The 57,671-nt window shown below is 60.2% G+C and carries 51 protein-coding genes and 1 pseudogene (1 of these 52 running past the window's edge); 28 read left to right on the forward strand and 24 right to left on the reverse strand.

Features of this window, described 5'->3' with window-relative positions:
* Positions 1-208: 208 nt before the first annotated feature.
* From GVN17_RS16800 to moaE, 5 genes and pseudogenes are all read left to right on the forward strand, one after another.
* A pseudogene (locus GVN17_RS16800) lies at positions 209-1,372 on the forward strand (polysaccharide deacetylase family protein); the annotation flags it as partial.
* 414 nt (positions 1,373-1,786) lie between these two features.
* On the forward strand, positions 1,787-3,181 hold the full coding sequence (locus GVN17_RS16805) for a PhoH family protein (protein WP_166596385.1): 1,395 nt from the start codon (positions 1,787-1,789) through the stop codon (positions 3,179-3,181).
* 117 nt (positions 3,182-3,298) lie between these two features.
* On the forward strand, positions 3,299-3,781 hold the full coding sequence (gene moaC, locus GVN17_RS16810; protein WP_166596386.1) for a cyclic pyranopterin monophosphate synthase MoaC: 483 nt from the start codon (positions 3,299-3,301) through the stop codon (positions 3,779-3,781).
* Positions 3,782-3,786: 5 nt separating this feature from the next.
* A complete protein-coding gene (locus GVN17_RS16815; RefSeq protein WP_178115739.1) occupies positions 3,787-4,032 on the forward strand; it encodes a MoaD/ThiS family protein in 246 nt (81 codons plus the stop codon).
* A 2-nt stretch (positions 4,033-4,034) separates the two neighbouring features.
* Positions 4,035-4,490 carry a molybdopterin synthase catalytic subunit MoaE gene (moaE, locus tag GVN17_RS16820; RefSeq protein WP_166596388.1) on the forward strand — a complete coding sequence of 152 codons (456 nt, stop codon included), beginning with the start codon at positions 4,035-4,037 and terminating at the stop codon, positions 4,488-4,490.
* A gap of 116 nt (positions 4,491-4,606) precedes the next feature.
* On the opposite strand, the gene rhlB is transcribed toward moaE, so the two are convergent.
* Both rhlB and GVN17_RS16830 read right to left on the reverse strand, forming a co-directional pair.
* On the reverse strand, positions 4,607-6,076 hold the full coding sequence (gene rhlB / locus GVN17_RS16825) for an ATP-dependent RNA helicase RhlB (RefSeq protein ID WP_166596389.1): 1,470 nt from the start codon (positions 6,074-6,076) through the stop codon (positions 4,607-4,609).
* A gap of 109 nt (positions 6,077-6,185) precedes the next feature.
* A complete protein-coding gene (locus GVN17_RS16830; protein WP_166596390.1) occupies positions 6,186-6,842 on the reverse strand; it encodes an alpha/beta hydrolase in 657 nt (218 codons plus the stop codon).
* 486 nt (positions 6,843-7,328) lie between these two features.
* Here GVN17_RS16830 and GVN17_RS16835 point away from each other — a divergent pair, with 486 nt between their 5' ends.
* The 10 genes from GVN17_RS16835 to GVN17_RS16880 all read left to right on the forward strand — a co-directional run bounded on the left by GVN17_RS16835 (position 7,329) and on the right by GVN17_RS16880 (position 16,246).
* Positions 7,329-8,360 (forward strand): amino acid ABC transporter substrate-binding protein, encoded by a 1,032-nt coding sequence (locus GVN17_RS16835; protein ID WP_166596391.1) that lies wholly within the window; start codon positions 7,329-7,331, stop codon positions 8,358-8,360.
* A 66-nt stretch (positions 8,361-8,426) separates the two neighbouring features.
* Entirely contained in the window at positions 8,427-9,608 is a 1,182-nt protein-coding gene (locus tag GVN17_RS16840; protein WP_166596392.1) for an amino acid ABC transporter permease, read from the forward strand.
* A 10-nt stretch (positions 9,609-9,618) separates the two neighbouring features.
* Entirely contained in the window at positions 9,619-10,716 is a 1,098-nt protein-coding gene (locus tag GVN17_RS16845) for an amino acid ABC transporter permease (protein ID WP_166596393.1), read from the forward strand.
* Between the two features lie 10 nt (positions 10,717-10,726).
* Positions 10,727-11,491, forward strand: a complete 765-nt coding sequence (locus tag GVN17_RS16850; protein WP_166596394.1) for an amino acid ABC transporter ATP-binding protein — start codon at positions 10,727-10,729, stop codon at positions 11,489-11,491.
* A 185-nt stretch (positions 11,492-11,676) separates the two neighbouring features.
* Positions 11,677-12,984 (forward strand): CynX/NimT family MFS transporter, encoded by a 1,308-nt coding sequence (locus tag GVN17_RS16855; protein WP_166596395.1) that lies wholly within the window; start codon positions 11,677-11,679, stop codon positions 12,982-12,984.
* Between the two features lie 89 nt (positions 12,985-13,073).
* Positions 13,074-13,571, forward strand: coding sequence for a nuclear transport factor 2 family protein (locus tag GVN17_RS16860; RefSeq protein WP_166596396.1), 498 nt, complete (start codon positions 13,074-13,076; stop codon positions 13,569-13,571).
* A 46-nt stretch (positions 13,572-13,617) separates the two neighbouring features.
* Complete coding sequence (locus GVN17_RS16865; protein WP_166596397.1) at positions 13,618-13,998, forward strand: GIY-YIG nuclease family protein; 381 nt, start codon at positions 13,618-13,620, stop codon at positions 13,996-13,998.
* Between the two features lie 82 nt (positions 13,999-14,080).
* The gene (locus GVN17_RS16870) at positions 14,081-14,488 is read left to right on the forward strand and encodes an MbcA/ParS/Xre antitoxin family protein (RefSeq protein ID WP_166596398.1); all 408 of its coding nucleotides are present in this window, start codon (positions 14,081-14,083) and stop codon (positions 14,486-14,488) included.
* A complete protein-coding gene (locus GVN17_RS16875) occupies positions 14,488-15,168 on the forward strand; it encodes an RES family NAD+ phosphorylase (protein ID WP_166596399.1) in 681 nt (226 codons plus the stop codon). Before GVN17_RS16870 ends, GVN17_RS16875 begins: the two co-directional genes overlap by 1 nt.
* 145 nt (positions 15,169-15,313) lie before the next feature.
* Positions 15,314-16,246 carry a glutathione S-transferase family protein gene (locus GVN17_RS16880; RefSeq protein WP_166596400.1) on the forward strand — a complete coding sequence of 311 codons (933 nt, stop codon included), beginning with the start codon at positions 15,314-15,316 and terminating at the stop codon, positions 16,244-16,246.
* 1 nt (position 16,247) lies between these two features.
* On the opposite strand, the gene GVN17_RS16885 is transcribed toward GVN17_RS16880, so the two are convergent.
* Complete coding sequence (locus GVN17_RS16885) at positions 16,248-16,598, reverse strand: glutaredoxin family protein (RefSeq protein WP_166596401.1); 351 nt, start codon at positions 16,596-16,598, stop codon at positions 16,248-16,250.
* A gap of 5 nt (positions 16,599-16,603) precedes the next feature.
* On the reverse strand, positions 16,604-17,605 hold the full coding sequence (gene yejK / locus GVN17_RS16890) for a nucleoid-associated protein YejK (protein WP_166596402.1): 1,002 nt from the start codon (positions 17,603-17,605) through the stop codon (positions 16,604-16,606).
* A 352-nt stretch (positions 17,606-17,957) separates the two neighbouring features.
* Here yejK and GVN17_RS16895 point away from each other — a divergent pair, with 352 nt between their 5' ends.
* The gene (locus GVN17_RS16895; RefSeq protein ID WP_003221909.1) at positions 17,958-18,239 is read left to right on the forward strand and encodes an HU family DNA-binding protein; all 282 of its coding nucleotides are present in this window, start codon (positions 17,958-17,960) and stop codon (positions 18,237-18,239) included.
* Between the two features lie 124 nt (positions 18,240-18,363).
* Here the strand turns inward: GVN17_RS16895 and rlmF are convergent, their stop codons facing one another.
* From rlmF to GVN17_RS16920, 5 genes are all read right to left on the reverse strand, one after another.
* Entirely contained in the window at positions 18,364-19,386 is a 1,023-nt protein-coding gene (gene rlmF / locus GVN17_RS16900) for a 23S rRNA (adenine(1618)-N(6))-methyltransferase RlmF (RefSeq protein ID WP_166596403.1), read from the reverse strand.
* A 171-nt stretch (positions 19,387-19,557) separates the two neighbouring features.
* Positions 19,558-22,404 (reverse strand): valine--tRNA ligase, encoded by a 2,847-nt coding sequence (locus GVN17_RS16905; protein WP_166596404.1) that lies wholly within the window; start codon positions 22,402-22,404, stop codon positions 19,558-19,560.
* Between the two features lie 331 nt (positions 22,405-22,735).
* Positions 22,736-23,179 carry a DNA polymerase III subunit chi gene (locus GVN17_RS16910; protein WP_166596405.1) on the reverse strand — a complete coding sequence of 148 codons (444 nt, stop codon included), beginning with the start codon at positions 23,177-23,179 and terminating at the stop codon, positions 22,736-22,738.
* 7 nt (positions 23,180-23,186) lie between these two features.
* Complete coding sequence (locus tag GVN17_RS16915; protein ID WP_166596406.1) at positions 23,187-23,615, reverse strand: DNA polymerase III subunit chi; 429 nt, start codon at positions 23,613-23,615, stop codon at positions 23,187-23,189.
* 66 nt (positions 23,616-23,681) lie between these two features.
* Positions 23,682-25,172: a leucyl aminopeptidase gene (locus tag GVN17_RS16920; RefSeq protein WP_166596407.1), complete on the reverse strand. Its 1,491-nt coding sequence runs from the start codon at positions 25,170-25,172 to the stop codon at positions 23,682-23,684.
* A 305-nt stretch (positions 25,173-25,477) separates the two neighbouring features.
* Here GVN17_RS16920 and lptF point away from each other — a divergent pair, with 305 nt between their 5' ends.
* Together lptF and lptG are read left to right on the forward strand one after the other, a co-directional pair.
* Complete coding sequence (lptF, locus tag GVN17_RS16925; RefSeq protein WP_166596589.1) at positions 25,478-26,596, forward strand: LPS export ABC transporter permease LptF; 1,119 nt, start codon at positions 25,478-25,480, stop codon at positions 26,594-26,596.
* The gene (lptG, locus tag GVN17_RS16930) at positions 26,589-27,650 is read left to right on the forward strand and encodes an LPS export ABC transporter permease LptG (protein ID WP_166596408.1); all 1,062 of its coding nucleotides are present in this window, start codon (positions 26,589-26,591) and stop codon (positions 27,648-27,650) included. The genes lptF and lptG overlap by 8 nt, the downstream gene beginning before the upstream one ends.
* 52 nt (positions 27,651-27,702) lie before the next feature.
* On the opposite strand, the gene GVN17_RS16935 is transcribed toward lptG, so the two are convergent.
* From GVN17_RS16935 to gap, 14 genes are all read right to left on the reverse strand, one after another.
* Positions 27,703-28,191, reverse strand: coding sequence for an RDD family protein (locus tag GVN17_RS16935; RefSeq protein WP_166596409.1), 489 nt, complete (start codon positions 28,189-28,191; stop codon positions 27,703-27,705).
* 95 nt (positions 28,192-28,286) lie between these two features.
* Positions 28,287-28,499, reverse strand: coding sequence for a cold-shock protein (locus GVN17_RS16940; protein ID WP_003175786.1), 213 nt, complete (start codon positions 28,497-28,499; stop codon positions 28,287-28,289).
* A gap of 392 nt (positions 28,500-28,891) precedes the next feature.
* Positions 28,892-30,016 carry a glycine cleavage system aminomethyltransferase GcvT gene (gcvT, locus tag GVN17_RS16945; protein ID WP_166596410.1) on the reverse strand — a complete coding sequence of 375 codons (1,125 nt, stop codon included), beginning with the start codon at positions 30,014-30,016 and terminating at the stop codon, positions 28,892-28,894.
* Between the two features lie 72 nt (positions 30,017-30,088).
* A complete protein-coding gene (locus tag GVN17_RS16950; protein WP_166596411.1) occupies positions 30,089-31,465 on the reverse strand; it encodes an L-serine ammonia-lyase in 1,377 nt (458 codons plus the stop codon).
* 114 nt (positions 31,466-31,579) lie between these two features.
* Positions 31,580-34,438: an aminomethyl-transferring glycine dehydrogenase gene (gcvP, locus tag GVN17_RS16955; protein ID WP_166596412.1), complete on the reverse strand. Its 2,859-nt coding sequence runs from the start codon at positions 34,436-34,438 to the stop codon at positions 31,580-31,582.
* A 10-nt stretch (positions 34,439-34,448) separates the two neighbouring features.
* Entirely contained in the window at positions 34,449-34,832 is a 384-nt protein-coding gene (gcvH, locus tag GVN17_RS16960; protein WP_166596413.1) for a glycine cleavage system protein GcvH, read from the reverse strand.
* Between the two features lie 470 nt (positions 34,833-35,302).
* Complete coding sequence (locus tag GVN17_RS16965; RefSeq protein ID WP_166596414.1) at positions 35,303-36,811, reverse strand: sigma-54-dependent transcriptional regulator; 1,509 nt, start codon at positions 36,809-36,811, stop codon at positions 35,303-35,305.
* 242 nt (positions 36,812-37,053) lie between these two features.
* Positions 37,054-37,404, reverse strand: coding sequence for a DUF5064 family protein (locus tag GVN17_RS16970; RefSeq protein WP_166596415.1), 351 nt, complete (start codon positions 37,402-37,404; stop codon positions 37,054-37,056).
* A gap of 60 nt (positions 37,405-37,464) precedes the next feature.
* Complete coding sequence (locus GVN17_RS16975; RefSeq protein WP_256665282.1) at positions 37,465-37,890, reverse strand: YbaN family protein; 426 nt, start codon at positions 37,888-37,890, stop codon at positions 37,465-37,467.
* 94 nt (positions 37,891-37,984) lie between these two features.
* Entirely contained in the window at positions 37,985-38,584 is a 600-nt protein-coding gene (locus tag GVN17_RS16980; RefSeq protein ID WP_166596417.1) for a biliverdin-producing heme oxygenase, read from the reverse strand.
* 123 nt (positions 38,585-38,707) lie between these two features.
* Positions 38,708-41,299: a TonB-dependent receptor gene (locus GVN17_RS16985; protein WP_166596418.1), complete on the reverse strand. Its 2,592-nt coding sequence runs from the start codon at positions 41,297-41,299 to the stop codon at positions 38,708-38,710.
* A 121-nt stretch (positions 41,300-41,420) separates the two neighbouring features.
* Positions 41,421-42,326 carry a FecR domain-containing protein gene (locus tag GVN17_RS16990; RefSeq protein WP_166596590.1) on the reverse strand — a complete coding sequence of 302 codons (906 nt, stop codon included), beginning with the start codon at positions 42,324-42,326 and terminating at the stop codon, positions 41,421-41,423.
* A 150-nt stretch (positions 42,327-42,476) separates the two neighbouring features.
* Entirely contained in the window at positions 42,477-42,992 is a 516-nt protein-coding gene (locus GVN17_RS16995) for a sigma-70 family RNA polymerase sigma factor (protein ID WP_166596419.1), read from the reverse strand.
* A 235-nt stretch (positions 42,993-43,227) separates the two neighbouring features.
* Positions 43,228-44,229: a type I glyceraldehyde-3-phosphate dehydrogenase gene (gene gap, locus GVN17_RS17000; RefSeq protein WP_166596420.1), complete on the reverse strand. Its 1,002-nt coding sequence runs from the start codon at positions 44,227-44,229 to the stop codon at positions 43,228-43,230.
* A gap of 237 nt (positions 44,230-44,466) precedes the next feature.
* Here gap and edd point away from each other — a divergent pair, with 237 nt between their 5' ends.
* The 10 genes from edd (at position 44,467) to GVN17_RS17050 (ending at position 56,793) form a co-directional block, all read left to right on the forward strand.
* The gene (gene edd, locus GVN17_RS17005) at positions 44,467-46,293 is read left to right on the forward strand and encodes a phosphogluconate dehydratase (protein WP_166596421.1); all 1,827 of its coding nucleotides are present in this window, start codon (positions 44,467-44,469) and stop codon (positions 46,291-46,293) included.
* Entirely contained in the window at positions 46,290-47,252 is a 963-nt protein-coding gene (locus GVN17_RS17010) for a glucokinase (RefSeq protein WP_166596422.1), read from the forward strand. The genes edd and GVN17_RS17010 overlap by 4 nt, the downstream gene beginning before the upstream one ends.
* A 122-nt stretch (positions 47,253-47,374) precedes the next feature.
* Positions 47,375-48,112: a response regulator transcription factor gene (locus tag GVN17_RS17015; protein ID WP_166596423.1), complete on the forward strand. Its 738-nt coding sequence runs from the start codon at positions 47,375-47,377 to the stop codon at positions 48,110-48,112.
* A gap of 6 nt (positions 48,113-48,118) precedes the next feature.
* Positions 48,119-49,579 carry an ATP-binding protein gene (locus tag GVN17_RS17020; RefSeq protein WP_166596424.1) on the forward strand — a complete coding sequence of 487 codons (1,461 nt, stop codon included), beginning with the start codon at positions 48,119-48,121 and terminating at the stop codon, positions 49,577-49,579.
* A gap of 270 nt (positions 49,580-49,849) precedes the next feature.
* Positions 49,850-51,136 carry an ABC transporter substrate-binding protein gene (locus GVN17_RS17025; RefSeq protein ID WP_166596425.1) on the forward strand — a complete coding sequence of 429 codons (1,287 nt, stop codon included), beginning with the start codon at positions 49,850-49,852 and terminating at the stop codon, positions 51,134-51,136.
* 149 nt (positions 51,137-51,285) lie between these two features.
* A complete protein-coding gene (locus GVN17_RS17030) occupies positions 51,286-52,194 on the forward strand; it encodes a carbohydrate ABC transporter permease (RefSeq protein ID WP_110946572.1) in 909 nt (302 codons plus the stop codon).
* Complete coding sequence (locus GVN17_RS17035) at positions 52,187-53,032, forward strand: carbohydrate ABC transporter permease (protein WP_166596426.1); 846 nt, start codon at positions 52,187-52,189, stop codon at positions 53,030-53,032. Before GVN17_RS17030 ends, GVN17_RS17035 begins: the two co-directional genes overlap by 8 nt.
* Positions 53,033-53,034: 2 nt before the next feature.
* The gene (locus GVN17_RS17040) at positions 53,035-54,195 is read left to right on the forward strand and encodes an ABC transporter ATP-binding protein (protein ID WP_166596427.1); all 1,161 of its coding nucleotides are present in this window, start codon (positions 53,035-53,037) and stop codon (positions 54,193-54,195) included.
* 136 nt (positions 54,196-54,331) lie between these two features.
* The gene (locus tag GVN17_RS17045; protein WP_166596428.1) at positions 54,332-55,687 is read left to right on the forward strand and encodes a carbohydrate porin; all 1,356 of its coding nucleotides are present in this window, start codon (positions 54,332-54,334) and stop codon (positions 55,685-55,687) included.
* Between the two features lie 230 nt (positions 55,688-55,917).
* Complete coding sequence (locus tag GVN17_RS17050) at positions 55,918-56,793, forward strand: D-hexose-6-phosphate mutarotase (RefSeq protein ID WP_166596429.1); 876 nt, start codon at positions 55,918-55,920, stop codon at positions 56,791-56,793.
* 58 nt (positions 56,794-56,851) lie between these two features.
* Here the strand turns inward: GVN17_RS17050 and GVN17_RS17055 are convergent, their stop codons facing one another.
* Positions 56,852-57,671, reverse strand: the 3' portion of a protein-coding gene (locus tag GVN17_RS17055; protein WP_166596430.1) for a MurR/RpiR family transcriptional regulator. 50 nt of this gene lie beyond the right edge of the window; the window shows 820 of its 870 coding nt (coding positions 51-870); the start codon falls outside the window, past its right edge; the stop codon is at positions 56,852-56,854.

A 57,671-nucleotide genomic window follows, 5' to 3' on the forward strand; every position in this document is an offset into this window, starting at 1 on the left:
TTTCTGTGGGAGCGAATTCATTCGCGAAAAAGGGTACAGGCGATAAAGAGGCGTCGGCAGTACCACCTATCGCGAATGAATTCGCTCCCACCGGGGTTCACGGCAGGCCCGGAAGCCGGGGCAGCAAACGGAATTCCGGGTCGCATAAATCCGCTATAGTGCCTCGCCGGTTTCGGCTTCTTCGTTCAAGGATTGGGAGCACGTCGTTTTGCGCATGTTGTTATTGATCGGCGCCTGCTTGTTGGGCCTGAATGCCCAAGCGGCGACCGGGGATATCGCGACGATTGATCGCAGTGTCTGGCCCGAGGTGTTGGAAACACCACAGTTATTCGATGTGGCGTCCCGTGCCGAGATCCTGAGTTTCGCCCATCAGTTGCTGGAAAGTGAAAACCTCAGCGACGTTCAATTGGCGGATCGGCTAGGGCTGCGGCAGCTCAACCTGGCGTCGATGAACCTGATCCGCAACCGGATGTGGACACGCCTGTTCGAGAACTGGAAGGCCGCCGAGCAATCCTGTGAGGCCGATGCGTCGTTCTGTGTGTTGGTCGATGACGTGCCGATGCTGCGTCAGCGTGCGGCGGAATACAAAGTCGCCGACGATTCCTTCTATGCCCGCTGGGCAGCGCCTGCCGATGCGTTCAACCAGCGCTACCTGAGCGAACTGTTGCGCATGGCCGCGCTTTTCCCTCAGACCAGCAGCGAGATCGAGCGCTACAACTCGGACGAGTTGAGTGGCGACGAGATGCCGGATCGCACCTTCCTGCTCAATTTCGAGAGCGGTCCGACAGCGGCTGATGGCGCCACCGACTGGCTCGCGGATTTCATGCGTCAGCAGAAGATCAACGCCACGTTCTTCATACTCGGCAAGAACCTGCAAAACCGCATTGACAGCAGCTCACCCCAGGCGCTGCAAACCCTCTATCGCCAGCAATGCGTGGGTCTGCAGGGCTGGGAGTATCGCTCCCATGCGCACTGGAACGGCTGGCAGGATTCCATTGAGCGCAGCGCCGCGCTGGTCCAGCAAATGTTGCCGGACAACTTCGTGCCGCTGTTCCGTCCGCCCTACGGTCATCGTCGCGCCGACAGCGGACAGTTTTTCCGCGACCAGCAGCTGCGCGTGTCGCTGTGGAACATCGACTCCCAGGACGCCACCGGTCGCATCAGCGTCGAACAAACCGCCAATCGCGTGCTGACCCTGATGCTGCTCTGGCGTCGAGGCAATGTCGTGTTTCATGACAGCACCGACAAGGCGCAGCAGGCGGTGCCCTGGTTGATGGCCAACACCGCGCAGACGGGAATTGTCTGGGAGGACTGTCATATCTATCCGCAGCAGTTGTCGGACGAATCCGATCAGGACGAGCCCGAGGATGAGGATACCGACGAGCCTGCCGACGAGCCGCCTGCGAATCAGACGCAGGGGGGCACCGAACAAGCTGAAAAGCCCGAAACACAGGGAGAGTAGGGCGTTTTACGAGGGGCGCGGTGGGATTTTTCCGAGGATTTCTCGCCGACCGGACTTCCGACTGTAAACGCGTGAGGGGCATCCGCCAAGGGCTATTCGTCTTGCTGTGAAATAAACTTCAAATTCCATTCAAAACGCTTTTTTATGTCATCGGTTTTGCGGTATTACGACAACAGACCGCCGAACCCTGCAACACAGGTGGCGTCCCCCCAGACTCCACTTTGCGCAATTTCCTCCTGCCTCAAGGGGGAAGCCTCGGCGGCCTTTTCGTAGCGCGGCATCACTGTGTGTCGCGTTATCTGGCTACTACAAAGGTGAGCGAGTATGGATGACCACGGACGCACCCCTTCCTCTAACCAGCCAATCCTCTATGTGCTCGATACCAATGTATTGATTCACGATCCAAACGCTCTGCTGAATTTCGAAGAACACCACGTTGCAATTCCCATGACGGTCCTCGAAGAACTGGACAAGCTCAAGGCGGGCAAGCACTCGGTCGCCGCAGAATGCCGCCAGGCTATTCGGTTGATCGACAAGACACTCGGTGAAGCGACCCCGGAGGAGGTCGAACAAGGCGTACCGATCGATCGCGGTACAGGTGTATTCAAGGGTTATCTGTCCATCCTGATGAGCAAGCGCGAAGAGCCCAACAGCCTTCTGCCCGAGCACCTGAACGACAACATCATCATCAACCAACTCATCGACATGCACGCGCGCAGAAAGGAAGTGCGCATTGTGCTGGTCACCAAAGACATCAACATGCGCCTCAAGGCGCGCGCCTGCGGCATCGAGGCTGAGGATTACAGCACCGACCAGTTGGTCGACGACGTATCGATGCTGTCTCGCGGCTATCACACCATGACCGGCTCCTTCTGGGACCGCGTGAGCAAGGTCGATACCCGTCAGGATCACGGCCGGACCTGGCACAAAGTGCAGATGACCGAGCAGATCCCGGCGGTCCACATCAACGAGTTCATCATCGACGAGCAGGGTTTCGTCGGCTGGGTCAAGGGCGTAAAGCCTGATGAATTGCTGCTGCTGGACATGCACCAGGAACCCTTGCTGCATCAAGAAGCCTGGGGGCTGAAACCACGGGATATCTATCAGGGGCTGGCGCTGTTCGCGTTGCTCGATCCTGATATCCATCTGGTCAACTTGTCTGGCGCGGCGGGGTCGGGCAAGACCATTCTGGCGCTGGCGGCTGCCATCGAGCAGACCATGGTCAGCAAACGTTATCGCCGCATCATTGCCACGCGTAGCGTGCAGGGGCTCGACCAGGAGATCGGCTTCCTGCCCGGCACTGAGGCGGAAAAAATGGAGCCATGGCTCGGCGCGATCACCGACAACCTCGAAGCGCTGCACATGGATGACGAAAACACCCATGGCAGTGTCGATTACATCCTCAGCAAAGTGCCGTTACAGTTTAAATCCCTCAACTACATACGGGGTCGCAGTTTCCAGCAAAGCCTGATTCTGATCGACGAATGCCAGAACCTCACGCCGCACCAGATGAAAACCATCATCACCCGTGCCGGTGCCGGTTCCAAGGTGGTCTGCCTGGGTAACCTGGCGCAGATCGACACCCCTTACCTGTCGGCCACGAGTTCCGGGCTGACCTACCTGACGGAGCGCTTCAAGGACTTCCCGAATGGCGTGCACATCACCCTGCAAGGGGTGCCGCGCTCGATCCTGGCGGAATATGCAGAAAGCCATCTGTAAATAGCGTCGAGTCTTAAGTTTCAAGCTGCAAGTGTTGGTCCGGCGTAGGGCCAATGCTTGTAGCTCGAAACTCGCGTCTTGCCGCTATAATGCGGGCTCCTGTCCAGGAGTCATCCCGTGCTCACTCATCTCGATTCCCAAGGTCGCGCCAACATGGTCGACGTCACCGAAAAAGCCGTGACGTCCCGTGAAGCCGTGGCTGAAGCGCGCGTGCGCATGCTGCCCGAAACCCTGCAAATGATCGTCGCCGGAGGCCATCCGAAAGGGGACGTGTTCGCCGTGGCGCGTATCGCCGGGATTCAGGCCGCTAAAAAAACCAGCGACTTGATCCCCCTCTGCCACCCGTTGATGCTCACCAGCGTGAAGGTCGAGCTGAACGCCGAAGGCGCGGACATCGTTCACATCGTTGCCCGCTGCAAGCTCTCCGGTCAGACCGGCGTAGAAATGGAAGCCCTGACGGCGGCCAGCGTCGCGGCGCTGACGATCTACGATATGTGCAAAGCCGTGGATCGCGGCATGGTCATCGAACACGTTCGGTTGCTGGAAAAGCTCGGCGGCAAGAGCGGGCATTTCGTGGTCGATGAGACGGTGGGCGCGTAATGAGCATTCATGTGCAGGTCCAATATTTTGCCCGGTTTCGCGAGACGCTCGGCACCGAAAGCGAAACCCTCGAAGGCGAGTTCGCCACCGTTGACGCAGTGCGTCAGCATTTACTGCAACGCGGCGGTGTGTGGGACGTGTTGAGCGAGCAAAGCATCATGTGCGCGCGCAATCAGGAACTCTGCTCGTTGAATGAGCCGGTTGAACAGGGCGACGAAGTGGCGTTCTTTCCGACCGTCACCGGAGGCTGAACATGGCCATTCGAGTGCAGGCCGGTGCGTTCGATCCGGGCGCTGAAGTCAATGCCATGCACGACGCTAATGTGGGCGTCGGTGCGGTCGTGACGTTCGTCGGCTACGTGCGCGACTTCAATGACGGCCGCGAGGTGTCGGGGATGTTTCTGGAGCACTATCCAGGCATGACCGAGAAGGCGTTGGGCAAAATCACCGATGAAGCGCAGCAGCGCTGGCCGTTGCTCAAGATCGAGGTGCTGCATCGGGTCGGGGCGCTGGAACCGGGCGAACCGATTGTGTTCGTCGGCGTGGCCAGCGCGCATCGTCAAGCGGCATTTGAAGCCTGCGATTTCGTGATGGATTATCTCAAGACCCGCGCGCCGTTCTGGAAGAAGGAAAACACGTCGCAGGGCCCGCGCTGGGTGGAAGGGCGGGAGAGCGATCACCAGGCGGCGGATCGCTGGAAGTCACGTTGATTCACCGCTGGACCCTGTAGGAGCCAGCTTGCTGGCGAATGCGTCAGGTCAGTCACATCATCGTTGATTGACACGACGTATTCGCCAGCAAGCTGGCTCCCACAGTTTAGCGGCCGTTATTCAGATTCGGCCGCAGGCTGTGCCTTTTGCTTGCGCACCACCGCTCTGAGCAATTCGGTCGGCGGCATTTCGCAGCTGATCTTGCGGCCCAGTTTTTCTTCGATGGACGGCAACTGGTACGAGTCATCCTCACCCGCGAAGCTGATCGACACGCCGTCAGCGCCAGCACGGCCCGTACGGCCAATGCGGTGCACGTAGTCGTCCGGCACTTCCGGCAGGGTGAAGTTGATCACGTGGCTGATGCCGTCGATGTGAATGCCGCGACCAGCAACATCCGTGGCCACCAGCACGCGAATCTTGCCCTCGCGGAAACCTTCCAGCGTCTTGATCCGCTTGTGCTGCGGGACGTCGCCCGACAGCTGCGCAGCATTGACGCCGTCGCGCACCAGACGCTCTTCGATGCGGCGCACTTCGTCCTTGCGGTTGGCGAACACCATCACCCGCGACCAGCCGTTGTCATTGATCAGGTTGTACAACAGCTTGTATTTGTCGGCCGCAGCGACCGCGTAAATGTGCTGCTCAACGTTATCGCTGGCGACGTTCACGGATTCGATTTCGACAATGGCCGGATCGGTCGTCCACTGCTTCGCCAAGTTCATCACGTCATCGGTGAAGGTTGCGGAGAACAGCAGCGTCTGGCGCTCACCCTTGTGCGGCGTCTGACGAATGATCGAGCGGACTTGCGGGATGAAACCCATGTCCAGCATGCGGTCGGCTTCGTCGAGCACCATGACCTCGACCATGTCCAGGTGCACTTCGCCGCGCTGGTTGAAGTCCAGCAGACGGCCAGGGGTGGCAACCAGAATGTCGCAGTGACGGGCTTCAAGCTGCTTGAGCTGCTTGTCGAAGTCCATGCCACCCACGAAGGTCATGACGTTGAGGTCGGTGTATTTGGTCAGCGCGGCGGCGTCTTTCGCGATTTGCACCACCAGTTCACGGGTCGGCGCGATGATCAGCGCACGGGGTTCGCCCATGTAGCGTTCTTTTGGCGGCGGAGTCTGAGTCAACTGCGTGATGATCGAGATCAGGAACGCGGCGGTCTTGCCGGTGCCAGTTTGTGCGCGACCGATGGCGTCCTTGCCTTTGAGCGTGAAGCCCAGGACGCCCGCCTGAATCGGCGTGCAGTAAGGGAAGCCCAGGTCCTGAATGGCGTGCATCAATTCTGGGGCGAGCAGGAAATCATGAAAGCGGGTCTTGCCTTCCTGGGGTTCCACCACGAAATCTTCGATTTTCCATGGCACTGCGACAGGCTTGGGAGCGCGTTCACGGCGTGGGCGCTCGGCCTTGGGACGTTGCGGAGTGGGCTCGTCGCTGGCGTTTGATGGCGCGGATTGCGCTACCGGTGTAGAGGCTTCCCGAAAAGTGCTTTCAGTCGGGCTGACGGAGGCGGGGAGAGGCGCAGCGGGCGCGAGCTGCCCAGCCTCGCTTTTACCGAACATTTTTTTAAGTGCTTTGAGCACGGTCATCTCATCGATTGATTAAGGAATGTACGCCGGGCAGTGTAATGCAAGAATCGGGCGCGGCGTAGTGCCATACCAAATTCGCCAGCCAAAGGAAAGGATCAAAACGCGCTGTTTAACGCAGCCGATCCCCGAGCCAGACGCCTATATCGGCGATTTCCTGCGGTAACACTTCATGGCCCATTGGGTATTCCTGCCATGTCACGGTGACGCCTTGGGCTTTCAGATGCTCGTACGCGGATCGGCCCATCGCGTTCTGCACCACCTCATCGTGTTGTCCGTGGAGGCAGTACGCCGGAATGCGCTGCTGACTGGCCGAAAGGGTCATGTCATCGCCGAAAGTCGGCGCATAGGTGGACAGCGCAAGCACCCCGCCCAGTGGGCCTTCCCAGCGCAGGAATGCCGCGTGCAGCACCACCGCGCCCCCTTGTGAAAAACCCGCCAGAAAGATTCTCGCCGGGTCGATGCCGCTGTCGCGCTGCCCTTCGATCAGTGCCAGCACGCGTTGGGCCGACCCTTCCAGTTGGTCACGATCAATGGCTCGCGCCGGGCTCATGGCCTTGATGTCGTACCAACTGGGCATCTCATAGCCGCCATTCACTGTTACTGCGCGGGTTGGCGCCTGCGGAAGAATGAAGCGTGTGGAGAGCAATGATTGCTGGAGTGTCTCGGCGACTGGCATGAAGTCGTAACGGTCTGCACCGAGGCCGTGCAGCCAGATAACGCAAGCATCGGCCGCTTTTTCGGGCTCAAGGATCAAAGGCTCGCTCATGTGTGCTCCATTTGTGTGCGGGCGGATTTAAGGCCTGCTTCAACGCAGTGCGCAGGGGATGTCATAAATGAAAGAAGATGTCGCAAGGTTACAAGTTTTGATCTTGACCTGTCGCTAATTCGAGTTTGCCACCATGGTGGTACGCGCTTTGCTACAAAACAACCGGAGTGAAGGCGCTCACCTTGCGCGGTAACACTACTAGGTTAGGCGTCATGCCGCTTATTGTTACGCCGAGGCAGCATGGAGTCCATCGAGAGGATCTCCGGCACGATTCGCCCCGTACCTTTGGGTGCAGGGACATCATGGGGCTTCAGTCCATTTGACCCGCCAATCCGATGGCGCCGATTGCGAAATGTTTCGCGCGGTTCCCGGATCACGGTTCAAACGTCGCATGACCCAAAAACAAGCCAGCACGGGTCATGAATGCCTCACAAGGGTGCGACGGGCTAAAGCTCCCACACAACAAAGAGCAAACTGGAGGTTTGAATGAAGATGTTGAAATCCACCCTGGCTGTAGTGGCCGCCGCAGCAGCGCTCGGTCTGACCGGTTTCGCTCAAGCGGGCGCCAAACTGGACGCCATTCAGAAGAAAGGCTTCATCCAGTGCGGCGTGAGTGACGGTCTGCCAGGTTTCTCGGTACCGGACAAAAGCGGCAAGATCCAGGGTATCGACGCTGACTTCTGCCGCGCTGTTGCCGCTGCTGTCTTCGGTGATGCGACCAAGGTCAAATTCAGCCAACTGAACGCCAAAGAGCGCTTCACCGCGCTGCAATCGGGCGAGATCGACATCCTCTCGCGTAACACCACCTGGACCAGCTCCCGCGACGCGAGCATGGGTCTGGAATTCCCTGGCTTCGTTACCTACTACGACGGCGTTGGCTTTCTGGCCAACAACAAGCTGGGCGTAAAAAGTGCCAAGGAACTGGACGGTGCGACCATCTGTATTCAGGCCGGTACCACCACCGAGCTGAACGTCTCCGACTACTTCCGCGCCAACAACCTGAAATACACCCCGATCACCTTCGACACCTCCGACGAAAGCGCCAAGTCGCTGGAGTCCGGCCGTTGCGACGTGCTGACTTCCGACAAATCCCAGCTGTACGCACAACGCTCCAAGCTGGCTTCGCCGAAAGACTACGTCGTTCTGCCTGAGACCATCTCCAAGGAGCCTCTGGCACCGGTTGTGGCCCGTGGTGACGACGAGTGGACCTCCATCGTTCGCTGGGTTGGTTACGCACTGCTGAACACCGAAGAAGCGGGCATCACTTCGAAGAACGTTGAAGCCGAAGCCAAAGCCACCAAGAACCCGGACGTAGCCCGTCTGTTGGGTGCTGATGGCGAATACGGCCCTCAGCTGAAACTGCCGAAGGACTGGGTCGTCAAGATCGTTGCCCAAGTCGGTAACTACGGTGAAATCTTCGAGAAGAACCTGGGCAAATCCACTGCTCTGGAAATCGAGCGTGGTCAGAACGCCCTGTGGAACGCTGGCGGCATCCAATACGCCCCACCAGTACGTTGATTGACCTGTGCCCGGCTGCGTACCCCGCAGCCGGGCGCTTCGTTGCATTTTCTCTGGGGCACTCCCATGCAAAATCAGATCAGCGCACCCAAGCAGAGGCTATCCCTCAGCGATCCCAAAGTGCGTGCGTGGCTATTTCAGATAATCACGGTTATCGCCGTAGTCGCGATGGGTTGGTATCTGTTCGATAACACCCAAACCAACCTGCAACACCGGGGTATTACCTCAGGTTTCGGTTTCCTGCAAAACAGCGCCGGTTTCGGCATCGCGCAACACCTGATTCCTTTTACGGAGTCGGATTCGTACGCGCGCGTGTTCCTCATCGGTTTGCTCAACACCCTGCTGGTGACCTTCATCGGCGTGATTCTCGCGACCCTGCTCGGCTTCATCGTCGGCGTGGCGCGGCTGTCTAACAACTGGATCATCAACAAGCTGGCGACGGTTTACGTTGAAGTCTTCCGTAACATTCCGCCTCTGCTGCAGATCCTGTTCTGGTACTTCGCCGTGTTCCTGACCTTGCCAGGTCCACGTGCCGCTCACGGCTTCCTGGGTTCGTTCTTCGTCAGCAGCCGGGGTCTGAACATGCCGGCAGCGATCACCAACGACGCTACCTGGCCGTTCGTGATCAGCATCGTGGTGGCCATCGTCGCCATCGTGATCATGGCCAAATGGGCGAACAAACGCTTCGAAGCGACGGGCGTCCCTTTCCACAAGTTCTGGGCGGGCCTGGCCCTGTTCATCGTGATCCCGGCGCTGTGTGCGGCGATCTTCGGTGCGCCGGTGCATTGGGAAATGCCGGTGCTCAAGGGCTTCAACTTCGTCGGCGGCTGGGTATTGATCCCTGAACTGCTCGCGTTGACCTTGGCACTGACGGTCTACACCGCCGCGTTCATCGCGGAAATCGTGCGTTCGGGCATCAAATCCGTCAGCCACGGCCAGACCGAAGCCGCACGTTCCCTGGGCCTGCGCCCGGGGCCGACGCTGCGCAAGGTCATCATCCCGCAAGCCCTGCGGGTGATCATTCCGCCGCTGACCAGCCAATACCTCAACCTGGCGAAAAACTCCTCGCTGGCGGCCGGTATCGGTTATCCGGAGATGGTTTCGCTGTTCGCCGGTACCGTGTTGAACCAGACCGGTCAGGCCATCGAAGTCATTGCCATCACCATGAGCGTGTACCTGGCGATCAGTATCAGCATTTCTCTGCTGATGAACTGGTACAACAAGCGCATTGCGCTGATCGAGCGGTGAGGAAACGCGCATGACATCCCATACTTTCAAACCCGACATGCCGCCGCCGAGCAAAGTCTTCGGCCCGGTGGCATGGATGCGCCAGAACCTGTTCTCGAACTGGATCAACACGCTGTTGACCCTGTTCGCGATCTACCTGATCTGGCTGGTCATTCCTCCGCTGCTGAGCTGGTCGATCTTCGACGCCAACTGGGTCGGCACCACCCGCGCCGACTGCACCAAGGCCGGTGCGTGCTGGGTCTTCATCGAACAGCGCTTCGGCCAGTTCATGTACGGCTACTACCCGCAGGAGTTGCGTTGGAGGGTCGATTTGACCGTCTGGCTGGCGATCATCGGCGCCGCGCCGCTGTTCATCAAAGCCATGCCACGCAAAGCCGTTTACGGTCTGAGCTTCCTGGTTATTTACCCGATCGTGGCGTTCTTCCTGCTGCATGGCGGCATCTTCGGCATGACCGAAGTGGCGACCAGCCAGTGGGGCGGCCTGATGCTGACACTGGTCATCGCCACCGTCGGTATCGCCGGTGCCTTGCCGTTGGGCGTAATCCTGGCGCTGGGGCGTCGCTCCGACCTGCCGGCGATTCGCGTGCTCTGCGTGACGTTCATCGAGTTCTGGCGCGGCGTACCGTTGATCACCGTGCTGTTCATGTCGTCGGTGATGCTGCCGCTGTTCCTGCCAGAAGGCATGAACTTCGACAAACTGTTGCGCGCCCTGATCGGCGTGATCATGTTCCAGTCGGCCTATGTCGCCGAAGTGGTGCGTGGTGGTATGCAGGCCATTCCGAAAGGCCAGTATGAAGCCGCTGCGGCCATGGGCCTGGGCTACTGGCGTCGGATGGGCCTGGTGATTCTGCCGCAAGCCCTGAAGCTGGTGATTCCAGGTCTCGTGAACACCGTGATCGCGTTGTTCAAGGACACCAGTCTGGTGATCATCATCGGCCTGTTCGACCTGCTCAACAGCGTCAAGCAAGCGGCCGCCGACCCGAATTGGCTCGGCATGGCGACCGAGGGCTACGTGTTCGCAGCCCTGGTGTTCTGGATCTTCTGTTTCGGTATGTCCCGCTACTCCATGCATTTGGAGCGTAAGTTGGACACAGGCCACAAGCGTTAGGAGTTATGAGATGAGTGAAGCTATCAAAAAGCCCCTGGGCGCCGAAGGCATGATCCGGATGGAAGGCGTACACAAGTGGTACGGCCAGTTCCACGTGCTGAAAGACATCAACCTGAACGTGCGTCAGGGCGAGCGTATCGTGTTGTGCGGCCCGTCGGGCTCGGGCAAGTCGACCACCATTCGCTGCCTGAACCGTCTGGAAGAACACCAGCAAGGTCGCATCGTTGTCGATGGCACCGAGCTGACTTCAGACCTGAAGCAGATCGAAACCATTCGCCGTGAAGTCGGCATGGTGTTCCAGCACTTTAACCTGTTCCCGCACCTGACCATCCTGCAGAACTGCACGCTGGCACCGATGTGGGTCCGCAAGATGCCGAAGAAAAAGGCCGAAGAAATCGCCATGCACTACCTGGAGCGCGTGCGCATTCCAGAGCAGGCGCACAAATACCCGGGCCAACTCTCCGGCGGTCAGCAACAGCGTGTAGCCATTGCCCGTGCCCTGTGCATGAAGCCGAAAATCATGCTGTTCGACGAACCGACCTCGGCCCTCGACCCGGAAATGGTGAAAGAGGTGCTGGATACCATGGTCGGCCTGGCGGAAGAAGGCATGACCATGCTCTGCGTGACCCACGAAATGGGCTTTGCCCGCACTGTGGCCAACCGCGTGATCTTCATGGACAAAGGCGAAATCGTCGAACAAGCCGCCCCGAACGAGTTCTTCGACAACCCGCAAAGCGACCGCACCAAGCTGTTCCTCAGTCAGATCCTGCATTGAGTTAATAGCGGCTGTACCCAGAAGCCCGGGCCCTGTGCCCGGGTTTTTTGTTTGCGGATTCGTTAATGGTCCAAACGGTTAAAACTGTACCCAATCCTCGTAAAACTTGTGTTCTCTGCTGATCTCCAACAGGATTACGCCTTTGCGCAATGCGCTGTTACACATCCTGCCCCCACGAGAATCCCATGACGACCAAGGCGCCTACGGCGAGCGACACGCTATCCCCTTCCCGAAAACATCATGAAATCGACGAACTGCTGATTGACGCGGAGGCTTATGACGATGAAGTCCAGCAGCACCGGCCTGTCCTGAAGCGCCCGTGGTTTCTGCTGTTGGGGCTGGTGCTGGTGGCGCTGAACCTGCGTCCGGCGTTGTCGAGCATGGCGCCGGTGCTCAGTGAGGTGTCGAAGGGGCTGGGTCTGTCAGCGGCCAAGGCGGGTTTGCTGACGACGCTGCCGGTGCTGTGTCTCGGTTTGTTCGCGCCATTGGCGCCGATCCTGGCGCGGCGTTTCGGCAGCGAGCGCGTGGTGCTGGGGATTCTGATGACCCTGACGTGCGGCATCCTGTTGCGCAGTTCGTTCGGTGAAGTCGGTTTGTTCGCGGGAAGCATCATGGCGGGCGCGAGCATTGGCATCATCGGCGTGCTGCTTCCGGGTATCGTCAAACGCGATTTCGCCAAACAGGCTGGCACCATGACCGGCGTATACACCATGGCTCTGTGCCTTGGGGCGGCGGTGGCGGCGGGTTCGACGGTGCCGTTGAGCCAAGTGTTTGGAAACGAAAGCGGCAGCGACTGGACACTCGGCCTTGGGTTCTGGATCGTCCCCGCGGTGATTGCCGCGATCTTCTGGTGGCCACAAACCCGTCAACGCCAGGGGCAGCATCAGGTGGCCTATCGGGTGCGTGGATTGTTCCGTGATCGTCTGGCGCGGCAAGTCACCTTATATATGGGGCTGCAATCGTCGCTGGCCTACATCGTTTTCGGCTGGTTGCCGTCGATCCTCATTGGCCGTGGCCTGACACCTACAGAAGCGGGTCTGCTGCTGTCGGGTTCGATCATGGTGCAACTGGTCAGCTCGCTCACTGCACCTTGGCTGGCTACACGGGGTAAGGATCAACGACTGGCGATCCTGCTGGTCATGCTGCTGACACTGGGCGGTTTGTACGGTTGTCTGTACGCGCCCCTTAATCAACTGTGGCTCTGGGCCGTGGTGCTCGGATTGGGGCAGGGCGGTACGTTCAGCCTGGCGCTGACCTTGATCGTGCTGCGCTCCAGGGATTCTCATGTCGCCGCCAACCTGTCGAGCATGGCTCAGGGCGTGGGCTACACGTTGGCCTCGCTGGGTCCGTTCGCGGTTGGCGTGGTGCATGACTGGACGGGCAACTGGAGCGCGGTCGGCTGGATCTTCGGCATCATTGGCGTGGGTGCGATTCTGGCGGGTATGGGCGCCGGGCGTGCGCTGTACGTCGACGTGACCAGCGAGAAAGTTTGAGTCGAGGTATTTGCCCGGCGAATGTCCGTGGCAAAACGCTCCGCTGCCGCTTATCGTGCAAGCATCTTTTTCCATGGACGACACTGCGTATGAGCGATCTCCACACCACCGAACAGCCTGGCGAACACAACAGCGCCTTGATCCGTCGTTTCTACGAGGCCTTCAATCGGCTCGACGCCGAGGCCATGGCGGCCTGTTACACCGACGACGTGCTGTTCAGCGACCCGGTGTTCGGTGAGTTACGGGGAAGCGAGGCCGGTGACATGTGGCGCATGTTGACGTCGCGGGCCAAGGAATTCTCCATCCGCTTCGACAATGTGCGTGCCGACGAACGCTCCGGCGGCGCACATTGGCTGGCGACCTACCTGTTCAGCCAGACCGGCCGCACCGTGGTCAACGATATTCAGGCGCGTTTCGTGTTTCGCGACGGCAAGATTTGCGAACACCACGACAACTTCGACCTGTGGCGTTGGTCGCGGCAGGCGTTGGGTGCGAAAGGCGCGTTACTGGGCTGGACGCCGTTCGTTCAAAACGCCATTCGCGCCCAGGCGCAAAAGGGTTTGAAAGCCTTCCGGGCAGGCCGCTAAGGCTCTGTTAGAATCGCGTCTTCCGCGTTTCAGCTCTCAACCTGCCATGACCGATACCGCTGTTGCCCTTGAGGCTGCGCCTCAGACCCTCACGCCGAAGCCGTGGTTCGTGTACCTCGTACGCGCTGCCAACGGCTCGCTGTATTGCGGCATCAGCGACGACCCCCACAAGCGTTTTACCAAACACCAGAGCGGAAAGGGTGCGCGATTTTTCTTTTCCAGCCCTGCCGTGGCGCTGGTGTATATCGAGGCGTGCCGCGACAAGGGTGAGGCGCTGCGTCAGGAGCGGCTGATCAAGAAACTGCGCAAGCGGGCAAAAGAGGCGCTTGTGGCCAGTTTTGTCCTGACGCCTTTCGAGCAACGACGTGCTGCTGTGGAGGCTGACGCGCGGAAGCAGGTAAGAGCGTGTGCACAGGGACGTCAGTAATTTCGCATGTGAATTACCTGTTTTATTTTGTGCGTATGTGTACTAGCCTGATGGTCAGATTCGATGAGCAGGAGCGGTATTCATGACAGCCTTGGCGATCACCCGCAACGATGGCGTTGGTGTCGATACCCCGGAAGCAGGGCGCGTAGCCCTGACCTTCTTTTTCAATCTCATGGCGCATTGGGGATGCTCGGTCGAGGACCAGCGAACACTGCTGGGCGCTGTGAGCAACACGACCTTCTACAAATACAAACGGACCCCCGACATCCGTTTGCCGCACGATACGCTGGAGCGAATTTCCTATTTGATGGGCATCCACAAAGCGCTCAGCATCATCTTCAGCAATCAGTTGGAACGCGCTTACGAATGGGTCGCAAAACCCAACACGGCGGCACCTTTCAACGGCCAATCCGCATTGCAATACATGTTGGCCGGTCGGGTGGTGGACATCGCGGACGTGCGTCGGTATCTGGACGGAGTCCGGGGCTGATGAAGCATGCACAGACCGTGATCCCGGCCTGGGATGCCGCGTTCAGGATGATCAACAGTGCTTTTCCTCCGATCACGCTGTTTGAGGATGTGCTCAACCCGGCCGACCTTGAGATGGCGTATGCGCTGGAGTCGATGACCAACGATCGTCTGCTGGATCAGTGCGGTGTATTGCGCAGAGTCGCCGTCGAGGACCGTGTTTCCGGCCCCGGCTCTACCCCCGTCATGGCTGCGTTTACCCACATCGGCAAGGCCAGCCGATTCACGGACGGGACGTACGGTATCTATTACGCCGCGAATAGCCAGGCTGCGGCTATTGCAGAAACGCGCTTCCATCAGCAGCGCTTCCTCGCGGCGACGAACGAGCCCGACATCGAACTGACCTTGCGCACCTACGTGAATCAGGTCGTGAAGCCGGTGCATGACGTACGTGAGGATTTTCCTGAACTGCATGACCCGGACCCTTCTCGTTACGGGACCTCGCAAGCCTTCGCACGCGCATTGCGGGAAGAAGGGGCGTGGGGACTGCTCTACAAGAGCGTGCGCCTTGACGGGCATGAGTGTGTGGCGGCGTTTCGTCCGCCGGCGGTCTCGCTCCCGGTGCAAGGCAAACATGTCCGGTATGTCTGGGATGCCAGGAGCCAGACGATCTCCCACGTATTCGAAATCAGCCCGCTCTAAGTAACGTCTCCGAACTTGGCCTGTTCGTCACTTGTGATCATCACTGGCAACGCTCAACTTAAGCCACTGTCTGAATACCGTGGCCGGGTGTGCGACATGAGGTCGTCACGCCCGGATTCAATGCCTTCGTTCCAGAGGTCGAAACATGAGTGAGTTGATCCTGCACCATTACCCAACGTCCCTGTTTTCCGAGAAAGCCCGGTTGATGCTGGGCTTCAAGGGGCTGTCGTGGCGTTCGGTGATCATCCCGCCGATCCTGCCGAAACCGGACCTCACAGCCCTCACCGGCGGCTATCGCAAGACGCCGGTGTTGCAGGTCGGAGCCGATATTTATTGCGACACGGCGTTGATTGCCAGGCGGCTTGAGGCAGAAAAATCATCGCCAAGTTTTTACCCGGAAGGGCAGGAGTTTACGTCGGCAAGTCTGGCGAACTGGGCGGATTCGGTGCTGTTCCTGCATTCGGTCAGCCTGGTGTTTCAGCCCGCGTCACTGGCCGTGCGTTTCGCGAAGCTACCCCCCGAGGGGGTGAAAGCGTTCGTGGCGGACCGCGCGACGTTCTTTGATGGCGGCAGTGCAACACGGGTGCCTCTGGAGTTAGCGCAGCACCAGTGGCCGACGTTGATGGGGCGTCTCGAGACGCAGCTGGAGCGCAACGGCGACTTCCTGCTCGGCGTGCCGTCGATTGCCGACTTCTCGGTGGCTCACACTCTGTGGTTTTTGAAGCAGACCCCGGTTACGGCTCCGTTGGTGGATGATTACCCTGCGGTCCTGGCGTGGTATCAGCGCGTGATCGGCTTTGGACATGGGGCACCTAGCGAACTCAGCCCGGCGGATGCCATTGAGATCGCACGCAACGCAGAACCTGCTCCGCTGCCCGACGAGGCGTTCAAGGACCCGAACGGGTTCGAGCCCGGTCAACAGGTCAGTGTGTCGGCAGTCGATTACGGCGTGAACCCGGTTCATGGTGAGCTGGTGTTCAGCGGGAGCGAGGAAATCATCGTCCGCCGCGAAGATGAACGTGCGGGCGTCGTTCATGTTCACTTCCCGCGTTTCGGATTCCGTATCGACAAGCGCTGAGTCACTTCAACGCGGCAAGAATCTCGTCCGGCGAGAATCCTCTGATCAGCGTGCCGTTCACGTCGATCAGAGGGATGCCACGGCCGCCCAGCGCCTCATACGCCTTGCGGCCTTCTTTGGACTTCTCGATGTCGTACTCGGTGTAAGGGATGCCCTTGCTGTCGAGAAAACGTCGTGTCTGTTTGCAGTAGCCGCACCAGTCGGTGGCGTACAGCACGACCTTGGCCTGGGACTGCACCTGCGCCGAGACCGCCTGGGAGGGATTGACGAGGTGCTCGATCTTGCCCCAGTTCTGGTAGACCACGACCACCAACATGATCAGCGCGAATTTCTTGAGGGTACGCCCGAGCATGACGATCAGCGCCTCTTAAGTTGATCGGTCAGTTGAGTTGGCAAACCCTTGATGATCAGCGTGCCTTTCTCTTCGTCGTACTCGATCTTGTCGCCCAGCAGATGCGCTTCGAAGCTGATCGACAGCCCCTCGGCACGGCCGGTGAAGCGGCGGAACTGGTTGAGCGTGCGTTTATCCGCCGGAATTTCCGGCGACAGGCCGTAATCCTTGTTGCGGATGTGTTCGTAGAACGCGCGCGGACGGTCTTCGTCGATTAGCCCGGACAGTTCTTCCAGCGCGATGGGTTCGCCCATTTTGCTCTGACTGCTGGCGTAATCCACCAAGGCCTTGGTCTTCTCACGGGTTGACTCTTCCGGCAGGTCTTCGCTCTCGACGAAGTCGCTGAAGGCCTTGAGCAAGGTGCGGGTCTCGCCGGGGCCGTCCACGCCTTCCTGACAGCCGATGAAGTCGCGGAAATATTCGGAGACCTTCTTGCCGTTCTTGCCCTTGATGAACGAGATGTACTGCTTGGAGGCTTTGTTGTTCTGCCACTCGGAGATGTTGATCCGCGCGGCGAGGTGCAGTTGGCCGAGGTCCAGATGCCGCGAGGGCGTGACATCCAGTGCTTCGTTTACCGCCACGCCTTCGCTGTGGTGCAGCAACGCGATGGCGAGGTATTCGGTCATGCCCTGCTGATAATGGGCGAACAACACATGGCCGCCCACTGACAGGTTGGATTCTTCCATCAGCTTTTGCAGGTGCTCGACAGCGGTGCGGCTGAACGCCGTGAAATCCTTGCCCTCATCAACGTACTCCTTCAACCAGCCGCTGAACGGGTGCGCGCCGGACTCGGCATGGAAAAAACCCCAGGCCTTACCTTGTTTGGCGTTATAGCTCTCATTGAGGTCGGCCAGCATGTTCTCGATGGCCTGGGACTCCGCGAGTTCGGAATCGCGAGCATGGAGGACTGCGGGCGTACCGTCGGGTTTCTTGTCGATCAGGTGAACAATGGCATGACGGATCGGCATGGATTTCTCGGCTGCTGAGGTGGAACTGAACGGGTGCCTGCTCGGCCCGTGCGAAAGTCGGCAAGTGTACCGCAGACTGGGCCAGAGCGTGCTGGAGAGGCCATAAACACGGCTCCGCCCCCATTAATCTGACTTTTTTGGTGTTTAACCATGATAAAGCTGACCAAATGGCTAGGTAGGGGCGGATATTTGCGTGGCTCTGTGCTAGTTTTGCCCGGTCTTGCGCACTGAAGCGCGCCAAGCATGCAGTTTGTGGGCGTTCGGCCGAACCAAAGGCCGATTTCGGTATCTACATTTCGCGTCTGTACACACTCTGCAAACCATCTGAATTTGATAGGGAAGGAACACCACCATGGCTCTGACTAAAGACCAATTGATCGCCGATATCGCAGAAGCTATCGACGCGCCAAAAACCACCGCGCGCAACGCTCTCGACCAATTGGGCCAAATCGTCGCTGATCAACTGGAAAATGGCGGCGAAATCACCCTGCCAGGTATCGGCAAGCTGAAAGTAACCGAGCGTCCAGCTCGCACTGGCCGTAACCCTTCGACTGGCGCTGCCATCGAAATCCCAGCCAAGAAAGTGATCAAACTGGTTGTGGCCAAGGGCCTGACTGACGCAGTCAACAAGTAAGCGACACCGCTGCTTGTAAGAGAACCGTGTGACGGAGCGATCCGGACACGGTTTTTTTGTGCCTACGATTTGATCAGTTTTGAAGGCGTGTGCTGGCCCGCAATTGCAGGCGGGAGCACCCTATTTACCGGGTGGCCCAGCGCTCCGCTCGCCATGCGGCCTGTTGCGCCTTGTCGTGGAAAGTCCAGGCCACGAAGCGGCTTTGTTTCTGCCCTTGTGACATCTCGACCACGCGGCTTTCAACAGCGCCGGCTTTTTTCAGCGTGCTTTGAATCAGCGGGAGGTTGGACGCCTTCGACACCAGCGTGCTGAACCACAGCACCTGCATTGGCACTTGAGCGCTTTCGGTAATCAGCTGCGCGACGAAACGCGCTTCGCCGCCTTCGCACCACAGTTCCGCCGCTTGCCCACCGAAATTCAGCACCGGCAGTTTGCGCTTGGGATCGGCCTTGCCCAGTGCTCGCCATTTGCGCTGGCTGCCGCGCAACGCTTCCTCGGCGGAGGCGTGAAAGGGCGGGTTGCAGAGGCTGATGTCGAAGCGTTCGTCTGCTTGCAGTAGACCGAGCAGAATGTGCTTGCGATTGCCCTGTTGACGCAGGCTGATGGCCTTACCCAAGGCGTTGGCCTTGACGATGGTGGCCGCCGAAGCGAGGGCAATCGTGTCGATGTCCGAGCCGACGAAGTGCCAGCCATATTCACTGTGGCCGATGAGGGGGTAGACGCCGTTGGCCCCCGTGCCGATGTCCAGCGCCTTGATCGCGGCGCCACGGGGAATGACGCCAGCGTTGTCCTCGGCGAGCAGGTCGGCCAGGAAGTGCAGGTAATCGGCGCGACCGGGAATCGGTGGGCAGAGGTAATCCGTCGGAATGTCCCAATGGGCGATGCCGTAGAACGCCTTGAGCAATGCGCGGTTGAACACGCGTACCGCCTCCGGGTTAGCGAAGTCGATGCTTTCCTTGCCATAGGGGTTGGTGATCACGAACTTACCCAGCTCGGGGCTGCTCTTGATCAGGCGCGGAAAGTCGTAATGGCCCTGATGGCGGTTGCGCGGGTGCAGGCTGGCCTTCTCGCGCGGTTCGGCAGGTTTGGCTGACTGAGCGGGTTTCGGTTTCTTGCGAGGCGGCTTGGGCTGCTCGGGTTTGGTCATTGCGGGTCTTTTCCGGTTAAAACACAAAACCCTGTGGGAGCGGGCTTGCTGGCGATAACGGTCTGCCCGTGACGAATGCTTCGCCTGACACACTGCTATCGCGAGCAAGCTCACTCCTACAGGGTTCGTGTGAATCAGCCCGCCCGGGATTCAGGCGGGCTGAGTCGGTCGTTACAAACTCGCGATCCGTGCGTGCTGTTCGGCCAGCTTGCCCAGTGCCTGTTCGGCCTCGGTCAGCTTGGCGCGCTCCTTGGCGATGACATCAGGCGGTGCCTTGTCGACGAAAGCGGCGTTGGACAGCTTGCCACCCACGCGCTGGACTTCGCCTTGCAGGCGCTGGATTTCCTTGTCCAGACGCGCGAGCTCGGCGCCCTTGTCGATCAGGCCAGCCATCGGCACCAGCACTTCCATCTCGCCCACCAGAGCGGTGGCGGACAGTGGTGCTTCGGCGCCTGCGGCCAGTACGGTGAACGATTCGAGCTTGGCCAGCTTCTTCAGCAGGTGCTCGTTTTCGTTCAGGCGACGCTGGTCTTCGGCGCTGACATTCTTGAGGAACAGTTGCAGCGGCTTGCCCGGGCCGATGTTCATTTCGCCACGGATGTTCCGCACGCCGAGCATCAGGCCCTTGAGCCATTCGATGTCGCCTTCGGCAGCGGCGTCAATGCGCGCTTCGTTCGCCACCGGCCATGGTTGCAGCATGATGGTCTTGCCCTGCGCACCGGCCAGCGGCGCGAGGCGCTGCCAGATTTCTTCGGTGATGAACGGCATGAACGGATGCGCCAGGCGCAGTGCCACTTCCAGCACACGAACCAGCGTACGGCGTGTGCCGCGCTGACGCTCGATCGGCGCGTTCTCGTCCCACAGCACCGGCTTGGACAGCTCCAGGTACCAGTCGCAGTATTGGTTCCAGATGAACTCGTACAACGCCTGCGCGGCGAGGTCGAAACGGAATTGATCCAGCTGGCGAGTCACTTCGGCTTCGGTGCGTTGCAGCTGCGAGATGATCCAGCGATCCGGCAGCGACAGTTCGACTTCTTCGCCGTTCTGGCCGCAGTCTTCGCCCTTGTCCAGCACGTAGCGGGCGGCATTCCAGATTTTGTTGCAGAAGTTGCGATAGCCTTCGACGCGACCCATGTCGAACTTGATGTCACGACCGGTCGAGGCCAGCGAGCAGAAGGTGAAGCGCAGGGCGTCGGTGCCGTAGCTGGCGATGCCGTCGGCGAATTCGGCACGGGTCTGCTTCTCGATCTTCTTGGCCAGTTGCGGCTGCATCATGCCGCTGGTGCGTTTCTGCACCAGGGCTTCGAGTTCGATACCGTCGACAATGTCCAGCGGGTCCAGGACGTTGCCCTTGGACTTGGACATTTTCTGGCCCTGACCATCGCGGACCAGACCGTGGACATAAACGGTCTTGAACGGGATTTGCGGGGTGCCGTCTTCGTTCTTCACCAGGTGCATGGTGAGCATGATCATCCGGGCGACCCAGAAGAAAATGATGTCGAAACCGGTGACCAGCACGTCCGTCGGGTGGAAGGTTTTCAGGAATTCGGTCTGCTCAGGCCAGCCCAGGGTGGAGAAGGTCCACAGGCCGGAACTGAACCAGGTGTCGAGGACGTCGTTGTCCTGTTGCAGCGCCACGTCCGGGCCGAGGTTGTGCTTGGCGCGCACTTCGGCTTCGTCGCGACCGACGTAGACCTTGCCCGACTCGTCGTACCAGGCCGGGATGCGATGGCCCCACCACAACTGACGGCTGATGCACCAATCCTGAATGTCGCGCATCCAGGAGAAGTACATGTTTTCGTATTGCTTCGGCACGAAAGCGATGCGGCCGTCTTCGACGGCGGCGATGGCAGGCTCGGCCAGTGGCTTGGTGGACACGTACCACTGGTCCGTCAGCCACGGCTCGATGATGGTGCCGGAGCGGTCGCCTTTCGGCACCTTCAGGGCGTGGTCGTCGACGCTGACCAGCAGGCCAGCGGCGTCGAAAGCTGCGACGATCTGCTTGCGCGCTTCGAAACGGTCCAGGCCTGCGTATTCAGCCGGCAGGGTGCCGTCGACGGTTTCGTTCAGGGTGCCGTCGAGGTTGAACACCTGAGCAGCGGACAGCACGTTGGCGTTCTTGTCGAAGATGTTCAGCAGCGGCAAGTTGTGGCGCTTGCCGACTTCGTAGTCGTTGAAATCGTGGGCCGGGGTGATCTTCACGCAGCCGGTGCCGAATTCGGGGTCGCAGTAATCGTCCGCGATGATCGGGATGCGACGACCTACCAGCGGCAGCTCGACGAATTGGCCGATCAGAGCCTTGTAACGCTCGTCGTTCGGGTTCACGGCGACGGCGGCGTCACCGAGCATGGTTTCCGGACGGGTTGTGGCGACGATCAAGTAATCCAGACCTTCGGCGGTCTTGGCGCCGTCGGCCAGCGGGTAGCGCAGGTTCCACAGGTTGCCTGTCTCGTCGTGGTTTTCCACTTCGAGGTCGGAAATCGCGGTGTGCAGCTTGGTGTCCCAGTTGACCAGACGCTTGCCACGGTAGATCAGGCCGTCTTCATGCAGGCGCACGAAGGCTTCTTTGACGGCTTCGGACAGGCCGTCGTCCATGGTGAAGCGCTCACGGCTCCAGTCCACGGAGGAGCCCAGGCGGCGGATCTGACGGCTGATGTTGCCGCCGGACTGATCCTTCCACTCCCAGACTTTTTCGAGGAATTTTTCGCGACCCAGGTCATGACGGCTCTGGCCCTGAGCTTCGAGCTGACGCTCGACCAGCATCTGGGTGGCGATACCGGCGTGGTCGGTGCCTGGCTGCCACAGGGTGTTGCGACCCTGCATGCGGCGGAAACGGATCAGGGCGTCCATGATCGCGTTATTGAAACCGTGGCCCATGTGCAGGCTGCCGGTGACGTTCGGCGGCGGAATCATGATGGTGTACGAGTCGCCCGCGCCTTGCGGAGCGAAATAGTTTTCGGACTCCCAGGTCTGGTACCAGGAAGTTTCGATGGCGTGCGGCTGGTAGGTCTTGTCCATGCGCGGCGGGAACCTGATCTGCTTTCAGTCGGAAAAGCCGGGAAGTATAGCTTTTTGAAGCAGCGGCAAGCTACAAGCTGTGGGAAGCCGCAAGCGATAAGCGGCGAGCGGCAAGCTAGAGAGCGGCGCGGCCTGGCGCTTTTGATTCTGCCCGAAGGGCGTAGGAGCTGGCTTGCCTGCGATCTGGCGCGAAGCGGCAGCGAATCCTAAGCATGCGATTTACCTGACACACCGAGTGAGCCGGTTGTGCTGCCGCTTCGCAGCAGATCGTAGGCAAGCCAACTCCTACGCCCTGCGGGCAAAAGCGAGACCGCGGTGCAGACGATCCGCTCTAGTGCTGGTTCAACAACCGTTCCAATCGCGCTTCGAGCCGACGCTTGATTTCGTTTTCGATATGCGGGGCGAAGTCGTCGATGACGTCTTGCATGATCAATTGCGCGGCGGCGCGCAGTTCGCTGTCGAGGTGGAGCAGGTCGTCGGGGTTCGGTGCGCGAACGGTTTCCGGTTCGGGCTGCGCGGCGGCAGGCGCCGGGGGGGCCAGGGCGGCGACTGGCTCGGCCGTCAGCACCGGAATGTCGTCGGCGCGGGCCTCGTGCTCGTCGGCAGCAATCACTTGACCACTGACCACGTCGAACAACAGGGGGATCTGGCCTTCGCTCTGGACCGTGTCGGTCAGCAGAGGCGGTTGCAGGGAATCATCGCCGAGCAACTGTCGGATGGACTCAAGGTCATCCAGCAAATGCGCGGAGTCTTTCAGGTGTTTTGTATTGTCCATCGTGTGCTCAAAGACGCTGCAGTCGGTGATCCTGCAGAGGATAGCCCTGTTCACGGTAGAGGCGGAAACTCTCTCGCGCCGCCAGCCGGATGGACGGTTCCTCCACCACGATCTCCGCGATGCGGGCGAAACGTTTGAAGAATTCGGGGATGCGCAGGTCCAGATTGACCAGCAAATCCTGATGAGGGCCGGGATCGCCGCCGATGCCCAATGCCACCGGAGCGTCGTGATCGTCCTCGACCGCGCCGTGGGGCACGAAGGTTTCGCCTTTGAAACGCCACAGGCGGGCGTCCAGTTCGGCACGTTGCTCGGCGTCGCTGCAATGCAGGTAGACGCGATGACCGAGGCGCCAGGCTTTGTCCGTGAGTTTGCAGGCGAAGTCCAGACGCGCAAGCGGGTCGGCGCTGGGCAGGATGTAAAAATCGACTTGAGTCATGAACGTTCCAGAGCGTGAGCCCCGCCGGGACCTTTCGAGCAAGGCATCGGCGGGGTCCAAGGCGTTTTACACGCCGGCGCGGTCGAGCAGGTATTGGGTCAGCAACGGCACCGGACGGCCTGTGGCGCCCTTGTCCTTGCCACCGCTCAGCCATGCCGTACCGGCGATGTCCAGGTGCGCCCACTCGTAGGATTTGGTGAAGCGCGAGAGGAAGCAAGCCGCCGTAATGGTGCCGCCTTTCGGGCCGCCAATGTTGGCGATGTCTGCGAACGGGCTGTCCAGTTGCTCCTGGTATTCGTCGAACAGCGGCAGTTGCCACGCACGGTCGTCGGCGCGCTTGCCGGCTTCCAGCACTTGGTTGATCAGCGCATCGCTGTTGCCCAGCAGACCGGAAGTGTGGCCGCCCAACGCCACGACGCACGCGCCGGTCAGGGTGGCGATGTCGATCACTGCTTGCGGCTTGAAGCGTTCGGCGTAGGTCAACGCGTCGCACAGCACCAGACGGCCTTCGGCGTCGGTGTTGAGGATTTCAACGGTCTGGCCGCTCATGGTCTTGACGATGTCGCCCGGACGGGTCGCATTGCCGCTCGGCATGTTCTCGGCTGCGGCAATGATGCACACCAGGTTGATCGGCAGTTGCAGTTCCAGCACGGCATTCAGCGTACCGAATACGCTGGCGGCGCCGCACATGTCGAACTTCATTTCGTCCATGCCCAGGCCCGGCTTCAGGCTGATGCCGCCGGTGTCGAAGGTGATGCCTTTACCGACCAGCACGAACGGCTTCTCGCTTTTCTTGCCATTGTTGTACTGCATCACGATCAAGCGCGGCGGTTGGGCGCTGCCCTGGCCAACGGCGAGGAACGAACCCATGCCCAACTCGGCGATTTTCTTCTCGTCGAAGACTTCGACCTTCAGGCCCTTGTGCGCCTTGCCCAACGCCTTGGCTTGTTCCCCAAGGTAGGTCGGGTGGCAGATGTTCGGCGGCATGTTGCCCAGATCACGAGTGACGGCCACGCCAGCAGCGATTGCCTGAGCGTGCTTGGCGGCGCGCTCGACATCGGCCACGGTCGCCTTGGCGGTCAGCAAGGTGACTTTCTTCAAGGCGCGGGGGTCGACTTTCTGGCTCTTGAATTTATCGAACACGTATTCGCCATCGACCAGCGTTTCCACCAGCAGGCGGTTCTTGCCGTAGATGTCGCGGCCTTTGACGTTCAGGTGATCCAGCGCAAAAGCCGCATCGGTGCCGCCCAGGCTTTTCAGGGTGTTCAGCACGCCGCTGATGAGTTTGCGGAAAGGGCGGTCGCCCAGCTCAGGCTCTTTGCCGGTGCCCACCAGCAGGACGCGTTCGGCCTTGAGGTTCGGCAGGCTGTGCAGCAACAGGCTCTGGCCCACTTTGCCGGCCAGGTCGCCGCGTTTGAGCACGGCACTGATGGCACCGCCGCTCAGGGTATCGATACTTTGTGCGATGTCGCTCAGGGTACGGCCTTCACCGACAGCGACCACCAGTGTGGCGGTCTTCAAGGTTTCTGCACTGACGCTCTTAACAACCAATTCCATGTCGGGGTCCCCGAATAAACTGTGGGTTATCGCAAATGAATGCGCGACGCGACGGCTGCCAATGCCTTGCAGCACGGCGCTCGCGGCAAGGCCCGCAGTTTGACCCCGCTGACGGACGGATGACAACCCCGATAACTGCCCCCGTGTCAGCTTGGGTTAAGCAAGTATCCGGCGCGCTCAGTGACAGACACACCCAATCACAGGATAATGCTGCATATTTTTTCGCTGGTTCGCGGTCGCGCGTCCCATGATTGACCCATTTCCTTGTCAGGCTGTCTGAGCGTGACGACCCTGGAGTGTCTGGTTTGATTGTCTTCCGTTACCTGTCCCGAGAAGTGCTGGTTACCTTGAGCGCTGTGAGCGCCGTGTTGTTGGTAATCATCATGAGTGGCCGTTTCATCAAGTACCTCGCTCAGGCGGCCTCCGGTGCGCTCGATCCCGGCGTGCTGTTTCTGATCATGGGCTTCCGCCTGCCAGGTTTCATGCAGCTCATTTTGCCGCTGGGGCTGTTCCTCGGCATCCTGCTCGCCTACGGCCGTTTGTACCTGGAAAGCGAAATGACCGTGCTGGCCGCCACCGGCATGAGCCAGCAACGTTTGCTGTGGATGACCCTCGCGCCTGCCGCACTGGTGTCGCTGCTGGTGGCGTGGCTGAGCTTCAGCCTGGCGCCTCAGGGCGCGACCCAGTTCCAGCTGCTGATCAACAAACAGGACGCCATGACCGAGTTCGACACTCTGGTGCCGGGCCGTTTCCAGTTGTTGCGTGACGGCAGCCGTGTGACTTACACCGAGACCATGACCGACGACCGCATCAACCTCGGCGGCGTGTTCATCTCCGAAAAGAAGCTGGAAGAAAAGAAAGACCACGGCATCACCGTCCTGGTGGCCGAGAAGGGCAAGCAGGAAATCAAGCCTGACGGCAGCCGCTACCTGATCCTTACCAACGGCTACCGCTACGACGGCAATCCGGGGCAAGCCGATTATCGTGCGATCAAGTACGACACCTACGGCGCCCTGTTGCCGAAGCCAGATATCAGCGACGAAATCACCGACCGCGACGCGATTCCGACCACCGAGTTGCTCACGGGTGAGAGCAGCCTGCGAAACAAGGCCGAGCTGCAATGGCGAATTTCGTTGCCGATTCTGGTCTTCATCGTGACCTTGATGGCCGTACCGCTGGCGCGGGTGAACCCGCGTCAGGGCCGCTTCCTCAAGTTGTTGCCCGCCATTCTGCTGTACATGGCTTACCTGACCATCCTGATCGCCGCGCGCGGCGCGCTGGAGAAGGGCAAGATTCCGGGGCCGCTGGGGTTGTGGTGGGTCCACGTGATCTTCCTCGCCATCGGACTGGGGCTGCTGTACTGGGAGCCGATGCGCCTGAAAATGAAGAGTCGCCGCGACGCGTCGGAGGTGGCTCATGGTTAAGCTCGATTGGTACATCGGCAAAAGCGTGTTCATGGCCATTCTGGCCGTGCTGGGCATCATTCTCGGCCTGGCCTCGCTGTTCGCGTTCATCGATGAGATGGCCGACATCAGCGACACCTACACCTTCTGGGACGCGGGCAGTTTCGTGGTCATGACTGCGCCGCGTCGTCTCTATGACATGTTGCCGATGGCAGCGCTGATTGGCTGTCTGATCGGCCTTGGCGCCCTGGCCAGCAGCAGTGAGCTGACTATCATGCGAGCGGCGGGTGTCTCCATCGGCCGGATCGTCTGGGCGGTCATGAAGCCGATGCTGATCCTGATGGTTGCGGGCCTGTTGATCGGCGAATACGTTGCCCCCGTCACCGAAGCATCCGCCCAAGCCGCCCGTTCGCTGGCCCAGGGCACCGGTGACGCACAGAGTGCCCGGCACGGTCTGTGGCACCGTCAGGGGGATGAGTTCATCCATATCAACACCGTGCAGCCCAATGGCCTGCTGTACGGGGTGACGCGCTACCGTTTCGACGATCAGCGCCACATGCTCAGCGCCAGTTTCGCCAAGCAGGCGAATTACAAGACTGATTACTGGGAGCTCAAGGACGTCTCGACCACGGTATTTCATGAAGGCCGCACCGAGGTAGTCAACACGCCGGACGAGCGCTGGAACATCGCCCTGAGCCCGCAGCTCCTGAGCACCGTGGTGCTGCCGCCAGAGTCGCTGTCCATGACAGGGTTGTACGGGTATGCGCATTACCTGGCGGATCAGGGCCTGGCGAACGGGCGTTATTGGCTGGCGTTTTACACCAAGATTTTCCAGCCGCTGGTGACGGTGGCGCTGGTGTTGATGGCGATTTCCTTCATCTTCGGTCCGCTGCGTTCGGTGACGCTGGGTCAACGGGTGTTCACCGGCGTGCTGGTGGGCTTCACCTTCCGCATCGCCCAAGACCTGCTGGGCCCGTCGAGTCTGGTGTTCGGCTTCTCGCCGCTGTTCGCGGTGCTGGTACCTGCTGGTGTGTGTGCGCTGGCGGGTGTCTGGCTGTTGCGCCGGGCGGGTTGATCGCAGGACTGCAATGAAAAGCCGACCTCTGGGTCGGCTTTTTTGTGCCTGTCTAGGTCTTCCGTTTCGGAATCCGCACCAGTTGCGTCTCGGAATACAGGTCGTGCCAGCTGCGGTTCTGCTTGTCGATCAGGCACCAGAAAAAACCCATTCCTACGCACAACCACGACGCGATGGCCACCACGAAGCGCAGCAAGGCCTGCCACAGGCTGATGCCGGTGCCGTCGGGGTTTTGCACGCGGATACCCCAGACCTGCATGCCCAGCGTCTGCCCGGCGTGGGTCCAGAATTTGGCGAAGAACGCGAAGAGGGTGAACAGCAGAATCGTCGAGAGCAGCGGGTCGCCATCCAGCGCGCCGGACTCGGACAACTGACGCAATTTCGCCTCGCCGACGAAACCCATCCAGATCAGCTTGTAAATGAAGGTCGTGACCATCAGCAGGGCAACGCATAACAGTCCGTCATAGCAGATGGCAGCGAAACGGCGGCCCAATCTGGCAGGGGGGAAATCGCCTTGGGGGTGCAATGGATGTCTGGGCACGGGCAGCGCTCATTCGCCGAGGTGCAGCCAGTTTACTGAATCACAGGCATAAAAAAGCCCCTGATGGTGACATCAGGGGCTTTTCGTTTTGCGACTTAGGCTTCGGCTTGGACTTCGTCGGCCTGCATGCCCTTCTGGCCTTGCACAGCGACGAAAGTCACTTTCTGGCCTTCTTTCAGGCTCTTGAAGCCGTTGCCCTGAATAGCGCGGAAGTGGACGAACAGATCCGGACCGCTCTCTGGAGTGATAAAACCAAAACCTTTTTCGTCGTTAAACCACTTAACGGTACCGCTCTGACGTTGAGACATTTTCTTATTCCTTGGAGCATAAATTAATGACAGTCTCTTTCACACGAAAGAGTACTGGGCTGGTTGCAGGAAGAAGAAACGTAGAGCGGGATGTAGCATTGCTTTTGGCGCTACTGCCCAGGTCACGATCCCAGCGACCTATGCAAACACAGTCGAGAAACTCTACGCTAACTCCCGCAAGAAAAACAAGCCCCGGATAAGCCCGGTTTCAGGGGCTTTCGGCCATTTTTTGAAAACTTTTACCAGGGGCGGTGAATCGATAGTTTTTACTGTTGAGACGTATCTGGAAGTGCAGTTTTCTGACAGTTTGATTGCTGTTTGGGGAGCGCCAGACTGCGGCATTCGAACAGTGACTTGCACTGTTGCGGTGCCGCAGTTTTTTGACGGGTGTATCAGCCGCGGAAGTAACGTGGCGCAACGAAAGGCATTTTGCTCACTAGCATAGGCACCTTCTTCCCACGGACGATGGCCCAGACCGGCGTTTCGAGTGCGGTGAATCCAGCGTCCACATAACCCATAGCCAGCGGCGCACCCAGCGTCGGGCCGAAACCGCCGCTGCACACTGCGCCGATCACTTTGCCGTCGGCATCGACGATTTCCGCGCCTTCGCGCACCGGCGTGCGTTCTTGCGGAAGAAGGCCAACACGCTTGCGAGCTGCACCGCTTTGGTGCTGGGCGAAGACCTGTTCTGCACCCGGGAAGCCGCCCGCACGGGCGCCATCAGCGCGACGAGTCTTGGAAATGGCCCACAACAGGCTGGCCTGAATTGGCGTGGTCTCAGTGTTCATGTCGTGGCCGTAGAGACAAAGGCCTGCTTCCAGGCGCAGCGAATCCCGAGCGCCAAGGCCAATCGGGGCGACTTCAGGTTCCGCCAGCAGACGCCGCGCCAGCGATTCAGCCTGATCAACGGGTACGGAAATTTCGTAGCCGTCTTCACCGGTGTAACCCGAGCGGCTGACGAAACAGTCGATGCCATCGATCTGGACAGGGGCGTATTGCATGAACGTCATTTTTGCGACGACGGGCGCAAGGCGTGCCAGTGCGGTCACGGCCTGCGGCCCTTGCAGGGCCAACAAAGCACGTGCTTCGAACAGCGGCGTGATTTCACACTGGCTGCCGATGTGCTGACGCAAGTGCGCCAGGTCTTCGTTCTTGCACGCAGCGTTGACCACGAGCATCAGCGTGTCGTCGCCCAGGTTGGCGACCATCAGGTCATCCAGAATCCCGCCGGTTTCATTGGTAAACATTGCGTAACGCTGCATGCCCACCGGCAAGTCGATGATGTCCACCGGCACCAGGGTTTCCAGCGCCTTGGCGGCATTGGCGCCTTTCAGCAGAATCTGACCCATGTGCGACACGTCGAACAGCCCGGCTTGATCGCGGGTGTGCAGGTGTTCCTTCATCACGCCTGCCGGGTATTGCACGGGCATGTCGTAGCCTGCGAACTCGACCATCTTGGCGCCCAGTTCCCGGTGCAGGGCGTTGAGCGGGGTTTTCAACAGTTCGGTTGTGGACATCGTTGACTCCTTCAATGCGATTCCGGGCGCGTGGCGTTGACCGCACGGCGCCCGATGAAATTCAGGCTGAGATCAGCACTCGATAATGTTCACGGCCAGCCCGCCACGGGCGGTTTCCTTGTATTTGCTCTTCATGTCAGCGCCGGTCTGGCGCATGGTGCGGATCACTTTGTCCAGCGAGACGAAGTGCTGCCCATCGCCGCGCAGGGCCATGCGCACTGCATTGATCGCCTTCACCGAGCCCATCGCGTTGCGTTCGATGCACGGCACCTGAACCAACCCGCCAATGGGATCGCAGGTGAGGCCGAGGTTGTGCTCCATGCCAATCTCGGCAGCGTTCTCGACCTGGTGCACGTTGCCGCCCAGCACTTCACACAGCGCACCCGCCGCCATGGAACAGGCCACGCCGACTTCGCCCTGGCAGCCCACTTCGGCGCCGGAAATCGAGGCGTTTTCTTTATAAAGGATGCCGATGGCAGCCGCCGTCAGCAGAAAGCGCACCACACCGTCTTCGCTGGCGCCGGTGATGAAGCGCATGTAGTAATGCAGAACGGCCGGGATGATCCCTGCCGCGCCGTTGGTGGGGGCCGTGACCACGCGCCCGCCGTTGGCGTTTTCTTCGTTGACCGCCAGTGCGTAGAGGTTGACCCAGTCCAGCACGGACAGCGCGTCACGCAAGGCGGCCTCGGGGTTTTTGCACAGTTGGCGATGCAGCGCAGCAGCCCGACGTTTGACCTTCAGACCGCCCGGCAGAATGCCCTCGTTGCGGCAACCGGCTTCGACGCAATCCTGCATGACCTGCCAGATTTTCAGCAGCCCGGCGCGGGTTTCCGCTTCGCTGCGCCAGGCAGATTCGTTGGCCAGCATGACCTCACTGATCGACAGCCCGGTGCTTGCGCAGTGGGCCATCAATTCCTTGCCGGTCTTGAACGGGTAGGGCAGTGGAGTGCTGTCCTCGACGATGCGATCAGCGCCCGCTGCGTCTTCGTCCACCACGAATCCGCCGCCGACGGAGTAGTACTCGCGGCTGCGAATCTGTAGGCCAGCACTGTCGAAAGCACGGAAAATCATACCGTTTGGGTGGTAGGGCAGTGGCTTGCGGATCATCGCCAAGTGCTGTTTTTCGATGAACTCGATGTCGTGTTCACCCAACAGGTTGATGCGCCCGCTGCCGCGGATGCGCTGCAAGCGGTCGGCTACGTGTTCGGTGTCGACGGTGTCGGGGTGTTCACCTTCCAGGCCCAGCAGCACGGCCTTGTCGCTGCCGTGGCCTTTGCCCGTCGCCCCGAGCGAGCCATACAGCTCGACCTTGACGCTGGCGGTGGAGGAAAGCAGGTCATCACGGCGCAAGCCCTCGACGAACCGCGCAGCGGCACGCATCGGGCCCACCGTGTGGGAACTGGAGGGGCCGATGCCAATCTTGAACAGGTCAAACACGCTCAGGGACATGATCAGGCTCCGGTGAAAAGCAGTAGCGAGGGGCGAGCTGCAAGCGGCGAGCTACAAGCCAAAGCAGATCCGCTTTCACTTGTAGCTTGCAGCTGACAGCTCGGGGCTGTTTTTTTACGCGTAGTCTTCGATCGACGGGCACGCGCAGACGAGGTTGCGGTCGCCGAACACGTTGTCCACACGACCGACCGGCGGCCAGTATTTGCCTTCGATCAACGAGGCGACCGGGTACACGGCCTGCTCGCGGCTGTACGGATGGCTCCACTCGCCGACCAGCTCCGCTGCGGTGTGCGGGGCGTTTTTCAGCGGGTTGTCTTCCTTGTCCAGCGCGCCGCTTTCGACCGCGCGGATTTCTTCGCGGATCTTGATCATGGCGTCGCAGAAGCGGTCCAGCTCTTCTTTCGACTCACTTTCGGTGGGCTCGATCATCAGCGTGCCGGCGACCGGGAACGACATGGTCGGTGCGTGGAAGCCGAAGTCGATCAGGCGCTTGGCCACGTCATCGACGCTGATGCCGCTGGTTTCTTTCAGCGGACGCAGGTCGAGGATGCATTCGTGAGCTACCAGACCGCTGGTGCCGGTGTACAGCACCGGGTAGTGCTCTTCCAGACGGCGGGAAATGTAGTTGGCGTTGAGGATCGCCAGCTGCGAAGCGCGTTTCAGGCCTTCGCCGCCCATCATGCGGATGTACATCCAGGTGATCGGCAGGATGCTGGCGCTGCCGAACGGCGCCGCGCAGACCGCGCCTTCCTTGCGCTCCATCTTGCCGTGACCCGGCAGGAATGGCGCCAGATGCGACTTCACGCCAATCGGGCCAACGCCCGGGCCGCCACCGCCATGCGGAATGCAGAAGGTTTTGTGCAGGTTCAGGTGGGACACGTCGCCGCCGAACTTGCCCGGCGCGCACAGGCCGACCATCGCGTTCATGTTGGCGCCGTCGATGTACACCTGGCCGCCGTTGTCATGAATGATGCCGCAGATTTCGCGGATGCCTTCTTCGAACACGCCGTGAGTCGACGGGTAGGTGATCATCAGCGCCGCGAGGTGTTCGCGGTGCTCGATGGCCTTGGCACGCAAGTCTTCGATGTCAACGTTGCCGCGCGCATCGCACGCCGTCACCACCACGCGCATACCGGCCATGTTGGCGGTCGCTGGGTTGGTGCCGTGGGCGGACGACGGGATCAGGCAGATGTCGCGACGCTCATCGCCACGGCTCTGGTGATAGGCACGGATGGCCAGCAGGCCCGCGTACTCACCTTGGGAACCGGCGTTTGGTTGCAGGGAGATCGAGTCGTAACCGGTGGCGGCGCAGAGCATCGCTTCCAGTTCGTCGGTCAGTTGCTGATAACCGGCGCTCTGTGCTGCAGGGGCGAACGGGTGCAGGTTGCCGAACTCGGCCCAGGTCACCGGGATCATTTCGCTGGCGGCGTTGAGCTTCATGGTGCATGAGCCCAGCGGGATCATGGTGCGGTCGAGCGCCAGGTCCTTGTCGGCCAGACGACGCAGGTAACGCATCAGCTCGGTTTCGGAGTGGTAACGGTTGAACACCGGGTGGCTGAGGATTGGCGATTGACGCTTCAGCTCAGCAGGCAGGCGCGCTTCAATGCTGTTGGCCAGTGCGGCGAAATCAGGCAGGGCCTGACCGTTGGCCGCGAAAAGTGTCCACAGCACTTCGACGTCGGCTTGCTGAGTGGTTTCGTCCAGCGAAACGCCCAGACGCTCGGCGTCCACTTCGCGCAGGTTGATTTGCAGGGTGCGTGCCTTGTCATGCAGTTCGGCGGTTTTCGCGCCAGTGTTCAAGGTGATGCTGTCGAAGAAGGACGCTTGCTCGACGTTCAGGCCCAACTGGCTCAGGCCTTTGGCGAAGATCGCGGTCAGGTGATGCACGCGGTTGGCGATACGAGTCAGGCCGACCGGGCCGTGATACACGGCGTACATGCTGGCGATGTTGGCGAGCAGGACTTGCGCGGTGCAGATGTTGCTGGTCGCCTTCTCACGACGGATGTGTTGCTCGCGGGTTTGCATGGCCAGACGCAGCGCGGTCTTGCCGAAACGGTCGATGGACACGCCCACCAGACGGCCCGGCATGTCGCGCTTGTAGGTGTCTTTAGTGGAGAAGTAAGCGGCGTGCGGGCCACCGAAGCCCAGCGGCACACCGAAGCGCTGTGCGCTGCCGATGGCCACGTCGGCGCCGAACTCGCCCGGCGGCGTCAGCAGGGTCAGGGCAAGCAAGTCAGCCGCGACAGCCACCAGCGCGTTGGCGGCGTGGAAGCGCTCGACCAGCTCGCGGTAGTCGAACACGTCGCCATTGCTCGCCGGGTATTGCAGCAGGGCGCCGAAGAACTCGCTGACATCACTCAGCTGGCTTTCGTCAGCCACGACCACGTCGATGCCCAGCGGCTCGGCACGGGTGCGCAGCACGTCGAGGGTCTGCGGATGGCAGTGGCTCGATGCGAAGAATTTCTGGCTGCCTTTGTTCTTGCTCAGGCGTTTGCAGAAGGTCATGGCTTCGGCGGCGGCAGTGGCTTCGTCCAGCAGCGAGGCGTTGGCGATCGGCAGGCCGGTCAGGTCGCTGATCAGGGTCTGAAAGTTCAGCAGCGATTCCAGACGGCCTTGGGAAATCTCTGGCTGGTACGGGGTGTACGCGGTGTACCAGGCCGGGTTTTCCAGCAGGTTGCGCAGGATCGGCGCCGGAGTGTGGGTGTTGTAGTAACCCTGACCGATGTAGGTCTTGAACAGCTGGTTCTTGGCGGCGATGGCTTTGATGTCAGCCAGCGCATCGGCTTCGCTTTGGCCGGCGGACAGGCCCAGCACGCTGGTGCCTTTGATCGATTCAGGGATGACGCTGGCGCTCAAGGCCTCCAGCGAGTCGAAACCCAGGGTGGCGAGCATCGCTTGCTCGTCGTCGGCGCGTGGGCCGATATGACGGGCGATGAACTCGTTGGCGGTGCTCAATTCGATGCGATCAGTCATTACGCGTTCCTCAGGCTTCGGCGTTGGCTTTGATCAGACGGTCGTAGGCGTCCTGATCCAGCAGTTGGCCGACAGCGGCGGCGTCGGAAGGGATGAAACGGAAGAACCAGCCCTGGCCCATCGGGTCTTCGTTGACCCGTTCCGGGTTGGCGTCCAGCGCAGGGTTGATCTCGACGATCTCGCCAGTCAGTGGCATGTACACGCCGCTGGCGGCTTTGACGGATTCAACGGTAGCGGCCTCTGCGCCTTGGTCGTAAGACTGTAGCTCAGGCAGTTGAACGAAGACCACGTCACCCAGTGCGTCCTGCGCGAAAGCCGTGATGCCGACCGTGACGCTGCCATCTGCTTCGGCCCGCAGCCACTCGTGATCTTCGGTAAAACGCAACTCGCTCATGGAAACTCCCCTGAATGAAAGATTGCTCGTCGTTGGCGCGAGCATGATGGGTAGGTCATAGCAAGTTTGCGGCCAACCTTGTGCGAAGGCCGTAGATCAAGGGTTTCGACGTGTTTTCAGGTTTAGCTCTGGTGCGAGGTGTAGCGAAATCGCTACAGCTAAGCAGGGTTTGAAAACCGTAGGGGGATCAAGGCCTTGTCAGACGTGGGGATAAGGGGTTTGGAACGAAAACGTTACGACGTTACGAATTCGTTCCAATCTTCTCGGTAGAGTGATTGCCCACGGGCATCACTGTGAATTCTCTGAAGAAGCGGAATTTCTCTGTGGGAGCGGATTCATTCGCGATTGGCCGGTACAACCAATACACATCTTTGGTCTGTTCAGCCGCATCGCGAATGAATTCGCTCCCACAGGTTTCGGCGTTGTCAGGCGCCTCAAAGGTCATTCATCAACGCGGGATGTGCGACGAATCAGGGCTTCCCCGGAATCCCGTATTTGCGCAGCCGATGGGCGATGGCAGTGTGAGAGGTTTGCAGGCGCGCCGCCAGTTGCCGAGTAGAGGGGTAATGGCTGTAGAGTTTTTCCAGTAATGATTTTTCGAAATCTTCGACAGCCGCTTCCAGGCTCTCGATCTCGCCGTCGTTTTCTCGGGCCACCGACGTGCCCGCAATATCCAGATCACCAATGTCTACCAGCGCACTCTCGCAAATCGCGGCCGCACGGAAGATCACATTCTGCAATTGCCGCACGTTTCCGGGCCAGCGGTTGCCGAGCAGCGCGGGGTAAGTACCGGGCGCGAGGCGGCAGACGGGGCGCTGAATCTGCGTGCAGGCCTGTTCCATGAAGTACCGGGCCAGCAGCAGGATGTCCTGACCCCGTTCGCGCAGGGGCGGGACTTCCAGGTTCAGCACATTCAGGCGATAGAACAGGTCTTCGCGGAAGGTGCCTTCGGTGACCATTTTTTCCAGGTTGCGGTGGGTGGCGCTGAGGATGCGCACGTTGACCTGCACTTCCTTGTCCCCACCCACTCGCCGGAAACTGCCGTCATTCAGAAAACGCAGCAATTTGGCTTGCAGGTAGGGTGACATTTCGCCGATTTCATCGAGAAAAACCGTCCCTTGGTTGGCCAACTCCATGAGGCCCGGTTTGCCCCCACGTTGCGCGCCGGTGAACGCGCCGGGGGCGTAGCCGAACAGCTCGCTTTCGGCGAGGCTTTCCGGCAACGCCGCGCAGTTCAACGCCAGAAACGGCGCGCTGTGACGGGCGCTGACGGCGTGGCAGGCACGGGCCACCAATTCCTTACCGGTGCCGGTTTCGCCCTGGATCAACAGCGGCGCATCCAGCGTAGCGACTCGCTGGGCGCGGGCCTTGAGGGTGCGGATTGGGGTGGAGTCGCCAAGCAGCGCGTCGAAACCTTCCGCGTGATCGTGATGCAGCGCTGACAAGCGTTCCCCGATGCGACTCGGCAAGTACAGCGTCAGCAGGGCGCCCGCATCGGTGATCGGCGTGGCGTCCAGCAACAACGCTTCGCCATTCAGGGTGACCTCACGCAATGGCAAGCGGAAGCCGTTTTCCAGCAACGCCGCGTGCAGGGCCGGATCGGAAAACAGGTCGCCCACGGATTCGCCCGCCGGCTCTCGACCACACAGTGCGATCAGCGCAGGGTTGGCCAGCAGCACATGACCCGCGCTGTCCAGGGCCAACACGGGGTCGGTCATGGCGGCGAGCAGGGCGTCGAGTTGCAAGTGGCGGCGTTGGCCGGGAAGGATGTCGACAACGGTGATCGCTTCCACGCCGCGCACACGAAACAGGCGGTCCTTGAGTTCTTCGAGCACTTCGTGGCTGAGGGTCGGGGCGTCGATGTAGACGTTCGGTGGCACCATTTCCACCGCGTCGAGGTTCAGGTTTCGCCCACCCAGAATCGCCAGCACTTCCTGAGTGATGCCGACGCGGTCGATGAACGTAACGTGGATGCGCATGGGGTAGGCAGAAGTTCGGGCGGAAGACGGGGGCGATTATGCCAGTAAATGGCGTGACATCGTGCGACCGGGACGGCCCTCGTGGTGTGCCTGCCATGCACCGACCTGTGGGAGCGAATTCATTCGCGAGACGTGGGTCCAGGCGACCCGTCTACAGCGCCTGAGCCATTCTTCGCGAATGAATTCGCTCCCACAGATCAAGGCGTGCCCGCCCGCATGAGGGCGGCAGGCGATTGGCAGCGCTATTCCAGATGTTCCGGTTTCACCGCATCACCCGATTTCATGTCGAGCTTGTCGCGGATGTCTTCGAACATGGCGTCGTAATCGCCGTGCATGTCGTGCAGGTCGACGTCTTTGGGCAGACCATATTTCTCGGCGATGTGTGAGGCTTCGCTGGCGAAGTTGTACGCCTTGTCTTTGGGAAGGTCGAAGACTTCGTTCACCGGCTTGCCGTTGATCTCACCTTCAAGCGTGAAATGCATCCCGGCACCGGCGTCGGTCTGGGCCGTTTCGTAGCGAATGTGGATGTCGTAGCCGATGTCGTCTGGCTGCAGGGCGGGTTGGGCAATGTGCAGATGGCCTGGCTCGAACATGTGACTGCTCCCTCAAGAGACGATGATCGTAAGGAGCAGACCGTGTGCCATGTCAGGGGTTCACCTGTGGCCGGAAGACTCCGAGCACTCTGCGTTTCGCGCCACCGGTTCAGGGCGCGACCAGATCCAGACGTTCACCAGCACCATCCCCGTGACCGCGAAGTAGATCCACCAGTTGTGTTTCAGTACCACCAGCATGACCACCGCACATATCAGCATCGTGACCGTTGCGCTGATTTTGGCGCTGCGGGCGATGAGTTTGCCGTTGCGCCAGTTGCTCAGCATCGGGCCGAACAGGCGATGGTTTTCCAGCCAGGCGCTCAGGCGTGGCGAGCTTTTGGTCGCGGCCCAGGCGGCTAGCAGAATGAACTCGGTAGTCGGCAAGCCCGGAATGAAAATCGCGATGATGCCGATGGCCAGGCTGACGTAGGCCAGGATGCCAAAGAGGATGCGGGACAGTTTGCTGCCTGGGGGTGTGTTGGTCATGGTCTCGGGTGCGGCAGGGTGACGATGTTTTTCAAGGGAGGTGGTCCTCGAAAAGGCGCCCAGCTTAACAGCGCTGGGCGGCAAACGCTTCGTTTCAGGCGGGTTGGGTTTCGGCAGCCGACGTATAGGCATGGTTCAGCAGCACGTTGAAGCGCTCGAACGCTGCGATAGCGCCCTGGTCGATCTGGCGTTCCTGCTCTTCGCTGAACGACAGATCATCAAGGATGCGGACGAAGCGTTTCCAGCCTTCGGCGCGGCCCCCGACCGGTTCGCTCAAATGACGAGCGCCGAAGGTTTCGCTGAGGTTCAGAGCGGTGGCGCGCTTGATCAGGAACGCCGCGCCCAGCTTTGAGCCTTCAGACACAAACAGCCAGCCCAAGGCTTCGGCTTGCGATGGGCCATCGACCGCACCTGCCACGGGGCCAGGGAGGGGCGTGTCGAGATCATCAAGATCCGCCTTGGCCTGTTCGGCGCGGCAACGTTCGGGCAGGTCGGCGATCAGCTCGATCAGTTGCGGGGCGGTGTACAGCGCCTTGAGTTCCTGTTGAAACAGGTACTGAGCACTCAAGAAACGGGTGTAGCTGGCCAGGGTGTCGAACGGCGCGTTGGCTTTGACGGCCCTGTCCAGTTGCTCGTGAGGGGCGTGAGTGATCTGGTTCAGACGCTGTGAGCGACGAATCGGGTCTTGAGACATGGTGTCTTCCTTGGAAAAAGTGGCGCATGTAGACGAGACGGTTGAAACAGTCCAAAGCGTAAAAAAGACGAGTTGTGGGAGCCGGCCAGCAGCAAGGCGGCTCCCACAGACCGTGCGTATCTGTCAGATATCCCACACCACGTTGATCGCGAAGTTACGGCCCGGTTGGGTCAGACGATCCAGATTCGCCGGTTGCGTGACAGCGGCTTCACCCACGCCGTCGTAACCGCGCACGTCATCCCAGAGCCAGTATTTCTTGTCCGCCAGGTTGTACAGGCCGCCGCTGACGGTCACGTCGTCGGTCACTTTGTAGAAACCGGTCAGGTCCACCAAACCGAAGCCTGGCGTTTTGAACTGGCTCGACGAGCCGTCCGGTGCATGGAAGTTGCTGTCGTCCACCCGGGTCTTGCGCTTGACCAGCGTCCAGCTCAGCAAACCACCGTAGTTCTCGCGGTCGTAACCCAGACCGAACACGCCGGTCAGCGGGTTGACGCTGTTGATCGGCTGACCGGTGTCGTCGTTACGGCCATGCAGATACGCCAGCGAGCCTTGGGTGTAGAGGCCTTGCGGCGCGCCGAACGAATCGAGGTTCAGACGGCCTTTCACCTCCACGCCCTTGATGGTGGCGTGTTTGATGTTGTTGGACTGGAACACCGCGTTGTTCGACGACGCAGGCTGGATGGCGTCTTCATTAATGAAGTCGCGGTATTTGTTGTAGAACATCGCCACGTCGAAGGTGCCCTGATCGAAGCGACCGCGCAGGCCGGTTTCATAGCTGCGGCTCTTCTCCGGCTCAAGGTTGGGGTTCGGCTCGACGATGTAGCCCGTCGTGCGGTTTTCGAAGCGGCCGTACAACGCCTTGGCGCTCGGTGTGCGGAAACCTTCGGCGTACTGGCCGTACCAGGTGTAGGCGTCGTTGATCGCATAGGTCACGCCCAGTTTTGGCGACAGACGATGCCATTTCTTCTCTTTGTCGTTGAACTGGTCAGCGCTGGTCAGGCTGACGGCACGCAGGAACTCCTCGGTCGCATGGGGGTTGAGCATGGTGTAGTCGTAACGCGCGCCCGGCGTGAAGGTCCAGTCGCCCCATTTGATCTGGTCCTGGGCGAACAGGGCGTAGGTATTTACGGTCGGGTCCGGGAAGTCGCTGTTAGGCGCCAGGCTGTCAGACGCAGTCGGGCTCGGGGCGCCGATGCTGCGGCAGGTTCCCAGCACGGCAGCGCAGGTCGCGGTGCCGATGCGGCTACCGGTGACTTTTTGCTGCTTGATCGTGGTGCCGTACGTCAGCAGGTGACCGGTGTCGGCGAGGGTGAACGCCTTATCGAGCTGTGCGTCGAAAATCCACTGGCGTTCTTTATACGTGGTGTCGCGGGTACGCCAGACGTCGCGGCTGCCCGGCACATAGCGCTCGATCGTGTCCTGATCGGTCTTGGCGATCTGGTAGTTCAGGGTCCACTTCACGTTGTCGACCAGCACGCTATCCAGCGCAAAGGTGTTTTCCAGACCGAAGCGCTCGCGCGTGATCACGTCGTTGCCTTCGCGGCTTCTGTACATGCCAGATGCGCCAAAGCCAGGAATGAACGGCCCGCCCACCGCACTCTTCTGATTGGTATGGGTGTCGTCCTTGTATTTCTCGTAGGTGAACGCCAGTCGGTCGTTATCCCCATAGTCCCAGCCCAGCTTGGCCAGCACGTTGGTCGCGCGAACGTCTTCCGGGTTGGCGGCGGTGCGGCTCAGGCCCGTGCCGCCATGTTCGCCGTAGGATTCGGTTTCGCGGCCGTTGCGCTGGCTGACGTGCAGCATGGCGTCGAAATCACCTTCGCGGCCCGCGACGGTCGCCGAGTTCAGCCAACTGTTATCCGCCGAGCTGTAACCGGTCTTCAGGCGTGCGCCGACGTCCTTGCCCGGTTTGATGATGTCTTCCGGGTCGAGGGTGTAATAGCTGACAGCGCCGCCGATGGCGCTGCTGCCGTACAGGGCCGACGCCGGGCCCCGCAGGATTTCAACGCTTTTGACGATTTCCGGATCGACGTAATTGCGATGCGTGTTCGCGTACGGGCCGGAGAAATAATTGTCCGGGACTTCGACGCCATCGACCTGGGTCAGAATCCGGTCGCCATCGATGCCGCGAATGTTGAAGCCGCTGGTGCCCGCGCGCTGACCAGCGCCGCCTACGGAAACGCCCGGCTCATGCCGCACCAGATCGCGAATGCTGTTGACGTTCTGCCGATCCAGTTCAGCGCGATCGTGCACGGTGACGGTGCTGGGGACGGAATCCACCGATTGGGCCTGACGGGTCGCGCTGACGGTGACCTGCTCCAGCGCCAGTGCGCCTGCGGTGTTGCGCTTCTCCAGCACAACATTGTTGTTGCCCAGGTTGCGGTAGCTGAGGTTGCTTCCCGCGAGCAAACGCTCCAGCGCTTTTTCTGCCGGCATCGTGCCGCTGACGCCGGGCGAGGTGACGTTCTTCGCCAGGTCCGACGACATGCCGACTTGCCAGCCCGTGGTCTTGCTGAATTCGTTGAGCGCCGACACCAGCGGTTGCTGTTTGATCGAGAACGCGTAGTTGCCCGCGACGCGGGCAGGCTGCTCGGCAGCGGCAACCGGCGCGGCGTGCAGCCCGGCGGCGAAAATCGCTACGGTCAGCAGCGAAAAGGTGAAATGGCGGGTGGTCCTGGGCGAGTCGGATGTGGCGGGGGTGAACGTGGACGGCATCGATAGCGCTCCCTGTCATGCGGGTCGTTGTAGTGTTGGCAAGTGCTTTAGGAATAGGAATCACTTGCATTGGCTATAACGAGACGTACGACAGACAGCTATCGCGTAAAAATAATTGTTCTCAATTGAGAATCACCACCGCAGGCAGCTCGTGCAATCGCGCCGAGGTGATTTGCGCCAGTGAGCGCACGACGTCGAGGGGGTTGTCCAGCCGGTAATTGCCGGTCACGACGACCTGATCCAGTTGCGTGTTGGTGTTGACGATCCAGCCGGGGTAATAGCGCCGCAGCTCGGCCAACACTTCCTTGAGCGGGCAGTTATCGAAAATCAGCCGACCCTTCACCCACGCCAGGTCTTTGTTCTGGTCGAGCTTTTCGCGATGACCGAAGCCTTCAGGCCCAATGCGCAAACTGTCACCCGCGTTCAGACTGACATGCGACGTGCCTAGGGTGGCCTGCACGTTCACCGCGCCGCGCTCGACCTGAATCTGCGCCACGCCATCCAGATACCGCACGGCAAATGACGTGCTGCTGGCGCTCATGCGCACTGGACCGGCCTCGACTTCCAACGGCAGGCCTTTCGCTGTAGGCACTTCAAAGAACGCCTCGCCCTCGTAAAGCCGTGCAACACGTTGCCGATCATCCAGCTCGCTTGAGAACGCAGATCTGGTATTGAGTAGCACCTTCGAACCGTCGCCAAGCTCCAGCCGCTGGCGTTCTCCGGCCACGGTCAGGTGATCAGCCTTGAGCCGCAACGGCAAGTCGCTGAAGTTGAAAAGTCCGAGCAGCACGATGGCCGCAGCCGCCAATGGCACCCAGTGCGGACGCAGACGGCGCAGCGCCGATGGTTTTTTCGGCGTGGCCAGTGTGACAGCTGCCTCAAGCACCGGCTGGGAGTTCCAGACAGCCTCGGCCTTGGCAAAGGCTTCGCCATGGGCAGGGTCGGCCGCCAGCCAGTCCTGGAAGCGCGCCCGTTGCTGGGTGTCGGCGGTTTCCAGTTCGATCAGCCAGTTCAAGGCCTGATCCATGGCGCTGTCGGTCACAGGGCCAGGTGAGTGAGAGTCCGTCAAGGAGCGTCCTCGGCTACAGGGTGTGAAGCACGGTCAAGGGCGGGAGTGTAGCGAGATGTGAGTTCGCTGCCGCCGGTTTCTTATCGATTATGGATCAAGCCGCTCTCATCAACGTTCAAGCCGGGCTGCCACCCCGACGCAAATCGCCATGATCAGCTTGAGTTCCTTTTGTACGGTACTGGCCGACACGCCCAGTTGCTCAGCGATCTCCAGATAACTGCAACCGTTGAGTCGGCTCAGGGTGAAGATTTTCTGCTGGCGTGGGGTGAGCTTTTCAAGGCTTGCGTTGAGGCTCTGCAGCAGCCGATTGGCGTGGGCGGCGTCCTCCAGCGTGGGGTTGGGAGCGACAACGTTGTGGAGTTCGGACAGTGGTGCATCGTCGACCATGGTGCGTGCGTGAATGCGTCGTGCACGCAGATGGTCCAGCGCCAGGTTGCGGGCAGTCTGGAACACGAAGGGTTCGAGGTGATCGATGGCGCGCTCGCCGAGTGCACGGGTCACCCGCAAATAGGTTTCCTGTAGCAGGTCTTCGGCGGTGCTGGGGTTGCGGACCATGCGTTGCAGGGTGCGCAGGAGGATCGTTCGCCTCGCAAGGAAAACGGCATTGAAGTGCGACTGACTCACGGGGATACCCGACCAGAAATTCAGCGAATGATAATGATTGTCATCTGCTGCTTAGGTCAAGGCGGTGAGGTGCAAAGATGGTGTAAATCAGAAGTGTGCACAAACCGTTGTAGGAGTGAGCTTGCTCGCGATGGCGTCAGGTCGGACATTGGGACATCACTGACACATCGCCATCGCGAGCAAGCTCACTCCTACACTGTCAAACGCGCCAGCAGCCATGAAGCTGGCGCAACTGTCACTCCGCGTTCATCAACGCCAGGCAGTTGTCCAACATGCGGTTGGAGAAGCCCCATTCGTTGTCGTACCAGGCCAGCACTTTCAGCAAGCGACCGCTCACTTTGGTGTGATTGGCGTCGAAAATCGACGACAGCGGGTTGTGGTTGAAGTCGTGGGATACTAGCGGCAGGGTGTTGTAGCCGAGGATTTTCGAGTGCTTGGCCGCTTCTTTCATGATCGCGTTGACTTCATCTGCCGTCGTATCGCGCTTCAATTGAATGGTCAGGTCCACCAGCGACACGTTGATCACCGGTACACGCACCGCCATGCCGGTCAGTTTGCCCGCTAGTTCCGGCAGCACCAGGCCGACGGCCTCGGCAGCGCCGGTTTTGCTCGGGATCATCGACTGCGTGGCCGAACGCGCGCGGTACGGGTCGGTGTGATAGACGTCGATCAGGTTCTGGTCGTTGGTGTAGGCGTGAATAGTGGTCATCAAACCGCTCTCGATGCCCAGCTCACGGTTCAGCACCTGTGCGACCGGCGCCAGGCAGTTGGTGGTGCACGATGCGTTGGAGATGACTTCGTGAGACTGGCGCAGCACGTCGTGGTTGACGCCGTACACGACGGTCGCGTCAGCGCCTTTGGCCGGTGCCGAGATGATGACCTTTTTCGCGCCTGCGGTGATGTGAGCCGCCGCCTTGTTGCGATCGGTGAACAGACCGGTGCATTCGAACACCACGTCGATCTTTTCCGATTTCCACGGCAGCTCGGCCGGGTTGCGAATGGCGCTGACCGAAATACGGTCACCATTCACGGTGATGCTTTCCTTGTCGTGCTCGACGGTCGCGTCGAACGGACCGTGCACGGTGTCGAACTTCAGAAGATGGGCGTTGATCTCGCTGTCGCCCAAGTCATTGATGGCGACGACCTGCAAATCCTGACGATAGCCTTGGGTATAGAGTGCACGTAGGACGTTGCGGCCGATGCGGCCAAAACCGTTGATTGCGATGCGGAGAGTCATACACCCGTCCTCAGTGAATTTGTTGTTGGAATTACAAGATTATTCTCATAAAAATAGAAAACAAGCCTTTTTAGTGGCAGTATTTTGTTTTATCTACAAATAGAAACCCGTCGAGCCCACACAACTGTCTGAAAAGTCTAGCCTTTGCTGAAGCGTTTCTCTTGGGCCATGATTCGATAGCCGGTTTTTGAAAGCGCCTGAACGGGTGACCCATCCGCTAGCCTGGAGTTCATCACAATGCATCCCCGCGTCCTTGAGGTAACCGAACGGCTGATCGCCCGCAGCCGTGAAACCCGTCAGCGCTATCTGCAAATGATCCGGGGCGCGGCGAGCGACGGCCCGATGCGCGGCAAACTGCAATGTGCCAACTTCGCCCACGGCGTGGCCGCGTGCGGCACCGAAGACAAACACAGCTTGCGGATGATGAACGCGGCCAACGTGGCCATCGTGTCGGCCTACAACGACATGCTGTCGGCGCATCAGCCTTACGAACATTTCCCTGAACAGATCAAAAAAGCCTTGCGCGAAATCGGCTCCGTCGGTCAGTTCGCGGGCGGCGTGCCGGCCATGTGCGACGGCGTCACCCAGGGCGAGCCGGGTATGGAACTGAGTATCGCCAGCCGAGAAGTCATTGCGATGGCAACGGCGGTCGCGCTGTCGCACAACATGTTCGATGCAGCGTTGATGCTGGGGATTTGCGACAAAATTGTGCCGGGCCTGCTGATGGGGTCCCTGCGTTTCGGGCATTTGCCAACGATCTTCGTGCCGGGCGGCCCTATGGTGTCGGGCATTTCCAACAAGGAAAAAGCCGACGTACGGCAGCGTTACGCCGAGGGCAAAGCGACCCGCGAAGAGCTGCTGGACTCTGAGATGAAGTCGTACCACGGTCCGGGCACCTGCACCTTTTACGGCACCGCCAACACCAACCAGTTGCTGATGGAAGTCATGGGTCTGCACTTGCCGGGCGCCTCCTTCGTCAATCCCTATACGCCACTGCGCGATGCCCTGACACGCGAAGCGGCGTTTCAGGTGACGCGTCTGACTAAACAGAGCGGCGAATTCATCCCTCTAGGGGAAATTGTGGACGAGCGTTCGCTGGTCAACTCGATTGTTGCCTTGAACGCGACCGGCGGTTCCACCAACCACACACTGCACATGCCGGCGATTGCCCAATGCGCGGGTATTCAATTGACCTGGCAGGACATGGCTGACCTCTCGGAAGTCGTGCCGACCCTGAGCCATGTCTACCCGAACGGCAAAGCCGACATTAATCACTTCCAGGCGGCGGGCGGCATGTCGTTCCTGATTCGCGAACTGCTTGACGCCGGTCTGCTGCACGAAGACGTCAACACCGTGATGGGCCCAGGTCTGCGTCGCTATACCCAAGAGCCGTTCCTTGAGGATGGCAAGCTGGTCTGGCGCGAGGGGCCTGTCGAAAGCCTGGACGAAAACATTCTGCGACCGATTGCCCGTCCGTTTTCCCCGGAGGGTGGCCTGCGCGTGATGGAAGGCAACCTCGGGCGCGGCGTGATGAAGGTGTCGGCTGTGGCGCTGGAGCATCAAATCGTCGAGGCCCCGGCCAAGGTTTTCGAAGATCAGCAGGACCTGGCGGACGCATTCAAGGCGGGCGAGCTGGAATGCGACTTCGTCGCGGTCATGCGTTTTCAGGGCCCACGCTCCAACGGCATGCCTGAGCTGCACAAGATGACGCCGTTCCTCGGCGTGCTGCAGGACCGGGGTTTCAAGGTTGCGCTGATCACCGATGGGCGTATGTCCGGCGCGTCCGGAAAAATCCCTGCCGCGATCCATGTGTGCCCCGAAGCCGCAGATGGTGGCCCTTTGGCACTTGTCCGAGAGGGGGACCTCGTTCGGGTAGATGGCGTAAAAGGGACGTTGCAAGTTCTCGTCGAACCGGCAGAATTGGCGGCCAGAGAACCGGCAATCGGACGTTTGTCCCATAACGTGGGCACCGGCCGTGAACTGTTCGGTTTCATGCGCATGGCCTTCAGCTCGGCAGAGAAGGGCGCCAGCGCCTTTACTTCGAATCTGGAGACGCTCAAGTGACATTGGCGATGGTGGGTGATATCGGCGGCACGAATGCTCGTTTTGCCATATGGGAAGACGATCAATTGCACTCGATCCGGGTGTTCCCGACGGTCGATTACGCCAGTCCCGAAAAGGCCTTGCAGGTTTACCTCGAAGACCTCGAATTGCAGTTGGGCGATGTCGGCTCGATCTGTCTGGCCGTGGCAGGCCCGGTGACCGGTGACGATTTCCACTTCACCAACAGCCACTGGAAAATCAATCGGCAGGCGTTTTGCGCGGCGCTGAAGATCGACAGCCTGATCATGGTCAACGATTTCACCGCCATGGCGCTGGGCATGACCCGTCTGGGCGACGACGAATACCTCACCGTGCGCCACGGCAAGGGCGATCCGAAAGGCGCTCGCGTGGTGATCGGTCCCGGCACTGGTCTGGGGGTCGGGACGTTGATTCGCTCCGGCGAAAATCACTGGACGGCGGTGCCAGGGGAGGGCGGTCATGTCGACCTGCCCATCGGCACCGCGCGCGAAGCGCTGCTGTGGACGCGGCTGATGGCCGAACACGAGCACGTCAGTGCTGAAACGATTTTGAGCGGCGCCGGTCTGTTGCTGCTGTATCGGGTCAGCTGCGCGCTGGACGGGATCGATGCTGAGCTGAAATCCCCGGCGGCCATTACGTCTGCGGCGCTCAAAGGCGATCCGGTGGCCTGCGCGGTGTTGGAGCAGTTCTGCGTGTTCCTGGGCCGTGTCGCGGGCAACAACGTGTTGACCGTGGGAGGCCGTGGCGGCGTGTACATCGCCGGTGGCGTGATCCCGCGTTTCGTCGACTTCTTCATGCAGAGCGGCTTCAACACGGCGCTGGCTGAAAAAGGGCTGATGAAGGATTACTTCAACGACGTGCCGGTCTGGCTGGTGACAGCGGAATACCCGGGCCTGATGGGCGCGGGTGTGGCACTGGATCAGGCGGCAAGCCAGCTTTGAGCCTCAAGCTTCAAGCCGCAAGTGGGACTGCGCACGCCTCTGCTTTTTCTTGAGGCTTGAAGCTCGAAGCTTGCAGCTGCTCCCCTATAACAATAATTTCAGTGCCAACAAGGACGACCAAAGTGAACACTGTCAGTAAATCGATTCTGGTGGTCGACGATGACCAGGAGATTCGGGAACTGCTGCAAGCCTACCTGAGCCGTTCGGGTTTTCAGGTGCGCACGGTGGGGGATGGCGCGGAGTTTCGCCAGGCATTCAACGACGAGCCCAGCGACCTGCTGATTCTCGATGTCATGCTGCCCGACGAAGACGGCTTCAGCCTGTGCCGCTGGGTCCGGCAGCACCCGCGACAGCCCCATGTGCCGATCATCATGCTCACCGCCAGTTCCGACGAGGCCGACCGTGTCATCGGTCTGGAGCTCGGCGCTGACGACTACATGGCCAAACCGTTCAGCCCTCGCGAGCTTCAGGCCCGCATCAAGGCACTGCTGCGTCGCGCACAGTTCGGTCAGGAGCGCGCGGGTGGCGAAGTGCTGTTGTTCGACGAGTGGAGACTGGACATGGTCAGCCATCGCCTTTTCCACAGCGATGGCGAAGAGGTGATTCTCTCGGGCGCCGATTTTGCGCTGCTCAAGCTGTTTCTCGACAACCCGCAACAGATCCTCGACCGCGACACTATCGGCAACGCCACGCGAGGCCGTGAATTGATGCCGCTGGAGCGCATCGTGGACATGGCGGTGAGCCGTTTGCGTCAACGTCTGCGGGACACCGGCAAGGCACCGCGATTGATCCGTACCGTGCGAGGCAGTGGTTATCTGTTGGCAGCCAATGTGTTGCCGCAAGCCAGCAACGGCTACTGACCGGCGATGGTGATCGAGAAGAAGCGTCGCCTTCCCGTCCCGCGCTCGCTGCTGGGACGCATGCTGCTGCTGACCCTGTTGGCGGTGTTACTGGCCCAGACCCTGTCGAGTCTGATCTGGCTTTCCCAGTTGCGCGCCACGCAGATGGAAGGCTTGATCACCAGCGCGCGCAGCCTTGGGTTTTCCATGTCCGCGAGCGTCAGTTATTTCCGTTCTCTGCCCGTCGCCTTTCGCCCGCTGGTCCTTGATCAGCTGCGCAGCATGGGCGGCACGCGCTTCTTCGTCTCGCTCAACGACCGCCCGCTCGACATGCAAGTGCTGGAGCCGACCGTGCGCAAAACGGCGGTGATTGACGTCGTCGGCCAAGTGCTGCGGCAGAACCTCGGTGCGGACCCCGACATCCTCGTCCGCTTCGTTCGGCCCGAGGACCTGCGGATTTTCAACAGCGGCCTCAAGCTCGATGAACTGCCGCGCTCCTGGGCGCACTACGCGTTGACCCTCGAACCGGTGAATCCGCCGGTTCTGGTCACGCAGATCGAGCTGTCCCCCGGCGAATGGCTGTACATCGCCTCGCTGCTGCCCGAGCCGTACACGATGCTGGAGGAAGAGGGCCTTCCGTCGCAGCAGGTCTGGTTCATCGGGCTGACGAGTATTTTCCTGCTGGTGTTCATCGGCCTGCTTGTGCACTGGCAAAGCGGCCCGCTGAAACGCTTGGCCCGCGCCGCGCGGGACCTGTCCTTGGGTGCAGATGTAGAGCCAGTCGTCGAGGGCGGGGGCAGCGAGGTCATCGAGGTGACCCGTGCGTTCAACACCATGCGTGATCGCATCAGCCGTTACCTCACCGAGCGCGGGCAGTTGTTCAGCGCCATTTCCCACGATTTGCGTACGCCGATCACGCGGCTCAGGTTGCGGGTCGAGTTGCTGGAAGATGAAGCGATGCAGGTCAAATTCACCCGCGATCTGGATGAGCTGGAGCTGTTGGTCAAGGGCGCGCTGCAGTGCGTGAAGGACACCGACATTCACGAGAACATTGAGCCGGTTGACCTCAATCACGCGCTGGATTGCCTGATCGAGCCGTACCTGGCGCCCAATGGCGGCGGGCGTGTCACGGTCGAAGGCAAGGCCATGTCGATGTTCTACGGCAAGCCGTTGGCGTTGCGACGTTGCATGGGCAACCTGATCGACAACGCCATCAAGTACGGCGACAAGGGCCATCTGCGTATCGAAGACGACGCGGATGCGTTCGTGCTGCACGTCGAAGACGAAGGCCCCGGCGTCCCCGAGCAGCGCCTTGAGCAGGTATTCGAGCCGCATTTCCGGCTGGCGGGCAAACAGCAGCAGGGCTATGGCCTGGGGCTGGGCATTGCCCGCAATATCGCCCACAGCCATGGCGGTGAAGTCAGTTTGCAGAATCTGCGCGAAGGCGGTTTACGCGTGACCCTGCGCCTGCCGCGTGGGGTGGAATAATCCCGTTAATCCCGATTGACGCGGATTTCTGTGGGAGCGAACTCATCCGCGAAAGGGCCGTACAGTCGGCGTATGCGTGCCGGCTGAAACACCGATTCGCGAATAAATTCGCTCCCACAGGATTTGGCGTCCGCTCACCTTATTTCGAATGTCACCAACCTGTGACACTTGCGCATCCCTTCGTTACCGTCCGCTCTAACCCGTTGTTTAGAATCCATGCAGCGCAAGCACCAAGACTTGCTCATGCATAACAACAATAAGGTCAAATAGATGAATTCGATCTCCCGTCTCGCAGCACTCATTTCTCTCGCCTCGTTGTTCCCTCTGAGCGCCATGGCCGCCGATTCCAAAGGCACTGTCGAAGTTGTCCACTGGTGGACGTCCGGCGGTGAAAAAGCGGCTGTCGATGTGCTTAAAGCCCAAGTTGAAAAAGACGGTTTCACCTGGAAAGACGGTGCCGTTGCAGGCGGTGGCGGTTCGACTGCCATGACCGTGCTGAAAAGCCGCGCCGTCGCCGGTAACCCGCCTGGCGTTGCCCAGATCAAAGGCCCTGACATTCAGGAATGGGCGTCCACTGGCCTGCTCGACACCGACGTGTTGAAAGACACCGCCAAAGAAGAGAAGTGGGACAGCCTGCTGGACAAGAAAGTCTCCGACACCGTGAAGTACGATGGTGATTACGTGGCCGTTCCGGTGAACATTCACCGTGTGAACTGGCTGTGGATCAACCCGGAAGTCTTCAAGAAAGCCGGTATCGAAAAAGCCCCGACCACCCTCGAAGAGTTCTACGCCGCGGGCGACAAGCTGAAGAAAGCCGGCTTCATCCCGCTGGCCCACGGCGGTCAGCCTTGGCAGGACAGCACCGTGTTCGAAGCGGTCGTCCTCTCGGTCATGGGTGCTGACGGTTATAAGAAAGCCCTGGTCGATCTCGACAACAGCGCGCTGACCGGTCCTGAAATGGTCAAGTCGCTCACCGAACTGAAGAAAGTCGCCACCTACATGGACCCGGACGGCAAAGGCCAGGACTGGAACCTGGAAGCCGCCAAGGTCATCAACGGCAAGGCCGGCATGCAGATCATGGGTGACTGGGCCAAGTCCGAATGGACCGCTGCCAAGAAAGTCGCGGGCAAGGATTACGAGTGCGTGGCCTTCCCGGGCACCGACAAGGCGTTCACCTACAACATCGACTCGCTGGCTGTGTTCAAGCAGAAAGACGCGGGCACTGCTGCCGGTCAGAAGGACATCGCCAAGGTCGTGTTGGGTGAAAACTTCCAGAAAGTCTTCAGCATCAACAAAGGCTCGATCCCGGTTCGGACCGACATGTTGGCTGACATGAACAAGTACGGCTTCGACTCCTGCGCGCAGAACGCTGCCAAGGACTTCCTCGCGGATGCCAAATCCGGCGGCCTGCAACCGAGCATGGCGCACAACATGGCAACCACGCTCGCTGTTCAAGGCGCGTTCTTTGACGTCGTGACCAACTACATCAACGACCCGAAAGCCGACCCGGCTGACGCGGCGAAGAAGCTGGGCGCTGCGATCAAGTCGGCTAAATAGTTCGTATCACCGCTCCCCTGTAGGAGTGAGCTTGCTCGCGATGCGTTTGACCAGACACCAGATTCGTGTCTGACACAGCTGATCGCGAGCAAGCTCACTCCTACAGAGAGCACGCTTGTAATCTTCACTTTTCTGTACTGGATTTCCCCATGAGTTCTGTTGCTGTGTTCAGCAAAGCCTCGCCGTTCGATGCACTGCAGCGCTGGCTACCCAAACTGGTGCTGGCGCCCAGCATGTTCATCGTTCTGGTGGGCTTTTACGGCTATATCCTGTGGACGTTCGTTCTGTCGTTCACCAACTCGACTTTCCTCCCGTCCTACAAATTCGTAGGGCTGGCGCAATACGCCCGGCTGTTCGACAACGATCGCTGGTGGGTCGCGAGCAAGAATCTCGCGGTCTTCGGCGGCATGTTCATCGGCATCAGCCTGGTGGTCGGCGTGTTGCTGGCGGTGTTCCTCGATCAGCGCATTCGTCGCGAAGGTTTCATCCGCACCATTTACCTGTACCCGATGGCGCTCTCGATGATCGTCACCGGTACGGCCTGGAAATGGCTGCTCAACCCTGGCATGGGCCTGGACAAACTGCTGCGCGACTGGGGCTGGGAAGGCTTCCGCCTGGACTGGCTGATTGACCCGGATCGCGTGGTCTACTGCCTCGTTATCGCGGCGGTCTGGCAAGCGTCGGGGTTCATCATGGCGATGTTCCTGGCCGGTTTGCGGGGCGTCGATCAATCGATCATCCGTGCCGCGCAGATCGATGGCGCGAGCATGCCGAAGATCTACTGGAAAGTGGTGCTGCCAAGCCTGCGTCCGGTGTTTTTCAGTGCGGTGATGATCCTGGCGCACATCGCGATCAAAAGCTTCGACCTGGTCGCTGCAATGACCGCCGGTGGCCCCGGCTATTCGTCCGACCTGCCTGCGATGTTCATGTACTCGTTCACCTTCAGCCGTGGCCAGATGGGGATGGGCTCGGCCAGTGCGATTCTGATGCTCGGTGCGATTCTCGCAATCCTCGTGCCTTACCTGTATTCCGAGCTGAGGACCAAGCGCAATGACTAGTCTCGCCGCCAAACCTTCCATCAGTTTGAGCCGCATCGCGATCTACGCGGTGCTGATCGGCGCGGTGCTGATCTACCTGATCCCGCTGGTGGTCATGCTGCTCACCAGCTTCAAGTCCCCGGAAGACATCGGCACCGGCAACCTTTTGAGTTGGCCCGCCGAAGTCACGGCCATTGGCTGGATCAAGGCCTGGGCGACGGTGAAGGGCTACTTCCTGAACTCGATCCTGATCACCGTTCCGGCCGTGCTGATCTCAACTGCCATCGGCGCGTTGAACGGCTACGTGCTGTCGATGTGGCGCTTCCGGGGTTCGCAGATGTTCTTCGGCCTGTTGCTGTTCGGCTGCTTCCTGCCGTTCCAGACCGTGCTGCTGCCTGCCTCGTTCACCCTCGGGAAAATGGGCTTGGCCAGCACCACCACTGGCCTCGTCCTGGTTCACGTGGTCTACGGTCTGGCGTTCACCACGCTGTTCTTCCGCAACTATTACGTCAGTGTGCCGGATGCGCTGGTCAAGGCGGCGCGTCTGGACGGTGCCGGGTTCTTCACCATTTTCCGGCGGATCATTCTGCCGATGTCGACCCCGATCATCATGGTCTGCCTGATCTGGCAGTTCACGCAGATCTGGAACGACTTCCTGTTCGGTGTGGTGTTCTCCAGCGGTGATTCGCAGCCCATCACCGTGGCGCTGAACAACCTGGTCAACACGAGCACCGGGGTCAAGGAATACAACGTTGATATGGCGGCGGCGATGATCGCGGGTCTGCCGACCCTGCTGGTCTATGTGGTCGCAGGCAAGTATTTCGTGCGCGGGCTGACGGCCGGCGCAGTCAAGGGGTAATCATGGCAACGCTCGAACTTCGCAATGTAAACAAGACTTACGGGGCCGGCCTGCCGGACACCCTGAAGAACATCGAACTGTCGATCAAGGATGGCGAATTCCTGATCCTGGTCGGTCCTTCGGGCTGTGGTAAGTCGACCCTGATGAACTGCATCGCGGGCCTGGAAAACATTACGGGTGGCGCGATCATGATCGGCGACCAGGACGTCAGCGGCATGAGCCCGAAGGATCGCGACATCGCGATGGTGTTCCAGTCCTATGCGCTGTACCCGACCATGAGCGTGCGCGAGAACATCGAGTTCGGCCTGAAGATTCGCAAGATGAGCCAGGCCGACATCGACGCCGAAGTTGGCCGTGTCGCCAAGCTGCTGCAGATCGAACACCTGCTCAACCGCAAGCCGGGTCAACTCTCCGGTGGTCAGCAACAACGCGTGGCCATGGGCCGTGCGCTGGCCCGTCGTCCGAAGATCTATCTGTTCGACGAACCGCTGTCCAACCTCGACGCCAAGCTGCGGGTCGAGATGCGCACCGAAATGAAACTGATGCACCAGCGCCTGAAAACCACCACGGTCTACGTGACCCATGACCAGATCGAAGCGATGACCCTGGGCGACAAAGTGGCGGTCATGAAGGACGGCATCATCCAGCAGTTCGGCACGCCAAAACAGATTTACAACGATCCGGCCAACCTGTTCGTTGCCAGCTTCATCGGTTCGCCGCCGATGAACTTCATTCCGCTGCGTCTGCAACGCAAGGAGGGCCGTCTGGTGGCGCTGCTCGACAGCGGTCAGGCGCGTTGCGAGTTGCCGATGAACATCAACGATGCAGGCCTCGAAGACCGTGAGGTGATTCTGGGCCTTCGCCCTGAACAGATCGTGCTAGCGTCCGGTGAAACCTCAGGGATGCCGACCATTCGCGCCGAAGTGCAAGTCACGGAACCGACCGGTCCTGACACGCTGGTGTTCGTCACGCTCAACGACAGCAAGGTCTGCTGCCGTCTGGCGCCCGATGTGGCGCCAGCGGTGGGTGAAACCCTGACCCTGCAGTTCGATCCGTCCAAGGTGTTGCTGTTCGACGCCAAGACCGGCGAGCGATTGGGCGCGCTGTCGACGCCACAGGTGAGCGAAGGCATGGGCAACGTCACGCGGCTCAACCGCAACTGAATTCCATGCGCAGGAGCACTGCGCCAACGAGCACCTCTGTCGGGGCTATTTCTGCCGTAAAAAAGCCCCGGCAGGCACACGAAGCAAGTGGTTACAACGCTGTTTAGCTAATAACAATAAAACGAGGATTTAAGGGATGAAGAAGGTAAAAGGCAAATCGCTCAACCAACTGCAGCTCATCGGCGGGCTGTCAGTCTTGAGCGCATTGACGATGTCTGGAACGGCCTCCGCCATGGAGCCATTCAAGGCAAGCGAGCACTTGACGGGCGACTGGGGCGGTCTGCGCCAGGAACTGTACGACAAAGGTTATGACTTCCCGATCGAGTACGTGGGTGAGGCGGCTTCCAACCTCAATGGCGGTTACAACGACGACAGAACCGGCCGCTACAGCGACCAGTTCGCGTTCGGCGTGCAGATGGACCTGCAAAAAATCCTCGGTTGGCACGATGCGGAATTCAAGCTGGCGATCACCGAGCGTAGCGGTAACAACATCTCCAACGACCGTATCGGCGATCCACGTGCCGGCACGCTCAGTTCCTCGCAAGAAGTCTGGGGTCGTGGCCAGACCTGGCGCCTGACGCAGATGTGGGTCAAGCAGAAATACTTCGACGGCGCGCTGGACATCAAAGTTGGCCGTTTCGGCGAAGGCGAAGACTTCAACAGCTTCCCATGCGACTTCCAGAACCTGACGCTCTGCGGCTCGCAGGTCGGTAACTACGTGAACACCTGGTACAACTGGCCTGTCAGCCAATGGGCCGCTCGCGTGAAATACAACATCACGCCTGAGTTGTTCGCGCAGATCGGTGTGTACGAGCAGAACCCTTCGAACCTCGAAACCGGCAACGGCTTCAAGCTGAGCGGCAGCGGTTCCCAAGGTACTGTGGTGCCGGTCGAAGTGGTGTGGTCGCCGACCGTCAATTCGCTGCCAGGCGAATACCGTCTGGGCTACTACGTCAGTAACCCGAGCGCGCCTGACCTGTACGAAAACACCAACGGCCAGCCACAAGCCATCGCTGGCGGTGACTTCAAGTCCCACAAGGACAAGCACGGTTGGTGGGTCGTGGCTCAGCAACAACTGACCAGCCACAACGGCGACGCATCCCGTGGTCTGAGCATCTTCGGTAACCTGACCGTTCATGACAAAGCCACCAACTTCGTCGACAACTATCAGCAGATCGGTTTCGTCTACAAAGGCCCGTTCGATGCCCGTCCGAAGGATGACATCGGTATCGGTGTCGCTCGCATCCACGTCAACGATGATGCCCAGGACAACCGTCGTCTGGTCAACGCCGTCAACGGTATCGACGACTACGACAACCCGAACTACCTGCCAATCCAGAAGACCGAATACAACTCGGAAATCTACTACGGCGTACACGTCACCGACTGGCTGACCGTGCGTCCCAACCTGCAATACGTGAAGAGCCCGGGCGGTGTGGACGAAGTCCAGAACGCGCTGGTCGCAGGTATCAAGATTCAATCCAAGTTCTAAACGCTTCATCGCTGTGCGGACCGCTCCTCCGCACATCGCTCTCTGATGTGCTTCACAAACGATCAAGGGTCGTGTGTGCTTTACGGGCAGCCTGGCTGCCCGTTTTTTTTTGTGCGGTACTCGCTCCGGAATCGGGGCTTTTTTATCGTTTGCAAGGCTCGCCGCTGAATAAGGCCGTGCGCGATCTCCCACAACCCATAGATGGACACACTTATCCCATCGAGAATGTCATGGCGATCAGGGACACAGGATCATTCGAACATCCCCTTCAGCGCTTCTTCACCGCCACGCGGCCGCAGCCGACCTTCCAGTGGGAGCGGCATCAGCAGCGTGACGTGCTGGTGATCAACCACCCGCGCTGTCATGCCGTGTTCAGTCGCCAAGGCGCACAGTTGTTGCATTTTCAGCCAGTCGGCCAGAGGCCGTGGCTGTGGTGCGCGTCGCAATGGCCGCAGGTGGGCGCGATTCGGGGGGGCGTGCCGGTGTGTTGGCCTTGGGTCGGGCGTCATCCGGGAGAGGGCGGCTGGCCCGCCAATGGATGGGGGCGTTTGCTCGACTGGAAGCTGATCGACAGCCAGGAACACGATGAAGGCGTTTCGCTGCACTGGCGCTTGAGCCTGTGGGACTGGCAGGCCGATCTGCATGCTGAATTGGGGCAACGCATGGACCTGCGTCTGGAAACCCTACATGACGACAGTGAGCCGTGCCAGTTCGGTCATGCCTTGCACGCTTACTGGCGCATCAGCGACATCGCCGACGTGGCACTGGAAGGTCTCGACGGCGCACAGGGTTACGACGAGCTCAGTCGCAGTGCCTGTGAACAAAAAGGGGAGTTGCGCGTCTCGGGCAGTTGCCAGCGCGTTTTCGAGCACACCGGTTCAGTTGAGTTGCACGACGACACATGGCGGCGCCGTTTGAACATCAACACCCACGACAGCGCCAATACTGTCGTCTGGCATCCCGGCAGCCGGCCGTTGCTGGGGGTGGCAGGTCATGAGGCAACGGGGTTTGTGAGAGTCGAGGCGGTGTCCGGGGTGGATGATTGTCTGAGCCTGGCCCCAGGACAGCAGGCGCGATTGAGTTTGCAGGCCACTTTGGTGGGATGAACGACGCTCCCACAGGGTGTCTTTATCAATCCCGGCCTTCGGGGCCGTATCGCGCTCGTTAGTTCAACTCATCATCCACCGGATACCGGCTGGCATTGAGGCTTTCCTTGATCTTGCGCAGGTGCGGCTGGAAATCCACGCCACGGCGCAGGGTCATGCCGGTGGCTAGCACATCGAGCACGGTCAGCTGAATGATCCGAGACGTCATCGGCATATAAATGTCGGTGTCTTCAGGCAGAGGGATATTCAGGCTCAACGTACTGGCTTTGGCCAGCGGCGACCCGGCGGCGGTCAGGCCCAGCACCGAAGCGCCGTTCTCGCGAGCGATCCGGGCCACTTCCACCAGTTCGCGAGTGCGGCCGGTGTAGGAAATGATCACGAACAGCTCCCCCGTGTGCGCCACCGACGCCAGCATGCGTTGCACCAGTACGTCGGCATGGGCTGTCACGGCCAGGTTGAAGCGGAAGAATTTGTGCTGCGCATCCAGCGCCACAGGGGCCGAGGCGCCCAGGCCGAAGAAGTGAATCTGCCGCGCCTGAATCAGCAGGTCCACGGCCTTGCTGATCAGGTTCGGGTCCAGCACCTGGCACACGCTGTCGAGGGACGCGATGGCGCTGGCGAAAATCTTGCGGGTATAGGCTTCAGGGTTATCGTCGGCTTCCACCGCGCGGCTCACGTAGGCGGCGCCGCTGGCCAGGCTCTGGGCCAGTTGCAGTTTGAGTTCAGGGTAGCCGCTGACGTCGAACGAGCGGCAGAAGCGATTGACGGTCGGCTCGCTGACCTTGGCCGCCTGGGCCAGCGCCGCAATGCTGAAACGCGTGGCTTGCTGAGGGTTGCTCAGAATCACCTCGGCAACCTTGCGCTCGGCCTTGTTCAAT

It is taken from the genome of Pseudomonas sp. SLFW (assembly GCF_009905615.1).
GTDB lineage: Bacteria > Pseudomonadota > Gammaproteobacteria > Pseudomonadales > Pseudomonadaceae > Aquipseudomonas > Aquipseudomonas bambusae.

What these genes read in the sequence shown, in the direction of transcription:
- GVN17_RS16950 (WP_166596411.1), bottom strand. Translation starts at nt 31,465, where the DNA reads ATGTCCCTGAGCGTGTTTGACCTGTTCAAGATTGGCATCGGCCCCTCC.
- GVN17_RS16980 (WP_166596417.1), bottom strand. Translation starts at nt 38,584, where the DNA reads ATGTCTCAAGACCCGATTCGTCGCTCACAGCGTCTGAACCAGATCACT.
- GVN17_RS16910 (WP_166596405.1), bottom strand. Translation starts at nt 23,179, where the DNA reads ATGGACAATACAAAACACCTGAAAGACTCCGCGCATTTGCTGGATGAC.
- GVN17_RS16880 (WP_166596400.1), top strand. Translation starts at nt 15,314, where the DNA reads ATGAGTGAGTTGATCCTGCACCATTACCCAACGTCCCTGTTTTCCGAG.
- GVN17_RS17025 (WP_166596425.1), top strand. Translation starts at nt 49,850, where the DNA reads ATGAATTCGATCTCCCGTCTCGCAGCACTCATTTCTCTCGCCTCGTTG.
- GVN17_RS16975 (WP_256665282.1), bottom strand. Translation starts at nt 37,890, where the DNA reads ATGACCAACACACCCCCAGGCAGCAAACTGTCCCGCATCCTCTTTGGC.
- GVN17_RS16885 (WP_166596401.1), bottom strand. Translation starts at nt 16,598, where the DNA reads ATGCTCGGGCGTACCCTCAAGAAATTCGCGCTGATCATGTTGGTGGTC.
- GVN17_RS16805 (WP_166596385.1), top strand. Translation starts at nt 1,787, where the DNA reads ATGGATGACCACGGACGCACCCCTTCCTCTAACCAGCCAATCCTCTAT.
- GVN17_RS17050 (WP_166596429.1), top strand. Translation starts at nt 55,918, where the DNA reads ATGGCGATCAGGGACACAGGATCATTCGAACATCCCCTTCAGCGCTTC.
- GVN17_RS16850 (WP_166596394.1), top strand. Translation starts at nt 10,727, where the DNA reads ATGAGTGAAGCTATCAAAAAGCCCCTGGGCGCCGAAGGCATGATCCGG.
- GVN17_RS16905 (WP_166596404.1), bottom strand. Translation starts at nt 22,404, where the DNA reads ATGGACAAGACCTACCAGCCGCACGCCATCGAAACTTCCTGGTACCAG.
- gcvH (WP_166596413.1), bottom strand. Translation starts at nt 34,832, where the DNA reads ATGAGCGAGTTGCGTTTTACCGAAGATCACGAGTGGCTGCGGGCCGAA.
- GVN17_RS16845 (WP_166596393.1), top strand. Translation starts at nt 9,619, where the DNA reads ATGACATCCCATACTTTCAAACCCGACATGCCGCCGCCGAGCAAAGTC.
- GVN17_RS16835 (WP_166596391.1), top strand. Translation starts at nt 7,329, where the DNA reads ATGAAGATGTTGAAATCCACCCTGGCTGTAGTGGCCGCCGCAGCAGCG.
- GVN17_RS16855 (WP_166596395.1), top strand. Translation starts at nt 11,677, where the DNA reads ATGACGACCAAGGCGCCTACGGCGAGCGACACGCTATCCCCTTCCCGA.
- GVN17_RS17040 (WP_166596427.1), top strand. Translation starts at nt 53,035, where the DNA reads ATGGCAACGCTCGAACTTCGCAATGTAAACAAGACTTACGGGGCCGGC.
- GVN17_RS17020 (WP_166596424.1), top strand. Translation starts at nt 48,119, where the DNA reads ATGGTGATCGAGAAGAAGCGTCGCCTTCCCGTCCCGCGCTCGCTGCTG.
- GVN17_RS16915 (WP_166596406.1), bottom strand. Translation starts at nt 23,615, where the DNA reads ATGACTCAAGTCGATTTTTACATCCTGCCCAGCGCCGACCCGCTTGCG.
- GVN17_RS16920 (WP_166596407.1), bottom strand. Translation starts at nt 25,172, where the DNA reads ATGGAATTGGTTGTTAAGAGCGTCAGTGCAGAAACCTTGAAGACCGCC.
- GVN17_RS16840 (WP_166596392.1), top strand. Translation starts at nt 8,427, where the DNA reads ATGCAAAATCAGATCAGCGCACCCAAGCAGAGGCTATCCCTCAGCGAT.
- GVN17_RS16875 (WP_166596399.1), top strand. Translation starts at nt 14,488, where the DNA reads ATGAAGCATGCACAGACCGTGATCCCGGCCTGGGATGCCGCGTTCAGG.
- GVN17_RS16965 (WP_166596414.1), bottom strand. Translation starts at nt 36,811, where the DNA reads ATGCGCATCCACGTTACGTTCATCGACCGCGTCGGCATCACTCAGGAA.
- GVN17_RS16940 (WP_003175786.1), bottom strand. Translation starts at nt 28,499, where the DNA reads ATGTCTCAACGTCAGAGCGGTACCGTTAAGTGGTTTAACGACGAAAAA.
- GVN17_RS17045 (WP_166596428.1), top strand. Translation starts at nt 54,332, where the DNA reads ATGAAGAAGGTAAAAGGCAAATCGCTCAACCAACTGCAGCTCATCGGC.
- GVN17_RS16970 (WP_166596415.1), bottom strand. Translation starts at nt 37,404, where the DNA reads ATGTTCGAGCCAGGCCATCTGCACATTGCCCAACCCGCCCTGCAGCCA.
- moaE (WP_166596388.1), top strand. Translation starts at nt 4,035, where the DNA reads ATGGCCATTCGAGTGCAGGCCGGTGCGTTCGATCCGGGCGCTGAAGTC.
- GVN17_RS16895 (WP_003221909.1), top strand. Translation starts at nt 17,958, where the DNA reads ATGGCTCTGACTAAAGACCAATTGATCGCCGATATCGCAGAAGCTATC.
- GVN17_RS16990 (WP_166596590.1), bottom strand. Translation starts at nt 42,326, where the DNA reads ATGGATCAGGCCTTGAACTGGCTGATCGAACTGGAAACCGCCGACACC.
- GVN17_RS17030 (WP_110946572.1), top strand. Translation starts at nt 51,286, where the DNA reads ATGAGTTCTGTTGCTGTGTTCAGCAAAGCCTCGCCGTTCGATGCACTG.
- GVN17_RS16870 (WP_166596398.1), top strand. Translation starts at nt 14,081, where the DNA reads ATGACAGCCTTGGCGATCACCCGCAACGATGGCGTTGGTGTCGATACC.
- rlmF (WP_166596403.1), bottom strand. Translation starts at nt 19,386, where the DNA reads ATGACCAAACCCGAGCAGCCCAAGCCGCCTCGCAAGAAACCGAAACCC.
- gcvP (WP_166596412.1), bottom strand. Translation starts at nt 34,438, where the DNA reads ATGACTGATCGCATCGAATTGAGCACCGCCAACGAGTTCATCGCCCGT.
- GVN17_RS17035 (WP_166596426.1), top strand. Translation starts at nt 52,187, where the DNA reads ATGACTAGTCTCGCCGCCAAACCTTCCATCAGTTTGAGCCGCATCGCG.
- gcvT (WP_166596410.1), bottom strand. Translation starts at nt 30,016, where the DNA reads ATGTCCACAACCGAACTGTTGAAAACCCCGCTCAACGCCCTGCACCGG.
- GVN17_RS16860 (WP_166596396.1), top strand. Translation starts at nt 13,074, where the DNA reads ATGAGCGATCTCCACACCACCGAACAGCCTGGCGAACACAACAGCGCC.
- GVN17_RS16830 (WP_166596390.1), bottom strand. Translation starts at nt 6,842, where the DNA reads ATGAGCGAGCCTTTGATCCTTGAGCCCGAAAAAGCGGCCGATGCTTGC.
- lptG (WP_166596408.1), top strand. Translation starts at nt 26,589, where the DNA reads ATGGTTAAGCTCGATTGGTACATCGGCAAAAGCGTGTTCATGGCCATT.
- yejK (WP_166596402.1), bottom strand. Translation starts at nt 17,605, where the DNA reads ATGCCGATCCGTCATGCCATTGTTCACCTGATCGACAAGAAACCCGAC.
- rhlB (WP_166596389.1), bottom strand. Translation starts at nt 6,076, where the DNA reads ATGACCGTGCTCAAAGCACTTAAAAAAATGTTCGGTAAAAGCGAGGCT.
- GVN17_RS16985 (WP_166596418.1), bottom strand. Translation starts at nt 41,299, where the DNA reads ATGCCGTCCACGTTCACCCCCGCCACATCCGACTCGCCCAGGACCACC.
- GVN17_RS16865 (WP_166596397.1), top strand. Translation starts at nt 13,618, where the DNA reads ATGACCGATACCGCTGTTGCCCTTGAGGCTGCGCCTCAGACCCTCACG.
- gap (WP_166596420.1), bottom strand. Translation starts at nt 44,229, where the DNA reads ATGACTCTCCGCATCGCAATCAACGGTTTTGGCCGCATCGGCCGCAAC.
- edd (WP_166596421.1), top strand. Translation starts at nt 44,467, where the DNA reads ATGCATCCCCGCGTCCTTGAGGTAACCGAACGGCTGATCGCCCGCAGC.